This is a genomic window from Paracoccus sp. DMF-8 (genome assembly GCF_029309835.1).
In the GTDB taxonomy this organism is placed as follows: Bacteria; Pseudomonadota; Alphaproteobacteria; order Rhodobacterales; family Rhodobacteraceae; genus Paracoccus.
This window is the reverse complement of the sequence record NZ_JARJHL010000001.1, coordinates 1-53357: the sequence shown is the minus strand read 5'-3', so window position 1 is coordinate 53357 and position 53357 is coordinate 1. Positions and strand designations below refer to the sequence as shown.

The following is a 53357-nucleotide window of genomic DNA, read 5'->3' as shown; positions in this document are numbered from 1 at the left end:
GAAGAGCAGGAAGAAGAACGACTTCATACTCGTGTGACAGCACCTGAGGTGATGTGGTGGAACTGGTCTGGGTGCTGGAACGCGCTCTATGGCCAGCCGCGCCGCGATATCGCCGCCGCGCTGGACGGCTTGCTGGCGGCGCGGGAAATCGTCGTGGAAACCCCGACCGCGTGGGGCTGGCGGTCGAGCGTTACCGGCAGGGCGGGCTGGCTTTTCCGATCAGATGATCGCGCTGGCCGCCCGTGATGCTGGCACGCGCGACCTATACCTTTGACCGCAAGGCGGCATCGCAGGCCGGGATACAACTGGTTCCGCAGATGGGGCAGGGTAGCGGGCCGAACCCGCCGCAGCCCGCCCAACGGATCGTGGGCGCTCAGCGCAGGGTCGCCGACCGCCTGCTGGCCACGACGATAACGGATCGCGTCGATGGCGGGGCAGGCCACCCCGTCCCGCCCGCCATCCGGTGCCGCCCGATCGGCAGCATGATCGCGGCCAGAGGCCGGATCGGTGATGATCCGGCTGTCCAGTTCCAGACGCGCGCAGCTTCGTCCCGGGTCAGGTCTCCTCGGCGGTGCCCGCAGCCCTCGATCTGGCCCGCAGCCATGACGATCAGCCGGTCGGCATAGCGCGCCGCCAGACCAGGTCATGCAGCACCATCACGAGGAGCCATTGCGCGCGGCGCTTCAGGGTCGCGGCATGGTCTCGAACCTCGACCTGATGGGTGATGTCCAGAGCCTGGCCGTCGGCCTCGTCCAGCAGCAGGCGGGTGGCCACAGGCCGCGACCCAGACGCGCTGCGCCGGCTGCTCGACAGCTCATCAACCGGCGCCTGCTCCGCCTCGGCCACGGCCTCGTCGGCTGCGGGTGGCGTCCAGCGCGATAGCGCCGCCGTGATGCGGGTGAAAATCATGGTGATCGGATATCGTGATCTTCGCGACGGCGATCAGCAGGCTGGCGGGCCAGAGCGTGCGCTGCGCATTTATGACTGCTGTCATCTCGCCTGGCGCAATACGCGACATGTAGCGTCGACGCCCGCATCAGCCCGAGGATCTACCCGGCAGGATGTCCAGATCCAGACCCGAGATCGCCGTAATTCGCCGAAAGCCGGCGCAGGCTGATGGCACGAGCCCGGCCTGTTCACCAGCCGGATGAGATAGATCAGGTAGGCGCGCCCAGGCGCCCGTGACGATGCCGACAACCGGATTTCGCGCCGGGCAGCAGGAATCGGCCGCAATAGTCGCCGACCAGCCAGTAGATATGCCAGCGCGGCGGGGGACAGCATCGGTCAGATGGGGCCCGACAGAAAGCTATGACAGTAGTCACATAGCCACGGCGATGATCATGCCGACCGGGCGCAGCTCGCCTGCGTGGGCGTTATAAAGGCGGCGGCGGTATCCTCGCCCAGCTCAGCGTCTGCATCGCGGCTGCGCCATACATCCCGGCCTGAGCGCCACGGGCAGCGCGCCAGGGCTGTTGACCGATCCGACAGCCAGCGCATCGTCTTCCAGCAGGTCCTGCCGGGGCGTGCTGACAAATATAGGCGATGAAGTTGTCGCGGCCATGTCGATACTGACAAGGGATCGGTTACCAGCAGCCAGATTGCGCTAAAGGCGAGTTAGCTCGCCGGTCAGTGATTGACATGACGGGGTTCATGATACTGATTTCACCGCAAACGTTTGCCGCGCTGGCGCCGGAATTCGGGATGCCGATGATGCTGGCATTGCAGGCTGCGCAGTACCGTCGCCCAGTCGACTAGCAATGGCAGGCAATTGCCCGCGCTCATACCCGCCAGTACTGCGCGACATCCAGCGGCGGGAGCTGATTTCCAGCGCCAGCGCATGCGCGCAGTGCAGCGGGTTGTTCCGGCGATGACCTTCGGTGATAGCGGCGCGCGTGGCTGCGGCGGGAATAATACATCGTGAGTTAGTCATATCACAGGCCCGCAGTTCTGGCGGCGGACGATCCAGATAGAACTTTACGCTTCCAGAAGGCCACGACGATGTTCAATGTCGATTCGACGGCCGCGACTCCGGCCCAGAACATCGGCGCCCATCAGCAAAGACCGTTACGCGAGCAAGAGCCAGCGATGGTCGATGCCGACAGTAGGCCATGGTGCCAGATGCGAGGGCATCACCGACGAGTTGAGAAATGGCAGACGGCGGTGGTTCGCCCCAGGAGGTTGATGCGGCGGTGGCGCGCGGTGCGCTCGCCCAGATTCCGCCATCCGCCGCCGGGTTGCCGCGCGGATATCATGGCCAGCGTTCGCCGCTGGCGGCAGGGACTGGCCAGATCCAGCCGGAATGCGTCGCGCCGTCCGGGTTGCACTGATGCCGCCCGCGACAGTTGCGGATGTAGTAGTACTCATCAGAATACCAGCGACAGCGTGATAGCGCACCAGCAATAGCTCGTTTTCGGCAAACAGCCCAGTGCCGATGGTGTTGACGAGTCTGCTGTACAGCCCAGCGCCACGGATCGCGATATAGATCGGTTGAAATACGCGACCTTCGATCACGCCAGCGATGCGCCCATTACCCTACGCGTCACTCGCATGATCGCGCCCTGATATCGGCTGCCCGCTGCCGTTACAGGCGCGCGGAATGCGCGTGGAGATAGCCCGCGCGATTTCACCTGGCGGTTTCACTCGCAGCGCCGCTTCCAGAGATCGGCCAGTTCGCCGCGCGCCGAAACTCATCGATGCAAGCACAGCATATTGCTGCAGCCGCCAGAGCTGCGCATCGATCAGCGCGGGCAGGGCAGACGCAGGCAGTAATTGCGCTGCCGTTGCCAGCATCCCGACATAACCAGCACATTGCGCATCGACAGCGGCGTCGGATTGCCGTCGTCCTGACCGGATCAGTTGCCCAGAAAGATCGCGTCAGCCAAGGGAATGCATACCGGTACAGTGATGTGGTGATGCTGCTGACGCAGCTGCTTTCCGCCATAGTCACGATATCAACATCAAACTGCGCCGATGCGTTCGGCGTCTGCGAATACAGGCCGAGGCATTCGCGATGTTTCGACGCAAGAATTGTCATGGTGCTGACGGTGCCGAGGTCGGTCAAACGGTGGATACCATGAATGACGCCGATTGCCAGTTGCGGATAGTATCGCTGACGCGCCTGAAGTGAGCCTGGAAGACGTTACGCCAGCGCTGTGCCCATCCGGGATCTGCAACATTGGCGATGACCGGCGCGATCTGGCTGAGCATACCGTGGTCGGCCTGGTCAGCCTGACAGCGCGGCGATCGGGCCGGGTCAAAGCCACTGCCCGAATACGTTACGTCTTCGTCGAACAGACCAAGGCGTTCAGCCTGCCAGACGGGCTGACTCCAGGGCAGGATATCGCCGTCACCGCCGAAATTCGCCTGCGCCATGGCGCCGACGGGGACGATGCTCAGCGCCAAGCGGAACCTCGCGATTGGCCCATGCGACGGTGGCGCGGATTTATATCGGGATGGCGCCAAGCGCATTGACGCCGGAGTCTGCAATCCTGCGCCAGCGCGGCGAAGGGCAAAGGCAAAGTGAAAGAGCGGATGGACGGCTGAGTGGAAAGCAGCACTCGGCGGTTCTGCGTTCGGCTTGCCTTCCAGCTTGATCGCAGGTCAATCGCCGGGCGGGGCTGGGACCTGCAGAAGCCGACAGGCTGACAGCGAAGATACCGCCCCTTAGGCAGGCAGCGCCTGACCGACCCGGCGATACGCGCCAGCCGGATATGACAGTATCAGGCATGTCCATGTCTGTGACAAGACAGCCCACGGCCCTTCGGTTGAGGTTCCGCATTGGCGTTGAGCGCAGTATCGGCGACGGTTTTATTGCCACGTAGCCGCGCAGATTTGCCAGCCGGGTGCTGGCGCTGACGCAGCTGCCGGTGATGATGACGCGGCGATGCAGGGTAGGTTACTGCGCTTCCAGTGCGCGGGTAAAGATGGCGGCCGAACTGTTGATTGTCGCCTGGGCATCGGTGTCGGTCACGGCTGGAAATTGTGCGCGCAATCGCCACTGGTCGAATAGTGCTGGTCGATTTACGGCGCGACGGCTGATTTACGTTTGACGACCGTCTCGATACTCAGGATCCGCGGTTTCTACGTCTATATCGAATATCTTTGCCGCTCTCCGGTATTCCGCGAAGAGAACTTTGCCTTTGAGTGGCTGATTAACTGCGGCGCGATTCGATCCCGGCGGCAGGTTTTAATATGTCACAAACATGTTTTGGCGATATCCATGTCGCTTCGCGTGACCATGCCGAGGTCGGTCTCTGATTCTGATATCACTGGCGCACGCTGTTCTTATCGCTCTGACAGTAAGCTGCGTGATGCCAGCGCCGAATGACATTCCCGCGACGATGAAACATTCGATGGCGGGCGCGGGCAGTTCGATGCGGCGACAGCTCAGCGTCACGCTTCATCTGCGACAGCCGGGCAGCGGCGGCCATCTGCATATACGCTGACCGCCGCCAGGTAGGTCGATGGCATCGACACGCTGACCGGGCGATTCCGGCGGTAACGGTCGCGCTACGCGTGAACAGCATCTCTGCCATGTCGGATCATCAATGAGTGCTGACGACGCGCCATTCGGCACGAAGGTCAATGAATTGTCGAGGCGCTGCACATGATCGCCGGTTCGTGGGATGGATGTCGCCAGCCGCCCGCTGATCGGGGTCGAACATCGTGCGCACACCACCGCGGACGGCAGACCTATTGGGGCAAGTGCGCCCGGCGATCAACTGGCAAAACCCGGTTTATACCGGCCGCCCGGCATCGGTGCCGCTGCTGCGCAGTTCGATCAGCGATCAGGAAACCAAAGCGGTCTACCTGCAACAGGAACTGAGCTTTGCCGATCGCCATATCCTGACGGCCGGGCTGCGCCATGACTGGCTGGACATCACCCAGACCGACCGCCTGAGCGGCGTCGCGGAAAGCGGCGAGGCCAGCGGAACCACTGCGGCCGCGTCGCCCTGCTGACCCTACAAGGGCGACGCCGGAACTGTCGGCCCGGCGGCAGCTATGGCGGTGCGAATCGGTCGTGCCGGCATCGCTGACCGTCGAACCCGAACGCGGCGAGCAGTTCGAACTGGGCCTGAAATACCAGCCCGCCGGTCGCGGACGCTGGTGTCGTGCGGCGCTCTATGACCCGATCTGCAAGCATCAACATCACCCGCACCGGGCATCCGATCACCAACCAGCCCGAAACCATCGGTGAAATCCGCGCGCGCGGTTTCGATACCGAAGCCAAGGCCGAGTTGAACCCCCGCTTCACCCTGACCGCCGCCTATTCCTATATCGACAGCGAAATCACCGAAAAACGGCACCAGCGGCACCGTCGGCAACCGGCTGTCATTCGCGCCCGAACATATGGGCTCGGTCTGGGTCAGCTATGCGACGCAGGGCACGGGGGATGCGGGCGATCTGGTCTGCCTCTACGGCGCTGGCGTTACGAAGCGCGGGTATTTCTTTAACGATACCAATACGATGGAAAACGGCGGCCATGTCACCCACGATGCAGCCGTCAGCTATCAGGTGCTGGACAATACCAGCGTCGCGGTGAATGCTGTCGAACCCGTTTGGACAAGGAAATACATCGTCCTGCGGCGGCTTTGGCGCCGATTTCTACAATCCGGGCCGGCGAAATCACCGCGACCCTGGCGCCGGACCTCGCAGGGCCTAGCCGTGCAGGCCCCGCCGCATCCGTCGCCGTGCGCCGGGCGTTTCGCCCGCGACCTGGCGAAAGGCGCGGGCCAGGTGGGCCTGATCGGAAAAGCCCAGATGCGCCGCGATGCCGGCCACGCTCTGGATCGGTGTCGGTCAGCACCTGGCGCGGCCATGTCGATGCGGTGGTCCTTTCAACTGCTATCTGCAGGGGCGTGGTGCCGGTGGTGCGTTTGAAGGCATGGGAAAACCAGGCTTTCGGACAGGCCGACGGCTTCGGCCATTTCCGGCAAGGCTCAGCTGCTGCCCGCCACCCCTGCGCAGCCGCGCGGCCAGCCGGTCCAGTCCCTCGCCCTGCTCTTGGCCGGTGAAATCGCCAGCGCCCGGGCGAAACATCCAGTCTATGCGGAACATCTGGTCGGCAGCATCGTCGCCTGCCTGCTGGATGTGTCCGCCGCCGATGCGCCGGTGTCCGGGGCGCTGACGCAGCTACAGATGGACCGGCTGGCCGCCGCGGCTGCGCGGGGGTGGCGGGCGGCAGCATGAGCCTTCGCCGAAATGGCCGAAGCCGTCGGCCTGTCCGAAAGCCTGGCTTTCCCATGCCTTCAAACGCACCACCGGCACCACGCCCCCGCGATGGCAGTTGAAAGGACCACCGCATCGACGCGGCCTGCCAGGTGCTGACCGACACCGATCCAGAGCGTGGCCGGCATCGCGGCGCATCTGGGCTTTTCCGATCAGGCCCACCTGGCCTGCGCCTTTCGCCAGGTCGCGGGCGAAACGCCCGGCGCCTGGCGACGGATGCGGCGGGGCCTGCACGGCTAGGCCCTACCAGGTCCGGCGCAGGGTCGCGGTGATTTCGCGGCCCGGATTGTAGAAATCGGCGCCAAAGCCGCCATAGGCGATGTATTTCTTGTCAAACAGGTTCGACACATTCACCGCGACGCTGGTATTGTCCAGCACCTGATAGCTGACGGCTGCATCGTAGGTGACATGGCCGCCGTTTTCCATCGTATTGGTATCGTTAAAGAAATACCCGCCTTCGTAACGCGCGCCAAGCGAAACGACCAGATCGCCCGCATCCCCCAGTGCCCTGCGTCGCATAGCCGACCCAGACCGAGCCCATATGTTCGGGCACGAATGACAGCCGGTTGCCGACATTGCCGCTGGTGCCGTTTTCGGTGATTTCGCTGTCGATATAGGAATAGGCGGCGGTCAGGGTGAAATGGGGGTTCAACTCGGCCTTGGCTTCGATATCGAAACCGCGCGCGCGGATTTCACCGATGGTTTCGGGCTGGTTGGTGATCGGATCGGTGCGGGTGATGTTGTTCTTGGTCAGGTCATAGAGCGCCGCCGACACCAGCGTCCGCGACCCGGCGGGCTGGTATTTCAGGCCCAGTTCGAACTGCTCGCCGCGTTCGGGTTCGACGGTCAGCGATGCCGGCACGACCGATTCCAGCATAGCTGCCATAGACCGACAGCTCCGGCGTCGCCTTGTAGGTCAGGGCGACGCGGCCCGTGGTTTCACTGACCTCGCCGCTTTCCGCGACGCCGCTCAGGCGGTCGGTCTGGGTGATGTCCAGCCAGTCGCGGCGCAGCCCGGCCGTCAGGATATAGCGATCGGCAAAGCTCAGTTCCTGTTGCAGATAGACCGCTTTGGTTTCCTGATCGCTGATCGAACTGCGCAGCAGCGGCACCGATGCCGGGCGGCCGGTATAAACCGGGTTTTGCCAGTTGATCGCCGGGGCATTGCCCCAACAGGTCGCCGTCCGCGAGGTGGTATCGCGATATTCGACCCTGATCAGCGAGCGGCTGGCGACATCGCCGAACCGGCGGTCATATTGCAGCCGCGCGTCCCAGGCAAATTCCTTGGCCGAACCTTCATTGCCGAAATAATCCCGCGTCGCGGTCGTCGGCGCCTCGGTCGAAATGCCGGTGATATAGGCATAGCCGAAATCGGTTTTCGATTCCGCATAGCGCAGGGTCGAGCCGACCGTCAGGCCACCGCCGAAATCGTGATCGAAGATCGCGGTCAGCGTGGTGCGGTCGGTGCCGCGATAGTTGTAATCCGGTTCCCCGAAAAAGCGCGAGCGGTCGAAATCCGTGCCGACCGGATGGCCGCCGCTGCCCGGCACGCCGTCGCGGTTCAGATGGTCCAGCGTGACGCTGAGGCTGGTCGCCGCATCGGGCTGCCACGTCACGCCCGCCATCAGGAATGTTTCATCGTCGCGGGAATGGTCGTATTCGGCGCTGGCATCACGCAGCTTGCCGGTCAGGCGATAGGACAGCGTGCCGTCCGGGGTGATGCGGTCGCCGAAATCGAAACCGACCTCGGCATGGTCATTGCTGCCTGCGGCGACATGGATATCGCCAAAACGCTCGGGGCGGGCGCGTTTGGTGACATAGTTCACCATGCCGCCGGGATCGGAAATGCCGAAGGTGGTGGAATTCGCGCCACGGATGACCTCGACCCGCTCAAAGGCAAAGACCTCTTCGCGGATATTGCCGAAGGGGCGGCCAAGGCTCAGCCCGTCGCGATAGGTATAGACGCCAAAGCCGCGGATCCTGAAATTGTCGAAACGGTCGTCCGAGCCGTAGAAGTCAGCCGTCACGCCGGCGGAATAGGCCAGCACCTGTTCGACCGAGGTGGCGTTGCGCGCCTGGATTTCCCGCGCCGTGATGACCGACACCGATGCGGGCGTGTCCAGCAGTTCGGCCGCCATCTTGCTGCCCGCGCTGGAGCGCGTGGCCACCACCGTCGCCGCGTCATCGTCACCGACGCTTGCGTCGATCACCACCGGCGCCAGCACCACCGGCTGGCCGTCCTGCGCGGCGGCCCCCGTGGCCAGTAAAACCGTCGCCAGTGCCGCGCTCAGCGCCAATACCGAACCGCAACCGAAGAACCGCCGCAACGGGCGGGCTGTCTTGTCCCTGAACATGGATTTTTCCCACATGCCTGTCTGTCATATCCGGCTGGCGCGTGGCTGGCTGTCGCCCCGGATCTTGGGTCCGGGGCCTTTGCCGCGCTGCCTAAAGGGGAACGGCCCCCCTGTCTTGTATTTTCCTGCTGTCGCTTGTCGAAACCTGTCGGAAACCGCAGGTCCCGCAGGCCCGCCCGGCGCTGGCGGGGTTGACGCCACGGGTCGAAGCTGGAAAGCCAAGCGAAACCATCAACTATAGGAACCCGCCGAGATGCTGCTTTCCCTTCGGCCGTCCATCCCCGCTCTTTTCCTTTTGCTGCCCTTCGCCGCGCTGGCGCAGGATGCGGGCTTTCCGGTGACGGTCGAACATGCGCTTGGCACCACGGTCATCCCGGCCAAACCCGTCCGCGTCGCCACCGTCGCATGGGCCAATCACGAGGTTCCGCTGGCGCTTGGCATCGTCCCCGTCGGCATGGCGCGGGCGAATTTCGGCGATGACGACGGCGATGGCATCCTGCCCTGGGTCAGCGCCCGTCTGGCCGAGCTGGACGCCCCTGCCCCGGTCCTGTTCGACGAAGGCGACGGCATTGATTTCGAGGCGGTGGCCGCGACCCGGCCCGATATCATCCTTGCCGCCTATTCGGGGCTGAGCCGGGCCGATTACGACATGCTCAGCCAGATCGCGCCGGTCATCGCCTATCCCAGAATCCGCCTGGGCCACGGATTGGCGCCAGATGATCCGGATGAACAGCGCGGGGCTGGGCATGGCGGCCCAGGGCGATGCGCTGATCGCGGAAACCGAGGCGCTGATCGCTGATACCCTGTCGCGCCATCCGCAACTGGCGGGGAAATCGGCGATGTTCGTGACCCATCTGGACACGACCGACCTCAGCACCGTCAGCTTTTACACCGACAATGATACACGGGTGAAATTCTTCAAGGATCTGGGGCTGGTGTCGCCGCAAAGCGTCACGGATGCCTCGGCCGCCGGGCTGTTCGCGGGCAAGGTCAGCGCCGAACGCATCGACGCCTTTGACGATGTTGATATCGTGGTGACCTATGGCGGGCTGCTGCTGGCCGCCGCGATCCGGTCTGATCCGCTGTTTGCCAATATGCCTGCGGTCAGGAATGACGCGATCGTCTTTCTGGGCAGCGATCCGGTCGGGACGGCGGCCAATCCGACGCCGCTGTCGATCCCCTATGTGCTGGACGATTATGTCGGGATGCTGGCCCGCGCGGCGCAACACCCGAAATGACCTGCCCTGCCCTGCCGTCCCCTGCCCTGCCCGCGCGGTCGGTGCGCCGCAAAAGCCTGTGGCCGCTGGCGCTGGCCCTGTCGCTGCTGGTGCTTGCGGCGCTGTCGGTGGGTTTCGGCGCGCGGCAGGTGGTGCTAGCCGATATCTGGGCGGCGCTGCGGGGTGAAACCGCGAATATCGCGCAGGCTGCCGTCTCGGCGCGCATTCCGCGCACCGCGCTGGCGGCGCTGGCCGGGGCGGCGCTTGGGCTGTCGGGGGCGATCATGCAGGGGGTGACGCGCAACCCGCTGGCCGATCCGGGGATCTCGGGGGTGAACATGGGCGCATCGCTGGCCGTGGTGATCGGGGTCGCGTGGTTCCAGATCTCCAGCGCCGAGGCCTATATCTGGACCGCGATCCTTGGCGCCGGGCTGGCGGCGGTTTTCGTCTATACCATCGGCTCGCTTGGGCCGGGGGGCGCGACGCCGCTGAAGCTGGCGCTGGCCGGGGCGGCATCCTCTATCGCGCTGTCCTCGCTGGTGATTGCGGTGGTGCTGCCGCGCAATGACATCGCGGGCGGCATCCGGTCCTGGCAGATCGGCGGCGTCGGCGGCGCGACATTCGAACGGATCTGGCCGGTCCTGCCCTTTCTGGCGGCGGGCTTCGCGCTGGCCATGACATCCGCGCGGCGGCTGAACCCACTGGCCCTTGGCGACGAGATGGCGGCGGGTCTGGGCGAGCGCGTCGCCACCGCCCGCGCCACCGCCGCGCTGGCCGCGATCCTGTCGTGCGGGGCGACCACCGCCGTCTGCGGCCCCATCGGCTTCGTCGGGCTGGTCGTGCCGCATCTGTGCCGGCTGCTGGTCGGCATCGACCATCGCTGGCTGCTGCCCTTTTCCGCGCTGGCCGGGGCCTGTTTGCTGATGGGCGCCGATGTTCTGGGCCGGGTCATCGCCCGGCCGTCGGAAATCGACGTGGGCATCGTCGTGGCCTTTCTGGGCGCGCCGTTCTTTATCTGGATCGTCCGCCGCCGTAAGGCTGCGGGCGCTATGACCATGACCGCAACCGAGCGTGTAACCCATTCCCGCCGCAGCCGCGCGCGCCGCTATCGCCGGGTCATCGCCGGCCTGGCCCTTGCGCCTGCTGGCCGCATTCGCGCTGGCGCTGATCCGGGGGCAATCCGCGACCCCGCCGCTGGATGTGCTGCGGGTACTGGCGGGCCATGACGTGCCGAGCGCGGGCTTTACCGTCGGGCAGTTGCGCCTGCCCCGCGCGGCGCTGTCGGTGCTGGCGGGCTGCTGCTTTGGTCTGGGCGGGCGGCGTTTCAGGTGATGCTGCGCAACCCCCGGCCAGCCCCGACATCATCGGCATCAGTTCCGGCGCCAGCGCGGCGGCGGTTTTCGCGATCATCAGCCTGTCGCTGAACGGCCCCGTCGTGTCGGTGATCGCGGTGACCGGCGGGCTTGGCGTCGCCTTGCTGATCCGGCTGCTGGCCGGGCGCGGCGGGGCTGCCGGAACCCGGCTGATCCTTGTCGGTATCGGCATGGCCGCGATGCTGAACAGCTTCATCGCCTATATCCTGTCCAGCGCCCCCGCTTGGGACCTGCAAGAGGCGACGCGCTGGCTGATCGGATCGGTCGACGGCGCGCGCCCGGCGCAGGTGCTGCCCGTGGCGCTTGGGCTGGTCGTGCTGGGCGGGATGCTGCTGTCGCGCAACCGCGATCTGGAAACGCTGAGGCTGGGCGAGGATACCGCCGCCGCCCTTGGCACCCGCACGGGCGGCCTGCGCGTCACGGTGATCCTTTGCGCGGTCGGCATGATCGCCATCGCGACCGCCGTGGCCGGGCCGATTTGCTTTGTCGCCTTTCTGTCGGGCCCCATCGCGGCCCGGATCATCGGCAACAGCGGCCCGGTGCTGATCCCCGCCGCGCTGACCGGCGCGCTGCTGGTGCTGGTCGGCGACTATTGCGGCCAGTTCCTGCTGCCCGGCCGCTATCCGGTCGGCATCGTCACATGGCGCCCTGGGCGCGCCCTACCTGATCTATCTCATCATCCGGGTGAACCGGACCGGAGGCTCGTTATGAACCCCCATCAGCTTTCTGCGCGCCGGCTTTCGGCGGGTTACGGCGACCGCGCCATCATCTCGGGTCTGGATCTGGACATCCTGCCGGGCGAGATCACGGTGATCGTCGGGCCGAATGCGTGCGGGAAATCGACGCTGCTGCGCACCATGTCGCGGCTGTTGCGCCCTCAGTGGCGGGCAGGTGTTGCTGGACGGGAAATCCGTCCATGCCACGGCCCCGCGCGCGCTGGCCTCGGCACCCTTGGCCTGCTGCCGCAATCGCCCGTCGCGCCCGAAGGGATCACGGTATCCGATCTGGTCAGCCGGGGCCGCCACCCGCATCACGGCATGCTGTCGCGCTGGACCACCCGCGATGACGAGGCCGTGGCCGAGGCCCTGCAGGCCACGCAGACCCTGGATCTGGCCGAGCGCCCGGTTGATGAGCTGTCGGGCGGCCAGCGCCAGCGCGTCTGGATCGCGATGGCGCTGGCGCAGCAGACCCACCTGCTTTTGCTGGACGAGCCGACGACATTTCTGGACATCACCCATCAGGTCGAGGTTCTGGACCTGCTCTGCGACCTGAACGCCGCGCGCGGCACAACCATCGTGATGGTGCTGCATGACCCGGATCTGGCGGCGCGCTATGCCGACCGGCTGATCGTCATGGCTGCGGGCCAGATCGAGGCTGCGGGCACCGCCGAGGAGGCCCTGACCCAGGACAACCTGCACCGCGTCTTTGGACCGGACAGCCGGATCATCACCGATCCGACCTCTGGCCGCCCGATCATGCCGCCGATCGGGCGGCACCGGATGGCGGGCGGGACGGGGTAGCCCTGCCCCGCCATCCGGTCCGACGCGATCCGTTATCGTCGTGGCCAGCGGGCGGTCGGCGACCCTGCGCTGAGCGCCCACGATCCGTTGGGCGGGCTGCGGCGGGTTCGACCCGCTACCCCTGCCCCATCTGCGGAACCAGTTGTATCCCGGCCTGCGATGCCGCCTTGCGGTCAAAGGTATAGGTCGCGCGACACCCGGCATCACGGGCGGCCAGCGCGATCATCTGATCGGAAAAGCCCGGCCCGCCCTGCCGGTAACGCTCGACCGCCAACCCCACGCGGTCGGGGTTTTCGACGGTGATTTCCCGCGCCGCCAGCAAGCCGTCCAGCGCGGCGGCGATATCGCGGCGCGGCTGGCCATAGGCGCGTTCCAGCACCCAGACCAGTTCCACCATCACCTCGCGCGACAGATAGCCCGGCGCATCGGCGCTGAGCGTGGCGAAAAGCGCATTGGCCCGCGCCGCTTGCAGCGGATCGTCCTGCACCAGAAATCGCAGGACGACATTCGTATCCAGCGCGATCATGCCTTGCGCGCGGCGGCGGCTATCGCCTCGTCCATCTGTTCCAGCGTGACGGGCGGGCCGTCGTGGCGCAGCATCCCGGCCAGTTCGGCGACGGGCCGCGTCCGCATCAGGCGCACCTGCCCGTCGTCCAGAATGACATAGCGCAGCCGGTCGCCCGGCCCGATCTCCAACGCCTCGCGGACAGATTTGGGCAGGGTCGTCTGGCCCTTGATCGTGATGGTCGATTCGGTCATGCTGGCACCAATGCGGATTCAGGTATCGCATTACATATAGCGTTTTCGGCGGAAATCTTCAACCGCGGTGGCACCTTGCAGCCCACCGATACCCTGGCCCCGCCGCAAAAGGCTTGCACGAATCTGTCTTTCGATAAATAGTCACGAAAAACGCCATTCAAACGATAAAAAGCGTGAACACGACGTGAGCGGGCAGAGCATGAGCAAGGATCGTTTTGCTCGAGGACCTGAATCGCGGTCATCAGGCAACATTCCGGAGTGCGCTGGCCAACCAGCTTGCACGCCCAACGCGAGAATCGCTGTTTCCGCCTGATGCCACTAAGCAGATGCGCAAGTTCACCTCGGGCGAGGCGGCCGCGCTGTTGGGGGTGAACGACAGCTACCTGCGCAAGCTGCATCTGGATGGCAAGGGCCCCTCGCCCGAAACCACGGCCGGCAACCGCCGGCTCTATTCGGTGCAGGATCTGCACGACCTGCGGCAACTGCTTGAAAAGACCGCCCGAAAGCCCGGAGATTATCTGCCCGGCCGGCGCGAAGGCGACCATCTGCAAATCATCGGCGTGATGAACTTCAAGGGCGGATCCGGCAAGACCACGACCGCGGCGCATCTGGCGCAGCGGCTAGCGCTGACCGGCTATCGCGTGCTGGCCATCGACCTGGACCCGCAGGCCTCGATGACGGCACTGCACGGGGTGCAGCCCGAATTCGACCTGCCCGACGGGGGCACGCTTTACGACGCGATCCGCTATGACGATCCGGCGCCGATCCAGGCGGTGATCCGCAAGACCTATATCCCCGGCCTGGACCTGATTCCCGGCAATCTCGAACTGATGGAGTTCGAGCATGAAACGCCCCGCGCCCTGGCCCAAGGCAATGCCGGGCTGTTCTTCTTCCGAGTGCGCGAGGCGCTGGCGCAGGTCGATGCCGATTACGACGTGGTGGTCATCGACTGTCCGCCGCAACTGGGTTTTCTGACCATGTCGGCGCTGTCGGCCGCGACCGGCGTGCTGGTCACCATCCACCCCGAGATGCTGGACGTGATGTCGATGAGCCAGTTCCTGCGCATGACCGCCGATCCTGATGGACGTGATCGCCGACAAGCGGCGCCGACATGTCGCATGACTGGATGCGCTACCTGCTGACCCGCTATGAGCCGACTCGGACGCGCCGCAAAACCGCATCGTGGCCTTTCTGCGCACGATGTATGGCGACAACGTGCTGAATGCGCCGATGCTGAAATCCACCGCGATTTCCGATGCCGGGCCTGACGAAGCAGACGCTGTACGAAGTCGAGCGTGCAGCGCATTCACCCGCGTCGACCTATGACCGCGCCATCGAAAGCCTGAATGCGGTCAACGACGAAATTTCCAGTTGATTCAACAGACTTGGAGGTCGGAAATGAGCGACAACAAGAAACGGCGCATGTCGCTGCTGGACAATCTGGCTGTCCGCGGGATGGCCCTGCCCCGGCCATCGACGGTGAACAACCGCGCGCTGCGTTCGGCGCGCGATGCGGTCGATGGCCACCGTATCTGGGAACTGGACCCCGAACAGATCGCCGATGACCGCACCGCCGACCGGCTGGACCCGGCGGATGTCGCGGATCTGCGCGCCTCGATCGAATCGGTGGGTCAGACGGTGCCGATCCTGGTGCGTCGCGACCCTGCGGATCCCGACCGCTACCTGCTGGTCTATGGCCGCCGCAGGCTGGAGGCGGTGCGTGGCTCCGACCGGGTCGACAAGGTCCGGGCGATGATTGCCACGATGGATGACACGGCCGCGATCTGCGCGCAAGCCTCTGAAAACACGGCAAGACGTGACCTGAGCTTTATTGAACGCGCCCTGTTTGCACAGGAATTGTCGGACAGCGGTTTCGGCACGCAATCCGAAATCGCCGAGGTTCTGAACCTGACCAAATCCGCGATTTCCATGGCGCTTGGCATTGCCCGCGCGATTGGCCGTGACCTGGCCCATGCCATCGGCCCCGCCCATGGCGTCGGGCGCCCCCGGTGGGAGGCGCTGGCCAGGGATCTGGAACAAAGCCCTGTCCCCCTGCCCGACCTGATGGCTGTGGCGGTCGAAACCCGCGCCGCGACCGATCCCGATGTTGCCGATCCTTCGGTTGCAGCGTTCGATGCGGTCACCCGTCGTTTACGAAAGGCGGCGATGGTGCCGGTCCCCCGGCCGGATGCCCCCGCCCTGCCCCTGTCGATTGCGGGCGCGGCGCAGGGCCGTATCCGGCGCACCAAGGATGGACTGCGCATGGACCTGACGATCGACGATCCGGAATTCGCGCTTTGGCTGCAGGAACAGGCCCAGGGCGCGATCACAGAGCTTCACACCCGATGGAAAAAACGGGGCTGAAGATGACGAAACCGAGCAGCAGCCAAGGAGGCACGTAACAGGCAAGAAAAAGGTCCCGCAAAGCATACACCTCACGAGACCCCTTTGATCGTAGCACATCCAAGGTAGTTCTCTGACGCCGCGACTGCAAGTCCCAGTGATCTGCAGAACGGGATTTTTTTGTCTTCGTGATGAAAAAATATGGACTATGTCCCTCTGACGTCCTTTCGGCGTCCGATCGATGCTGTCGTGATGCAACATCACAGCATCGCGGCGACGCCCATGCCCGCGCATGCCGTGAACAAATGGGATGCGCTGCGCGAGATCACCACCGCGCGCAAGCGGCTTGGCCTGACGGATCGCGACCTGACGGTTCTGCAGGCGCTGCTGAGCTTTCATCCCGGAACCGCGCTGGACGACCCGACGAAGCTGGTGGTCTTTCCTTCGAACCGCGCGATCTGCGAGAGGTTGAACGGCATGCCCTGTTCGACGATGCGCCGTCATCTGGCGCGGCTGATCGACAGCGGGCTGTTGCTGCGCCGCGACAGCCCGAACGGCAAACGCTATCAGCGCCGGATTGGCAATGAGGCCTTTGGCTTTGACCTGTCGCCGCTGGCCCGGCGTTTCGCGGAATTCGCCACCCTGGCGGAAAGCGTTCAGGCAGAGGCGCGGCAGATCGCCCATCTGCGCGAAACCATCCGTCTGATGCGTCGCGACCTGCTGGCACTGATCGAGGCGACAGAGGCATCCCCGGCCGCCATGACCCAGATCGACCAGCTTGCCACGATCCTGAGGCGGCAACTGGAGATTCCGGCGCTGGAACAGATCATCACGCGGCTGAAACTGCTGATCGACGAGCTGCGCCACGCGGCAAATATCGCCCCCGTCACCGCCGCAAAAACGGCTGAAATGGGCACCACCGACAGCCAGAATGAGCAGCACCAACAGAGATCAAATAATAATCCTATTGAATCTGAAAAGGGCTGTGAACAGGTTGATGCGGCCAATGCAGAGCCAGATTTGCCGCTGAGCCTGATTGCTTCGGCCTGTCCGGAAGTCTTTGGCTATGCGCAACATCCCGTGCGGCATTGGCATGGATTTGTCGATCTGGTCGAAAAGGTCAGGCCGATGATGGGGATTGCGACGCAGGTCTGGCAGGACGCGAAGCAGGTAATGGGCATTGAAAATGCGGCGGTGACTTTGGCCGCAATGCTGCAAAGGTTCGGTGAAATCCGATCAGCGGGCGCCTATTTGCGGATCTTGACGGCCAAGGCCCGGGATGGCGGGTTTTCTGTCCGGCCGATGGTGATGGCGGCCTTGCGGCGCGAACCGGGGATGAGTTCACAGCTGTGAACTTTCAGCGCCGTCCGGTTTCATCGGGTAAGGGCAGATGCCGGATCGGTCCCGCGCATCCGGCCAGATCGGAATCACTGGTCAGCAGCAGCATGCCATCCGTCAGCGCCTGTGCCAGCAGGATTCCCGCGAAATGGGGCAGGCCAAAATGGGGCAGGGCGGTCAGGCCGCTGCAATGCTGCCCGGTGACGGCCAGTTCCGCATAGCCATTCGCCAGCAGCGCCGCGCGAAAAATACCGGGGTCGATATCGGCCCTTGCCGACGCAGGGCTACATGCGATTTCCCAGATCGACGCCGCGCTGAACCACAGATCATGCGCCGGATCAGATATCATCCGCACAGCCTCTGACGGCAGGCGCTCCGGTGCGGATGCGGCGAACAGCAGCAGATGCGTGTCGATCAGCAGCTTCATGAATCCGCCTTGTGGCCGGGCAGGGGAATGTTGCGATCCCATGCCGTTGGAACAGCGAACTGATCCTGCAAAAAGCCAAGACGACGCGGCGGCGCGACATCAATGGCCGTGACCTGAACAGCGGGCTTCCCCGCGCGGGCGATGATGAAGGGCTGGCCCTTTTCCGCCTCTTCGATCAGCCGCGACAGATGTGTCTTGGCCTCGTGCATGTTCACGGTTTTCATCGCAGCACCTGACTTAGTTTACTTAGCTTAGTTTTATATGATCCGCATTTCAACGGGCAGCCGACATGGACCGCATCTGTCCGATTTGCGGCGATCCGTTGAAATGACATCATCCTTCTGACCCGCTGGCCAAGGCTTTGCGCAAGGATTAGACCATCACCACAGCCACCCGTTGCAGGAGCAGACATGGCCGAGAAAGACATGGCGGATCGCAAAATCACCCTGGCGCTAAACGGCTTTGGCAGGATCGGGCGCTCGATCCTGCGCATCCTGTCCCTGGGCGGCCATGACGATCTGGAGCTGGTGCTGATCAACGATATCGAGCCGCTGGAAAACTGCGCCTATCTGTTCGAATATGACAGCGTGTTCGGCCCCTGGCGCGGCAGCGTCGAAACCCGCGACGGCCATCTGGTCGTGGACGGGCGGGCGATCCCGTTCCACTCTGTCCCCGATCTGCGCCAGCTTGACCTGACCGGGGTCGATGTCGTTCTGGAATGCACCGGCATGGCGGGGTCGCGGGCGACGGTCGAACGCGGATTGCAGGCGGGGGCGGCGCGGGTGCTGATTTCCGGGCCGTCGAAGGATGCCGATGTGACCGTGGTTCTTGGCGCGAATGACGCGGATCTGGGGCGGCAGGGGATCGTGTCGAACGCGTCATGCACGACGAATGCGCTGGCGCCCTTGCTGAAGCTGCTGGATGGCCGCTTTGGCATCCTGTCGGGGCAGATGACGACCGTGCATTGCTATACCGGCAGCCAGCCCACCGTCGACAAGCCGCGCGGGGATGCGGCGCGGTCGCGGGCGGCGGCGCTGTCGATGGTGCCCACGACGACCAGCGCGGGCCGGTTGATCGGAACGGTTCTGCCGCATCTGGCCGGGCGGGTGTCGGCGCGGGCGATCCGGGTGCCGACGGCCAGCGTGTCCTGCATCGACCTGACCATCGCGACCGGGCAGCCGGCTTCGGTTCAGGCGGTGAATACCTTGCTGCGCGAGGCGGCCGAGACCTCGCCGATCTTTGGCTGGACGGAAAAGCCGCTGGTGTCCAGCGATCTGCGGGCGCGGCCGGAATCCATCGTGATGTCGGGGCTGGAAACCTCGGTCGCGGGCGGGCTGACGCGGGTGTTCGGCTGGTATGACAACGAATGGGGTTTTTCCAACCGGATGCTGGATATGGCGCGGCGGATGGGGTAGGCGGCTCTCAACCCGCAGAATGACGGATTGATACAGGCTTGACCGGGACCAAAGACGCAAGCCCCAAAACGACAGGCCCCGGAACGACAGGCGTGATTGAGCTTGCCGCCCCCTTCGCCTATAAGGCCGCAACGATATCGCCGCCGGGGCAGGGCGCGGCAAAAGAAGGGGGCAGGCGGATGGAGCCGGAGGCGGCTGATTGTACGATCCGGTTGAGCGGGCTGCGGCTGGATATTTCGGGCCGCACGGTGCTGGGGCCGCTGGACCTGCAGGGCAATGCGCCGCGCATCGGCATCGTCGGGCGCAATGGTTCGGGCAAAAGCACGCTGGCGCGGCTGCTGGCGGGGCTGATCGCGCCGACATCCGGGCAGTTGACCATCGGCGGCGTCGATGTCCATGCCGACCGCCGCGCCGCGTTGCGCATGGTCGGCATCCTGTTTCAGAACCCCGAACATCAGATCATCTTTCCCATCGTGTCCGAAGAAATCGCCTTTGGCCTGCGCCAGCTTGGCGCCAGCCGCGATGAGGCGCTGGCCCGGACCGATGAGGTGCTGGCCCGTTTCGACCGGCTGCATTGGCGCGATGCCCCGGTTTCGGCGCTGTCGCAGGGGCAGAAACATCTGGTCTGCATCATGGCGGTGCTGGCCATGCGCCCGCGCCTGCTGATTCTGGATGAACCCTTTGCCGGACTGGACATTCCGACGCGGATGCAACTGACCCGGCATCTGGACGGCGCGGGGCTGAGGCTGCTGCATATCTCGCATGATCCGGCCGATCTGGCGGGCTATGACCAACTGTTCTGGCTGGATCGCGGCCGCATCGTTGCCAGCGGCGCGGCGGCGCCGATCCTGTCCGATTTCACCGCCGAAATGCAGCGTTTGGGGCATCTTGATGATCTCGCTGATCTCTCCTGTTAGGACGCGGGCGCATGGCTGGCCGGCGGGGGCCAAGCTGGCGGCGCTATGTGTGGTTTCGACCGCGCTGTTCCTGACCGGCAATCCGTGGGTCCATGCGGGGGCGCTGGCTGCGGTTCTGGTCGGCTATGCGCTGCCGGGGCGGGAATTCCTGCGCGCGGGGCTGCGCGGGTTGCGGTTGCTGCTGCCCTTTGTCGTGATCGTGCTGCTGTGGCATCTGGTGACGCGCGATCTGGCGACGGGGGTGGTGATCTGCCTGCGCATGGCGACGGTCGTGGCGCTGGCCAATCTGGTGACCATGACCACGCGGCTGGACCAGATGATCGAGGTCCTGCGCAGCCTGACCGCGCCCCTCCGCCGCATCGGTCTGCCGGTGCATCTGCTGGACACGGCGATTCCGCTGATGATCCGCTTTACCCCGGTGCTGGTCACGCGCGCGCAGGCGCTGGCACTGGCATGGCGGGCGCGGGCGATCCGCAGGCCGGGCTGGCGGCTGATCCTGCCCCTGACGCTGCAGGCGCTGGACGACGCCGATCACGTTGCCGAGGCTTTACGCGCAAGGGGCGGGCCGCTATGCCCGGAACAGAATTCGCACCTGACGTAAGGGAAACCCGACAAGGGAACCCTCAGGCAGAGACACAGGGCAAATACAGGAAGGGAAATCTCATGGAACGCAATATCGCCCATATCGCGCTGTTCGCCGCGCTGATCGCGGCGCTTGGGCTGGTGCCGCCGATCGCGCTTGGCTTTGGCGTGCCGATCTCGGCGCAGCCGCTTGGGGTGATGCTGGCCGGGGCCGTGCTGGGCGCAAGGCGCGGTGCGGCGGCGGTCGGCCTGTTTGTCCTGCTGGTCGCGCTTGGCCTGCCCCTGCTGGTGGGCGGTCGCGGGGGGCTGGGCGTCTTTGCCACGCCGACGGCGGGCTTTGTGCTGGGCTTTCCGGTCGCGGCCTTCGTGACGGGCCTTTTCGTCGAACATGTCCGCATCCGTCCTGCCGGTCTGGCCGCCGGGCTTGGTTCGGTTCTGGGCGGGATCGTGGTGCTGTATGCGATGGGGATCGTCGGGATCGCCATCAACGCGGACAAGGCCTCGGCCGAATCGGCGGTGCTGGTTCTGGTCTTTGTCCCCGGCGATCTGCTGAAGGCCGCGATCACCGGCATGCTGGTTCAGGCGATCGCCCGCACCCGCCCGCAGACGCTGGCATGGCACCACGCCCCGGCGGGGCAGGGCGATATCCGCCTGTGAGCCCTGAGGCGGCTGACGACTGGTTCACGGCCTGCGCGGACCCCGGATCGTCGCGGGGGCGCGCGACCAGAACCGGCTCCGCCGTCGCGGCGCTGCTGGACTGCATCCACCAGCGCCACGGCATCCACGCCAGCCATGACGACCCGCCCCTGCGCCCGGTCGCGGGGCGGGCGGTGGTGATGTGCCAGACCTCGGGGTCGGGCGGGCGCAGCAAGACGATCCTGCGCAGCCAGCGCTCTTGGATCGCCAGCTTTCGCGTCAATCGGCAGGTCTTTGGCCTTGGCCCCGCCGACCGCTATGCGGTTCTGGGCGCGCCTGGTCATTCGCTGGCGCTGTATGGCGCGGTCGAGGCCCTGCATCTGGGCGCCGCCCTGGCCGTTCTGGCCGGCGACAGCCCGCGCAGCCAGTTGGATCAGTTGCAGGGTTGCACGGTGCTTTACGCGACGCCGACGCAGCTCTTGCGGTTGCAGATGGTGGGGCAGGGCAGGGTGCTGCCCGCGCTGCGCCATGTCTTTTGCGGCGGGGGCAGGCTGGATGCGGCCTGTCGGCAGGGCATGGCGCGGCTGTGCCCGAATGCGGTGCTGCGCGAATTCTATGGCGCCTCGGAAACCAGTTTCGCGACGCTGGCGGATGAAACGACGCCGCCCGGATCGGTCGGCCGGGCCTATCCGGGCGTGCGGCTGCGCATCGGCACGGGTGGGCAGATCTGGATCGCCAGCCCCTATCTGGCCATGTCCTATGCCGAGCCCGACGCGCCGCCCTTTTGCCGCGATGGCGATTTCATCACCGTGGGCGATATCGGGCATCTGGACGGCGATGGGAACCTGTTCCTGCAGGGCCGCCAGAACCGCATGGTCACCGTCGCCGACCGCAATCTGTTTCTTGAGGATGTCGAATCCGTCCTGATCGGCGCGGGTGCGGGGCCGAGCGCGGTGATTGCGCTGCCCGATCCGCTGCGCGGTCACGCGATCATCGCCGTGGTCGAGGGGCCGGGCAGCGACGATCACGCCCGCGCCCTGCGCCGCGCCTGCCGCGCAGCCCTGGGAGATCACGCCGCCCCGCGCCGCATCCATTTTCTGGAGCGGATGCCGCTGCTGCCCTCGGGCAAGCCCGACCTTGCCCGGCTGACGCGGCAGTTCGCGCCATGACCGGGCAGGGGGATGCGGGCGACACCGCGTTGCGGCGGGTCCGTCCTGCGGCGGCATGGCCCGTTCCTGCCCGTTCGCCCCGCGTGGCGCCGCTGCCTTGTGGCATGTCGCAGGGGCGCTTTCGCGCATCCAAACCGCGTTTCGGGGTGAAAAACCCTGCCGCCTTGCCTGTTCCAGAATGGGGCCATGCGGCAGATCGCAGGGGTTCTTTCGCGCGGCAATACCATGCCAAACGCCGGAAAGTCCCTGTCAGGATACCTGTTGCCGGCCTTCCGGATCGACGGCCCTTCTGAACAGCGGGCAGGGCGCCCGGTAATCTCTGACGCGGATTCTGTCCTTGCCGGAAACAATGCGCATCGCGCCGCGTCGCATGTCGTGACGGCGGGGCAAAGGGCGCGGGCCTGTCGCAGCCGTGAAGACCCTTCGACGGTTGTCGCAGTTCCCGAAACGGTCGCGACGCATGCGCCATCCCGCGCAGGCGTGGCATGACCCGGCGCAGCGTCATCGCCGCCGCCCGCCGCAGCGCCGTCATGCCGCGCGGCGGGGCCTTTGCGCGACTGGAGGTTCACGATCTGGCCGCCCCGGTCATTCGGGCGCTGCTGCGGGACGCGGATCTTGCCCCGGACCGGGTGGATGAGCTGATCCTGTCCAATGCGCTTGGCGGTGGCGGCAATCCGGCGCGGGTGGCGGCGCTGGCGGCGGGGCTGCCCCTGCGCGTCGCCGGGCTGAGCATCGACCGGCAATGCTGCGGCGGGCTGGACGCGATCGTGCAGGGCGATGCGCTGATCCGCGCCGGGCTGGCCGATATCGTGATCGCCGGCGGGGCAGAAAGCTATTCCCGCCGCCCCCTGCGCCTGCGCACCGACCCCGACGGCGGAGAGGCCCGGGCCTATGACCGCCCCCCCTTACCCCTCGCCCGACCGCGACCCCGAGATGGTTCAGGCCGCCGAGGCGCTGACCCTGCGCATGGGGATCTCGCGCGCGGATCAGGATGATTGGGCGATGGCCAGCCATGCCCGCGCCATTGCCGCGCGGGGGCGGATGCGGGCGGAAATCGTGCCGGTTGCGGGGCAGGAGCATGATGGTTTCGCCCGTATCATGCAGCCCCGCACCTGCGCCCGCGCCCCGGTGCTGGCGGGCAGCATCACCGCCGCGAATACCGCCGTCGCCGCCGATGGCGCGGGGTTTTGTCTGCTGATGTCGGCGGATCTGGCGCGCAGGCGGGGGCTTTCGGGGCCTGTGGTTCTGGCCGGGGCGACGGTGGGCGATGCGCCGGAATGGCCCGGTCTGGCCCCTGTCGCGGCGATTGGCGTCGCGCTGGCGCGCGCCGCATTGCGTCCCGCGGCGCTGGATCATGTCGAGATCATGGAGGCCTTTGCCGTGCAGGCCATCGCCTGCATCCGCGGCGCGGGCCTGCCCGAAAGCCGCGTGAATGCGGGCGGCGGGGCCTTGGCGCGGGGGCATCCGATCGGTGCATCCGGCGCGGTCAATGCGGTGCGGCTGGTCCATGAGATGCGGGGCAGGGGCAGGGGGCCGGGGGCAGGGGAGACCGGCCTGGCTGCGATTGCGGCGGCCGGAGGGCTGGGGACGGCGCTGGTGCTGTCATCATGACCGTTCTGGCGACGCGCTGGCGCGCGCCGCGTTGCGTCCCGCGGTGCGGGGGTGATTCAGAAGCCGCGAAAGCTGGTGAAATCGGGCAGTTCGGCGCGGTCCGTGCGGAACCGGTTTTCCGGCGCCTGCGGGTCGGGATGGCCAAGGGCGATGCCGCAGACGACCATCTCATCGCCCGGCAGGGCCAGCGCCTGATGGATCTGCGGGCCGTAATTGGCCATGGCGCCGATGCCGCTGGCGCCAAGCCCGCGCGCTTCGGCAGCCATCAGGAAGGCCATCAGGCTCATCCCCAGATCCATGAAACAGCCCGCGCCCATGCGGCGGTCGATGGTGACGATCACCCCCACCGGCGCGCCGAAAAGGCGTAATTGCGGCGGAACTGCCGCTTGCGCCCGTCCAGATCGCGGCGCTGGATGCCAAGCGCCTGATAGAGCGCATAGCCCGCCGCGCGTTGCCGCGCCTTGAGATGCGGGGCATCGGCTCGGGGAAATAGCTGTATTCGCGGGCCTGCGGCGCATCTGCGTCGATCGCCCGGTCCAGCGCGGCGGTCAGCGCGCGCAGGGGGCGCCGGTCAGGACGTGATAATGGCCCGGCTGCAGGTTCGCGCCACTGGGGGCGGTGCGGGCCAGACGGCAGATCTCTTGCACATCCGCCAGCGTCACCGGCCGGTCCAGATAGGCCCGGACCGAGCGGCGGCGGCGCAGCAGATCATCGACCCCCTGAATTGCCAACCCCTGCATCGCCTAGTTCTTGCGCAGCGCATTCAGCAGCGCCGCGCCAAGCGCGCCGGGCTGGTCGGGGGTCGCGGGCTTTGCCTGCGCGGGCTGGCGGTTGCCTTTCGGCCCCTTGGGCGTCGCGGGGCCGCGGGCATTGCGCCCCTCGGCTGCGCTGGCGCCGCCGTCCTTGCGCATGGTCAGGGCGATGCGTTTGCGCGCGATATCGACCTCGGTCACGCGGACGCGGACGACATCGCCCGCCTTGACCACCTCATGCGGGTCCTTGACGAAACGGTCGGCAAGCTGGCTGATATGGACCAGCCCGTCCTGATGCACCCCGATATCGACAAAGGCGCCAAAGGCGGCGACATTGGTCACCGTGCCTTCCAGCGCCATGCCGGGGCGCAGATCCCTGATATCCTCGACCCCGTCGGCAAAGCTTGCCGTCACGAAATCGGGGCGGGGGTCGCGGCCGGGCTTTTCCAGTTCCGCCAGAATGTCGCGCACGGTGGGCAGGCCGAATTTATCGTCAACGTAATCTTCGGCGCGCAGGCCGCGCAGCGCGGCGGGCTGGCCCATGATCTGGCGGATATCGCGCCCGCAGGCCTGAATGATGCGGCGGGCGACACCATAAGCCTCGGGGTGGACGGAGGAGGCATCCAGCGGCTCGTCCCCGTCGCGGATGCGCAGGAAACCGGCGGCCTGTTCAAAGGCACGGGGCCAAGGCCCGCGACCTTCAGCAGCGCCTTGCGTGATGGGAACGCGCCATGCGCATCGCGGTGGCTGACGATGGCCAGCGCCAGCGACGGGCCAAGCCCCACGACATGCGCCAGCAAGGATGCCGAGGCCGTATTCAGATCGACGCCGACGCCGTTCACCGCATCCTCGACCACGGATGCCAGCGCGCGGGTCAGTTGGCGCTGGTCCACGTCATGCTGATACTGGCCGACGCCGATGGATTCGGGCGGGATCTTGACCAGTTCGGCCAAGGGATCCTGCAACCGCCGGGCGATGGAGGCCGCACCGCGCAAGCTGACATCCAGATCGGGGAATTCCCGCGCCGCCAGTTCGGATGCCGAATAGACCGAGGCCCCGGCTTCGGACACGACCACCTTGGTCGGGGCCTTGACGGTTTTCGGCAGGCGTTTCAGCACCTCGGCAACCAGACGTTCGGTTTCGCGGCTGGCGGTGCCGTTGCCGATGGCGATCAGGTCGATATCGTGGTGCGCGATCAGGGCCAGCAGCGCGGCCTGCGCGCCCTGAACGTCCATTTTCGGTTGAAAGGGATAGATCGTCGTGGTTTCGACCAGCTTGCCGGTGGCATCGACGACCGCGACCTTGATCCCGGTGCGGATGCCCGGATCCAGACCGATGGTGGCGCGGGGACCGGCGGGCGCCGACAGCAAGAGATCGCGCAGATTGCGGGCAAAGACCTTGATCGCGTCTTCATGCGCGCGGCGGCGCAGCTCGGTCAAAAGGTCGACATACATCGCGTTCAGCAGCCGCACCCGCCACGCCCAACCCGCGACATTGCGCAGCCATTGGTCGCCGTGGCGGTCGCCCAATTGGCCCAAGGCCGCCGCAACCATGCGTTCGGCGCGGGGCGTGCCGGTTTCGGGGTCAGGGGCGATGTCGATGGTGACGATTTCTTCCTTGGCGGCGCGCAGCACGGCCAGCGCCCGGTGCGACGGCATGTCGGCCCATTTTTCGCGATGATCGAAATAGTCGGAAAACTTGGCCCCCGCCTCTTCCTTGCCGGGCTGGACGCGGACCGTGACCATTGCCTCTGCGCGCATGAAATCGCGCAACCCGCCCAGAAGCGTGGCGTTTTCGGAAAGCTCCTCGACCAGAATGTCGCGGGCGCCGTCCAGCGCGGTTTTCGTGTCGGTGACGGCTTCGGTGAGATAGCTCGCCGCAGCGACCGCCGGGTCGGCGGCGCGGTCGTCCTGAATGGCACGCAGCAGGGTTCCAGACCGTTTTCGCGGGCGATCATCGCCTTGGTGCGGCGCTTGGGCTTGTAGGGCAGATACAGGTCTTCCAGCGTCGATTTCGTTTCGGCACCGGCGATCTGGCGGGCCAGATCATCGGTCAGCTTGCCCTGTTCGCGGATGGATTTGACGATGGCCTCGCGGCGCTGTTCCAATTCGCGCAGATAGGTCAGCCGCTCGGACAGGTTGCGTAGCTGCGTGTCGTCAAGGCCCTCCGTCACCTCTTTGCGGTAGCGCGCGACAAAGGGCACGGTCGCGCCGCCATCCAGCAATTCGACCGCCGCCGTGACCTGCCCCGGCGCGGCCCCGATTTCGGCGGCGATCAGGCGGGCGATGCGGGCGGCGGTATCCATGTGTCATTCCTGCTGCGAATAGGTCAGGGTCCGGTCATAGCGCAGCGGGGCGCGGCGATCCAGTGTCGGCCAGACCTTCAGCAGGTCAAGCAGCGGATCGAACGCATACATCGCCGCGCGCCGGCCCGAGGCGGGCTCGATGGTGTGCAGCAGCCCCGTCTCGACCAGCCGCCGCGACAGCGCGCGGGCCGAGGACGCGGGCATGCCGGACCTTTCGACGAAACGGTCGTTGCGGAAAATCGGGCTGGCAAAGACGAAATCCAGCGCCTGATCGTGATATTGCGAATTCAGCGCCTCGCGAAAGCGTTCGCGCATCGCGCCATGCAGGTGAAAGATCGCATCGGCGGTCTGGATGTTGACCGTCGCCTGCGCATGCATCGCCCGCAGAAAGAAGGTGACCCAACCCGTCCAGTCGCCCCCTGCCGAAACCCGGCGCATCCGTTCGATATATTCGTCCTTATGCGTTTCGAAATAGCCCGAGACGAAAAAGTTCGGCTGATGCAGCACGCCCAGCTTCCACAGCATCAGGGTGATCAGCATCCGGCCAATCCGGCCATTGCCATCCTCGAACGGGTGCAGCGCCTCGAATTCGACATGGGCGATGGCGGTGCGGATCAGCGGGCGCATGGTGCCGTGATTGATGTAATGCACCAGTTCGGCCATGGCCGGGGCAAGCTGTTCGGGGGCAATCGGGACATAATGGATCCGCCCCCGGCGTTCGTCCCCGATGTAATTCTGTTCGACCTTGTAGCTGCCGGGGCGTTTGCGCGCGCCGCGCCCAGAGGACAGCAGTTGCTGATGTGCCGTGCGGATCAGATGTTCGCCAAGCGGCATGCCTTCGGCCAGCGCCTGCTGCGCATTGCGCAGGGCGCGCGAATACAGAAAGGTTTCGATATCGTCATTGCGCGCCTCGCGGTAGGGGTCGGCGCTGCCTGCATCCTCTTCGGCCTCGATGCGGTAAAGTTCCTCGATGGTGGAAATCGTGCCCTCGATCCGCGAGGATGTGATGGCGTCCTGACGGCGCAGCGGGGCCAGAAACAATTCGCTGTTGACCATGCCCGACATCTTGGCGTCGTAACGCGCCAGCGAGGCAGCGGCGTCCTCCAGCGGGCCAAGCAATGCCTCGTAATCCAGCCGGGGCGGGGGAAAGGTGCCGGTGTGATAGGTGACGGCATCTGTCAGGTCAAAGGGTTTGGCGATCATTTCAGGGCTGATCCTGTCGGCAAAGCGGCTTGATGCCAGGTTAGTGGCGTCAAACCCGTTTGACAACGAAATATGGCGAAATCCTGTTGTCAAACAGGTTTGCCGTCAGCCGCCTGTCATCAAACCTGTTTGATGGCGAAAAAACGGCGATGGCTGACGTCAAGTGCAATACGGCGCTGGAAAGGCGCATGAAAAAGGGGCGGGTCCTGCGGCCCGCCCCATGTCGCGTTCGCTGAAATCAGGGCAGGATCCGCGCCGCGCCCTTGTCCGCGGATGAGGCAAAGGCCGCATAGGCGCGCAGCGCCGTCGTCACGCGGCGGGCGCGGGTTCGGCGGGTTGCCAGCCCTTGGCGTCCTGTTCGCTGCCGCGGCGGTCCAGTTCGCCCTGATCGACGACAAGGCTGATCGCGCGGTTGGGGATGTCGATTTCGATGATGTCGCCGTCGCGCACCAGACCGATGGTGCCGCCCTGCGCCGCCTCGGGCGAGACATGGCCGATCGACAGACCCGAGGTGCCGCCCGAAAACCGCCCGTCGGTGATCAGCGCGCAGGCCTTGCCCAGACCGCGCGACTTCAGGTAGCTGGTCGGATACAGCATTTCCTGCATCCCCGGCCCGCCCTTTGGTCCCTCATAGCGGATGACGACGACGTCGCCCGCGTTGACCTTTTTGCCCAGAATGCCCTTGACCGCGTCATCCTGGCTTTCAAAGACAACGGCGGGGCCGGTGAATTTCAGGATGCTTTCATCGACGCCCGCGGTTTTGACGATGCAGCCGTCCAGCGCGACATTGCCGCGCAGCACGGCCAGACCGCCATCCTTGGAAAACGGGTGCTGGGTCGAGCGGATCACGCCCTTTTCGCGGTCCACGTCCAGATCGGGCCACAGCGATGCCTGCGAGAACGCGACCTGCGTCGGCACCCCGCCCGGCGCGGCCGGGAACACCTCGCGCGCCTCGGGCAGGTTCGACTGCGCGATGTCCCATTTCGCCAGCGCGGCGCCCATGGTCGGCTCGTCCACGGTGCAGCAGTCGCGGTTGATCAAGCCGCCCCGGTCCAGCTCTCCCAGAATGCCCATGACGCCGCCGGCGCGATGCACGTCCTCCATATGGATGCCCGCGATATTCGGGGCGACCTTGCACAGGCAGGGGACGCGGCGCGACAGCGCGTCGATGGCGGCCATGTCGAAATCGACCTCGCCCTCATGCGCGATGGCCAGCAGGTGCAGGACGGTGTTCGTCGACCCGCCCATGGCGATATCCAGCGCCATGGCATTGTCGAATGCGGCGCGGCTGGCGATGGAACGCGGCAGCACGGTCGCGTCGTCCTGTTCGTAATAGCGCCGCGCCAGATCGACGATCAGACGGCCCGATTTCAAAAACAGGTTCTTGCGGAAGGCATGTGTGGCGAGGGTCGAGCCATTGCCCGGCAGCGCAAGGCCAAGCGCCTCGGCCAGACAGTTCATCGAATTCGCCGTGAACATGCCCGAACAGGACCCGCAGGTCGGGCAGGCCGAGCGTTCGATCGCGGTTACGTCTTCGTCGGTCACGCGCTCATCGGCGGCGGCGACCATCGCATCGACCAGATCCAGCGCCACGGTGCGGCCGTCGCCAAGCGTGACCTTGCCTGCCTCCATCGGGCCGCCGGACACGAAGATCGCGGGGATGTTCAGGCGCATGGCGGCCATCAGCATCCCCGGCGTGATCTTGTCGCAGTTGGAAATGCACACCATCGCATCGGCGCAATGGGCATTGACCATATATTCGACGCTGTCGGCGATGATCTCTCGCGAGGGCAGAGAATAGAGCATCCCGTCATGGCCCATGGCGATCCCGTCATCGACGGCGATGGTGTTGAATTCCTTGGCGACGCCGCCCGCATCCTCGATTTCGCGCGCGACCATCTGGCCCAGATCCTTCAGGTGGACATGGCCCGGCACGAATTGCGTGAACGAATTCACCACCGCGATGATCGGCTTGCCGAAATCCCCGTCCTTCATGCACGGTGGCGCGCCACAGGCCGCGCGCGCCCGCCATGTTGCGGCCGTGGGTGGTGGTTCTGGAACGGTAAGTTGGCATTCTGGCTGACTCTTCGATCTTGTGCCGGTCCGGCGGGGCGGGCTGGCGCGCATGTCTATCGGGCAAACCGGGCCGGGGCAGGGATGCCGAATCCGGCGGCAGGACGTGGCTTATCAGGTCCGAAAGGGAAAGTTCAGTCGGAAAAGCATCGCAAAACCGTCTTAGAAGGGCAGGGCCAGCGGCACCAGCGCGACGGTGACGGCCAGGGTGATCACGACCAGCGGCGCACCGATCCGCAGGAAATCGCCAAAGCGGTAATTCCCTGGCTCCAGCACCAGCGTATTCACCGGCGAGGAGATCGGGGTCAGGAACGCGGCCGATGACGCCATCGCCACCGTCATCACGAACGGATAGGGCGAGTGTCCCGCAGATCCGCCGCCAGCGCCAGCGCGACCGGCCTCCATCAGGACCGCCGTCGCGGTGTTGGAAATGAACAGCCCCATCAGGACCGTCGCCATGAAGACCGCGGCCAGCGCCAGATGCAGGCTGCCCGTCCCGACCAGCAGGCGCGCAGCGCGCTGGCGGCCAGATCGACGCCGCCCGTCTCTTGCAGGGCGATGGAACAAGGGCAGCATGCCGACGATCAGCACAAGGCTGGGCCAGTGGATCGCGCGATAGGCGGCGGCCATGTCGATGCAGCGGCACAGCCCCAGAAGCAGGCAGCCGATCAGCGCGGCCAGCAGGTTCGGCACCGCGCCCGTGACCATCAGCCCCACGGTCAGCGCCAGAATCGCCAGCGCGGGCAGGGCGGCGTGGGTGGCCGGACGACCTCGTCCAGTTCACGGGGGCAGGTCGAGGATGACCAGTTCGCGGCCGTGGGCGCAGCGCCAGAATGTTCTTCCACGGGCCGACGGCCAGCAGGGTATCGCCGGCGCGCAGCGCGTGATGGGCGGCCGGGCCGCACGGCGGTTAATCGCGGCGCAGCCTCGACGATCGCCAGCCCGAGCGGCTGGCGAAAGCGGCTTTGCGCCGGGGTCTGCCCGACCAGGGGACGCCGGGGCGCATCGATCGGCTCGGACCACGCCGATTTCCTGCGCGTGATCGCTGAAATACCGCCCCGAAACCGGCATCGGCCGCAGGTCCAGCGCCCGGCACATCGCCTGCATGCTCGGCCGAGGGGTCGAGCATCGTCCAGAAACAGCGACGTCCTCCGGCCTGCAAGACGCTGTCGGCGGCGGGGTTGCAGCAGCCTGCGGCCAGCAGCCAGCGCCGCGCTGATGCCCGGAGAATGTCGATGCCCTGGCGTTGCCCTCAGGTCAAGCTGGTCCAGCGACCTGCCGATCAGGGCTGACCATTGCCCGACCAGAATGCGCAATTCGCGGATCCGCCAGCCCGTAGCTGTCGATCCAGCTCGGCCGGGCGGGGCCCGACCTGCGGCGCGGCGGTGCCGCCCGCCGCCAGCCAGCGCCGCGCCACCAGCATATAGCCCACGGCCAGCGCCAGCACCGGCAGGCCAAAGGGGGTGATGTCAAAGAACCCGAAACCCGCGCGCCCTGACGCTGCAACAGGCTGTCCAGCACCAGATTGGGCGCGGTGGCGACCAGCGTCATCATGCCGCTGATCAGCGCCGCGACCGACAGCGGCATCATCAGCCGCCCCGGCGACGTGCCGATGCGCGCGGCGATGCGCAGCACGACGGGGATGAAGATCGCCACCACCCCGGTCGAGCTCATGAAGGCGCCGATCAGCGCCGTGCTGGCCATCAGCAGGGCGATCAGGCCGCCCTTCCTGAGGCGCCCGCCCGCGCGATCAGCCCGTCGTCGACGGCGTGCGGCGATGCCGGTGCGCACCAGCGCCTCGCCCGACGACGAACAGCGCGGCGATCAGCAGATATTGAAGTCGCTGAAACCGGAGAGCGCTCGTCCAGCGTGACGATGCCGGTCAGGGGCAGGGCGGTCAGCATCAGGATCGCCACGACATGGCGCGCGCGGCCGGTTCAGCGCGAACATCGCGACCGCAGCGGAGAGCAGCGCCAGAGTGATGGCCAGATCCATGTTCATGATAAGGCGCCCCTCTCCGTCGCCGCCGCCGCCCGCTGATCCGCAACCGGCCCAAGGCGCGAGGGCTGTTGCCGCAAGCCAATAGGCGATCCGCGCGCGAAACACGAACCCCGCACCGTCGGGGCGGTTCGGCATAAGGGGGTGGGGTGCGGTCGGTCGGCAAGGTCATGACCCCCCTGACCTTAACCCGCACACAGCGCGGCGCGATGAACCGGCCCGCCGCCCCTGTCCGCCACCCGCGACGCCGCCATGTCGCCCTCTGCCCCGGCAGGACGGGCGGCAGGACGACCGCGACGGCTGGCCAGCCGCTGATGGTGTCGTCGGATCGCGTCCCGCCCTGCCCGATCTGTCGGGAATACCCGGCATGGCTGGCCCGTCATGTCCGATGGCTGCCTCTGCGGCGGTTCCGCACATGTCCTCTGATAACCGCCATGGCCCTGATCCGGGCCGGCGGCATCCGGTGCAAGCTATCCGCCCTGCGCCAGATGGTCGAACAGGCTTCGGGCGACGGGGGACAGCGGGGTGTCCTCGCGCTGGCACAGGCGACAGGTGGCGGCGGCCCGTGGTCGGACAGGGGGTGATGGCGATGCCGCCGGCGGGCTGCAGGCGCGGCGGGCGGCGGCTTCGGGGATGATCGCGATGCCCACGCCCGCCCCGACCATCCGGCAGATCGCGTCGAAGCTGCGCAGCCGCAGCCGGTGGCGCAGCGTGATCCCCATCGCGGCGGCCTGCGCGGCGACATGATCGTGCAGCGCGCTGTCCGACAGGGCGATGAACTAGCGCCCCGCCAGATCGGCCAGACGGATCCGGGGCAGGGCGGCGGCCTCGTCCTGCGGCGGGGTGACGACGACCAGCCGGTCCTCGGCAGGCGGCGCAGCAGCAGCCCGCGTCCAGCGCCGCCGCATGCGACAGGATGTCGATATCGGCGAAACCGGCCAGAATGCTGCGGGCGATTTCGGTGCTCTGGCGTTCCTTCAGGTCCAGATCGACGCGGATTGCGCGCCAGCCACTCCGGCTGCGTGCTGCGGCAGCAGCTCGGACAGAGCGGCCGTATTCGCCAACAGCCGCAGCGTCGCGCGCGGCCCCGTCGCATGATCGCCCAGTTCCGAACGCATCAGCAGCATCTGGCGCTGGATCAGGCGGGCGTGATGGGCCAGCTGCCTCGCCCGCCTCGGTCAGGGAGACGCCGCGCCGGCCGCGCTCCAGCAGGCGCAACCCGCCCGACTGTTCCATCTGGCGCAGCTCTTCACTGGCGGCGGGCAGCGACAGCTCGGCATCCGCCGCGCCATGGGTGATGCTGCCGCGTTCGGCCACGGCAAGAAACAGGCGAAGGTCGGTCAGGTCAAAGCGCATGGCGCCAGCATAGACCCCAAACAGCCTTCGCAACAGCCGAAGCCTGACTGCGGCAGATCCGGCATCGCTCCTGCCGCCGCCGCGCCATCATGCAAGGCATGAGCGAGCCTGCCATCATCCTGATTGCCCTGACCTTCACCCTTGCCGGGTGGTCAAGTGGCGACTCGGCATGGGCCTGCCGACGCTGAGCGGATGGGGTCCTCGTGGCGCTCGATTTCGCTGCTGCTGGCGGGCGAGCCCGCTGATCCTGCCCGCGACGGTGACGAATCCGCGGCAGTTGCTGGCCGGGCCGCGGCTTGGCGCGCTGGTCGGGCGGCTGTGGGCGATGACGCTGGCCAGCATGGCGGGGACGGTGATCGCCGCGCCCCTGCTGACCGGGGGCGATACGCGGCTGACGACGGCGGCGCTTGGCGCGGTGCTGGCCGGCTACGGGCTGTTCACGCTGCTGGTCCTGCTGCTGCGCGTGGCTCCCCGGTCGGAACGCTGGCTGTCGCCGCTGGTCGGGCTGGCGACGGGGCTGATCGCGGGCGGGACGAGGTTTTCGTCATCCCCGCCGTGCTCCTATCCGCAGGCGCTCGGGCTGGAAAAGGACGATCTGGTCCAGGCGCTTGGCCTGTCCTTCACGGCCTCGACCTCAGCGCTGGCGGTGGGGCTGGCGTCGCGGCAGGCATGGCAGGCCGACCAGTTGCTGCTGTCGCTGCTGGCCATCGTCCCGGCGCTGATCGGCATGTGGGCGGGCCAGAGGCTGCGCCGCACCATCAGCCCCGCGCGTTTCAAACGCTGGTTCCTGATCGCGCTGACTCTGCTGGGGGCCGAGATGCTGCTGCGGGGCCTGACGTGACCCTGTGGCCGACGTGAATGTGCGGCTGGCGCGAGGCCCGGCGCATCTATGTGACGGGCGGGCCATGCAGCGGCGTATCCACGCTTGGCCGCGCGGTCGCCGCCCGGCTGGACCTGCGCCTCGTCGATGTTGAGGCGTTGGCCCCCGGCGGGGACGATCCCGCGCCCGATGCCGCCGCCCGGCTGCGGACCTGCCTTGGCGCCTCGGGCTGGTTGCTCTGCGGCCCGGCCGAGGGCCGGGGCGATGCGATCCTGCGCGATCGCGACCGGATCCTCTATCTGCTCGCGGGCAGCCAGACCCGGCTGGCCCGCCGCATCGCCACGACCGCGCCGCGTACGGCGACCGGATCGACGAAGGCGGCGCGCCGCATGGCTGGCATCTGCGGCGGCGGTTCCACTGCATCCTCTATGACGACGCCCGTTTCACCGGCCCGACCCGGCGCGGGCAAGAGGATTGGCTGCTGCGCCGGGGCGCGCCCGTTTACCGGCTGAACGGCAACCTGCCCCTGCCCCGGCTGCTGCGCCGCCTGTTCTCGGGGATTGAGCCGGGCTGTCCTGGCGGTCGGTTGATGGACGTGCGGGGGGATGGGGCGGCGTCAACATGCGCAAGTGAACCGGAATTCTTGTTTTTTCACATGCGTTTATCCCACATCCAGCTTGTGAAGCCGGCGTATTGGCGGGATAAGAATGGCGGCACCCGCCGCAAGGCGGCGCCACAAGGCAAGTAACGATTGATCTGCATCCAGTTTTCGGAGGTTATCATGCAGAAACAACTGGCGGCCGAGGGTCTGGGGACCTTCTGGCTGGTGTTCGGCGGGTGCGGCAGCGCCGTTCTGGCTGCGGCTTTCCCTGAACTGGGCATTGGTTTCGTCGGCGTGTCGCTGGCCTTTGGCCTGACGGTGCTGACCATGGCCTATGCGGTCGGCGGGATTTCGGGCGGGCATTTCAACCCGGCGGTTTCCGTGGGGCTGGCGGTGGCGGGGCGTTTCCCTGCGGGCAGGGTGCTGCCCTATGTCATCGCGCAGGTGCTGGGCGCGGTTGCGGCGGCGGCTATTCGATGGTCTCGGCGCTGGTGATCGAAGCGGTGCTGACCGGCTTTTTCATCTTCATCATTCTGGGCGTGACGCATGGCCGTGCGCCGGTGGGTTTTGCGCCCGTCGCGATCGGACTGGCGCTGACGCTGATCCACCTGATTTCGATCCCGGTCACGAACACCTCGGTCAACCCGGCGCGTTCGACCAGTCAGGCGCTGTTCGTCGGCGGTGCGGCGATCCAGCAGCTGTGGCTGTTCTGGGTGGCGCCGATCCTCGGGCGCCGCCATCGGTGCGCTGGTCTGGCGTGTGGTCGGCGAGGACGCCTAGCGGGCGGCTTCGTTTCAGCGATCCATGCCGCTGCGCGGTCGATGTCGCGGCGCGGGCGGGTGTCGGCCGGATGCCTGCCCGCCCGCATGCAGGCGACGGGAGAGGCCACGGGCGCGACCTGTTGCAGGCTGCGGGCGGCCGGGCTGCGCGCGCCGGGCCGGGATGCTTTTGCGGCAAATCCATCGGCGCGCAACCTGCGGCCTGTGACGCGTTTTCGCCATCGCGGCCGGGGCTCATATGCCACGGCGCCCGCGACAGGCGCGGTTCCTGAAAATGCGGCGCCGGAATGGCTGTCACGAAAAGTTGTATTTTTGCTACAGATTCATGTCTTTCGCCCTGATGGCTTCTTTTTCGATGTCACTGGCCGGGCTTTGTGGTTCTAGCGTCCACCCCGGCAGCAAGCCCTCGCGGGTCAGCTACTTTGTCGATTTTCGGATAAAGCAGCAGGCAGGAGCGAGAGATGGGAACGTCAGGCAATCGGAATGTTTTGCGCCATACGCTGAGGGGGGCGGTGTTTCTGGGAACATCCTCCATGGCCCTGGCGCAGGCGACAGAGGTGACCCCGGACGACGGCGTCGTCGTTCTGGACCGGGTCGTGATCCAATCCTCGGGTCAGCCTGCGGCGGAAACCGGCTATGTCGCGCCGACCTCGATCAACCGCTCGGGCACCGAGCCGATTGACACGCCGCAGACCATTGCCGCCGTGACGGCCGCGCAGATCGCGGAACAGGACATCCGTTCCGACGCGGATCTGCTGAATTCCACGGCCGGGGTCGATGCGACGATCCGCGAGGGTTTTGTCACCGTCCGCGGCTTTGGGGCGGATCGCGCGATCAACGGCATTCCGGTCGGCAACTTCATCGGCAGGAACAGCGCCGATCTCAGCCCGTTTGAACAGGTCGAGGTGCTGAAGGGACCGGCCGCCCTGTTCACCGGCAGCGGCGGTTTTGGCGGCGTGGTGAACTATTCGTTCAAGCGCCCATTGGGCAGCGAGCGGCTGGAAACGACCCTCGGCTTTGGCGCGCCCGGTTCCCGGCGGCTGATGGTGGATTACAACCTTGCCCCGATGTTCGACGACAGGTTGCGCGCGCGCTCTGTCGGTTCGTACGAGGATCGCGATTCCAACCGCGACCCCGAAGGATACAAGCGCAGTTCGTTTTTCGGCACGCTGGAATATGACATCACCGACCGCACGTTGCTGCGCCTTGGCGCCTGGCGCCAGCGCAACAATGAAATCCGCGATTTTCGGCAGGGGTTGCCGACATGGTCGGATGGCGGGCTGATCGACTTTGACCCCGATACGACGGCGACTCAGGACTGGAGCCGCTTTCGTTTCCGCTCGGATTGGGTGACGGCGGATCTGGAACACCAGTTCAATGACCGGTGGAGCGGTAAGCTGTCTTACATGAATGGCGAAACCTTCCACCCCACAAGGCGCAGCGTGCCGTTTGAATGCAGCAGCCCCTGGCGGTGCGCGACTGCACCGGGGGCGGCATCGACCGGACCAACCCTGACGGTCGCCAGTGCCACACATTGTCGACATGGAACGACTGGAACCAATACGAGATCTTTGACGCGACGCTGAACGGGTCCGTCGACGCATTCGGTCGCAGCCATGATCTGGTCGTTGGCGTCACCCAGCAACGTAGCTGGTTCCGGCGCCAGTTCGGTCTGGCCGATGCGTCGGACGAGTTTCTGGTCGATATCTTCAACCCCGACCACCATGTCATCGACCGCCCGGATTTCGCCGTCTATCGCGATTTCGGCGAAAAGGGTCCGGCCTGGAACGATTATCAGGCATTCGCCGGTGATCGACTACAAGAAGGCGACCGACCAAGCTGACATTCCCGATCACCGCGCGCTGGACATGGATCCGCACCTCTGACGGTGACTGGACCGCCATGGGCGAACTCACCCCGACCGTCGCCGCCGATATCTACAAGGCCAGCGACGACCTGACCTACTACGCGCAATATTCGCAGATGTTTTCGGCCAATACCTCGAATTACGCTCTGGCGCCCGGAATGGGATGCGTCGGATCCCACGCGCTGGAGGATGGCATCCTGCCGCTCAACGTGACCGGCGCGCGGAAATCGGCGTCAAGGCACGTCTGTTCGGGGGCGATGCACAGGCGACCGCCTCGCTGTTTGAAATCAAAGAGGCCAATCGCGCCCGCCGGGACGGCGTCCCGGATCGCGTCGCGGCCGATGGCAGCACCTTCAGCATCGCGACCGGGGAAACGCGCAGCCGCGGCGCCTGAACTCAGCCTGGACCGGAGAAATCCAGCCCGGCTGGGGCCGTGGCACTGGGCCATGCCTATATCGACGCCGAATATACCAGCGACGATTATGTGCAGGGTGCCGAGGTCGGGACGCCCCGCCGATCCGGCAATATCTGGACCAGCTACAAGTTCCAGTCGGGCCGGTTCGAGGGTCTGGCCTTGGGTGGCGGCGTGAAGTTCAGCGGGCCGTTCAAGGGCTATGCGACCGACAATCGCGATACCAACCGCGTCAAGGCGCCGGGCTATGCCATCGTGAATGCGCGCGTGGCCTATGACATCAGCGACAACACCACGGCATCGGTGAATATAGATAACCTGTTCGACAAGGCTTATTACACCGAGGTCGATCATGTCGGCGGCGGCAACTACTATGGCGAGACGCGGCGGATCAGCTTTAATCTGAATTCCCGATTCTGACCGGGGCAGGGCGGGCGGCGACATCCGCCCTGCGCGGGAATGCGGCGGCAACAGGAATGCGGCGCAATTCCGCGCTGCATTTTATGGCAGCGCCGCCAGCAGGGTGCTTGATGACGGTATTGTTGCAAAGTGCTTTGATGAACGCGGGGATCTGCGGATTTTGATCGAATATCTGCATGGTATCATGATGTTCGCCCTGATCCATGATATCGCGCCGCATAAACTTGGAAGTGATGTGGGGTTTTCGAATGTCCAGCTCTGAGTCCAGCATCGCGGATGATGCAAGACGGGCCGCCGATGACGCCAGGGCGGCAGCAGCGATACCGGCGGCGCGGGTCGCAGCTCGGAAGGGGGATCAGCCGGATCGGGGGGCAGCGGCGGCGGCGGATCGGGCGCTTCAGGATCGCGCGGCTCTGAAGGTTCCAGCGCGACCGCGCAGGGCTGGGAAATCGACGGTCGGCGCATTCGCTATGTGCCGACGGGACCCAACAGCAACTCTTTTGCGATGTCTTCTGGCGGAAAGGGTGGGCCTGCCTCGGCGCAAGCCTGCGGGGGACGCGCCGGGATCGGGGATGAGCCTGTGATCGACCGCAGAGCCGTGACATTCGCCCTGCTGATGCTTGCGTCGGGAACAGGGGCAACGATGGGGGATGAGCCCATGGCGCAGGCCGATATTCGTCTGGATGCCAGCGACAGCGAACAAGAGCTGGTGCGCAAGCTGGATCAGTCGCTTGCCGGGCAACCCGTTGACGCGCTTGCTGCGCGTCTGGAAAAGCTGGGTGCCCGTCAGATCGGGATAGACATTGATCCGACATCGACCTGGCCGGTGTCCGCGATTTTCGGTCTGCGGCGGGGGTGGTTGAAAAACGACCGAAGGCTGCGGATTTTCCTCGATATGACACCTGACGGCGCCATGGGCCGAGTCACCAGAACAGAGTTCTATGCGAAATGACACCTCTGGAAATCCGGGCAGATATGGATGTGGCAACCATTTGTGCGACATGCGAAAAGACGCTGCTGAATGTGCATGCGACAGAGCTTGCCGGGGTGATTGGTCATCATCGCGATGACTTTGATCTGATCTGGCTCGCGGACGGCTCTGCAGTTCTGAACACCCGCGTCTGGCAAGAGATGGTGCCCCCGTTCCGACATAGCGTCGTTGTGGTTAATCTGTCCTTCGAGAACGGCAGGGTCAGCGACATCGGAGCGATAGAAAAACACCAATTCGGCACTTGATCCGGCATTTGCATGTCCGGTCGCGCAGTCATCTTCCCCGCCTGACGTGGCGCAGAGGTAGCCTTCCGGCGGCCGTCTTCACTGTCGGAGCTGGTGTCATGCTGCCGATATCCCTGTCTGCGGCGCTCGCTACCGTAAGTCCATCGCCGGTCGGTTGCGAGCATCCGTTGCTCCTCGACGGTCCCACGACCTGGAAGTCCAAAAGATCTGAAGCGTAGACGAGGATGGAAGCATGGTCTAACCTTCCCACTGTGTCAGCCGTGCAGTGGGTGCAATGCCTGTTTTATCGTTTGCCGAGTTCCGGGCATCTCCGCCACCGGATTTTGACCTTGTCATCGTCGGTTCGGGACCGGCAGGACTGGCCATTGCCCATGCCTTTCGAAACTCATCCTTTCGGGTCGCCATCCTGGAAAGCGGTGGGATCGAGCCGTCGCGGGCTACCGAGGCGCTGAACGAAATCGTCAGTATCGGCGAGCGGCGCACCGATCCTGAGCTGGTGCGGCGGCGTTGTGTCGGCGGCACCAGCACCATCTGGAGCGGACGCTGCGGCATGTTCGACGCCATCGACTATGCACAGCGTGACTGGCTGCCACTGTCGGGCTGGCCGATCGACGCAGATGCCCTGGCCGGACAGGTCAGGCGCGCGGGTGAGCTTTTTGGCCTGATGCCGAACCTGTCCGGCAATCATGCCTTGCGGAACTTGCGCCAACCTCTCGACAGCAAGGGCTGGAATGCGGACCTTCTGGCGCCGGTCGTCTGGCAGTTCAGCAGCCGTGACGGGGACGCTGAAATCGAGCATTTCGCGCATGACGACTATGCCGCGGCCGATGAGTTGGCAATCCTGCGTCATTCGGGACGCAAGACGCCGGTCGATTTCGGCCGCGCGCATATCGGATGGCTGCGCGAAAGCAGGACGATTTTCCTGATCACGCACGCAACCGTCCATGAGGTGCTGGTCAATACCCCGGGCAAGCGGGTTTCGGGACTTCTGGTGCGGGGCCCGGACGGAGAAATGCACAGACTGGCTGCATCCCATGTCGTGCTGGCCTGTGGCGGTATCGACAACGCCAGGATCCTGCTGGCGTCCCGCAGCAGCATGCCGGCCGGGCTGGGAAATGCCCGTGATCAGGTCGGCCGCTATCTTGCCGACCACACATTCACCGAATTGGGCTCATTCGGGGCAGGGGCTGCCAGACAGCTACGGCGCCGAATGGGCATCAGGCATTACCAAAAGTCGGGGGCGCTGCAGCTCTATTGCTTCGGCCTGCGTCTTTCTCCGGTGCTTCAGCGGCGCGAGGGATTGATGAACGCCGCAGTGCATCTGGTCGAGTTCGGGGCGCGCACGAACCCGCTTTCGTCACTGGCGGCGGGGGTGCGCGCATTGCGGCAGGATCGCGACATTGCGGCGGCGACCAAAAGCATCGGTCAGGGACTGGCGCGGCCCATGGCGCTTGTCGAAAACGTCGCGGATCGTTTCCTGCACCGGCGTGTCGCGCTCAACGATCCAGACCGGACCGTCATGGGTGCTGTCGTTGAACAGGCGATGAACCCCGAAAGCCGTATACGCCTGTCGGACCGCACCGATCAGTTCGGCATGCCGCTGCCCGAGATTGACTGGCGCTTCAACGAGATCGAATACCGCACCGCGCGACGCTTCCGCGACATCATGCGCGACGAGCTTGCCCGTATGGGCATGGACGCAGGCGACGCCCCACGATGGGACAGTTTCGAAACCTGGCGTGAAACGCTGACCGATCTTGCGCATCCGATGTGTACGACACGCATGTCCGGGGATCCGGCAACCGGCGTGGTCGATGCCAATTGCCAGGTACATGGCATCGACGGCCTGTCCGTCGCAGGCAGTTCGGTCTTTTCCACGCCGGGCCACATGAATCCGACGCAAATGATCGTGGCTCTGGCCCTGCGGCTGGCAGATCATCTGAACATCTGCATGACGACAGGGCGGGCAGAGGTCCGCCCGCTACGCCCCAGGCTGCGCGTCGGGATCGTGGGGGCGGGCGACCGGATACGCCGCATCTATGCACCGGCGCTGGCCGAAGTTTCGGATCGGATCGAGGTGATCGGTATCACGTCACGTCGGCAGGCGACTGCCGAGCAGCTAGCCTCGCAGACCGGCTGGAAGGTCTTTCCCGATCCGTTCCGCATGGTTTCAGAAGGCGCGGCCGATTTTGTGATCGTCGCGGTCTCTCCGGAAGCGAATGATGCGGTCTATCCGCAAATGGCGGCTTTGGGCTGCCCGCTGTTGCTGGAAACGCCGTTCTGCTGGAGCCTGCGCTCGGGCCGCAAGCTGTTGACGCGGATGAAAAATTCACAGGCGACCGTCGGTCTTGCCGAACAGTTTCCCTTCCTGCCGCATGCTCAGCTGATGCGCAAGGTCATCGAACTGGGCGGCGTCGGCGTGGCCAGGACAGCGGTGAACGATCTGGCACACTACGACTATCACGGTCTCGCTCGGCTGCGGCGGACGCTGGACCTGTGGGACGAAGTGGTATCGGTCTCTGCGCAGCGGGTCGCGGTTCCGGGAACACAGGCGCCGCTTGACGATGCGATGTTTTACTACCGCAGCGGCGCGGCGCTGCAGCATCGTTTCCTGCCCGACGACGAGGCAGCCGCAGCTTTGGAACCAGCTTGGTTCCATGTCGTGGGCGACGAGGGATATCTGGCAGATCATGCGACAGGCCACCAAACCGACGCGACCATTTATGCGCCCCGTCGCATCGAGGACGGGCGCGGACATCTGCTTGAGCTGTCCATCGACAGCCGGGCCGGACCGATTGTGTGGCGAAACCCCTTTGCCGCAAGTGGGCTTGATGACGAGCAGATCGCGGTTGCGACCCTGCTGGCGGAGATGGCCGAGGCGGTGGCCTATGGCGGATCGCCGGCCTACGACGCGGAAGATGGGCTCTTTGATGTCGAAATGCTGACAGCGATGCGCGCATCAGAGGCCCGTGACGGCAAGAGAGTGCCAATGGGGGTTTCAGTCATCAGGGAAAAACTGCGCAGAGAACTGCACGCAAGGGTGCTCGGCCGATTGGCCCGCTGAATTGCATTCGCCCTGATATTACAGTCGTGTTTTGCTCCGATCACCGAGACACTCGAGGCACTCGACACGCTCGTGCGACAGGGCCATGTGCGCTATATTGGGTTGTCGAACTGGGCGGCCTGGCAGATCGTCAAGGCGGTCGGCATCACTGAAGCGCGCAAGCTCGCGCCGATCCTGTCGCTTCAGGCCTATTACACGCTGGTCGGCCGCGATCTGGAACGCGAGATCGTGCCGATGCTGCAGGCCGAGGGCCTCGGCCTGATGGTCTGGAGCCCGCTGGCGGGTGGTTTCCTGTCGGGCAAATACAGCGACGGTGAAGCGACGCAGGACGGCCGCCGGGCGAGCTTCGACTTCCCGCCGGTCGATTTGCAGCGCGGCGATGCTGCCATCGCCGTGATGCGCGAGATCGCATCGGCCAAGGGCTGCACCGTGGCGCAGGTGGCGCTGGCTTGGCTGCTGCACCAGCCGGTGGTGACCAGCCGGTGGTGACCAGCGTGATCGTCGGGGCGAAGCGGATCGATCAGCTGCAGGACAACATCCGCTCGACTGGAGGTGGCGCTGACTGCCGAGGATCTGGTCGCGCTGGATACGGTGACGAAGCTGCCCGCCGAATACCCGGGCTGGATGCTGGAACGCCAGTCGCAATATCGCGCGCCGTTCGCCTCGCAGAAGGGCTTACATTCCGTCGTCGCCCCGCCCATAGGCACAGGCGGGGCGACGACGCTGGTGCGGGACGGCGTTCGAACGGTTGAGACTATGCTCGAATCTGATATGATCGAGCATGAAGGAGATGTCGCCATGCCCAACGTCCATCTGACGGAACCGATGCGGGATTATGTCGAGGGCCAGATCAGGTCCGGTGCCTATGCCAACCTCAGCGAGGTCGTGCGCGCTGGGATTCGCTTGCTGATGGAGAAGGACGGCGCAAGACAGTTCTATGCGCTGAAGGCGGAACTTGAGGAAGCTGCCGCTGCAGCCGAGGCGGGGGCTTCGCGGAGTTCGACGCCCGTGCCTTCGAGCCGGACGCCTTCCGAGGCTGACCCTCCGAATGGCGATCAGGCTATCCGACCTTGCCAGGCAGGATCTGGAGGAGATCCGCCAATATACGGTCGAACAGTGGGGCAGGGAGCAATGGCTGCGCTATTATCGTGGTCTCGCTTCCGCATTCGAGCGGATTGGGCAGGCGCCACTCTCGGGCCGGCCGCGAGAGCTGTTCCTGCCGGGGATGCGTTCGCTCAATTATGGAAAGCACATCATTTTCTACGCGCCGATCAGGGCCGCAGGAGACGCGGTCGTCGTGCTGCGGATACTGCATCAGAGGCGGCACTTTCCCGCGCTGGTCTATTATGAAGACATTGAATAAAATCGGGTTCAGGCGCCTTTTTCGGTCTTCGGAGCGCTCCCTTGGGCTGGACGGCGCCAGCACATTTGAAAACCCGACGAGCAACGGATATTCTGTTTTTATACAGGGACTTCGAGCGAGTGTTGTCTCGGAGTTGCCTGCCCCCGCAACCAGAAATCCTACACTTTCATCAACCTCTTGTTTGCAGGAGGTTTTTTTGCTGTCCACTCAACCGATCCGCATTCAGGCTGAGCGCCAGAATGCCTGCCAGATCGCCGTGACGCACCAGATCGAGCGCCATCCGCTTGCCCTTGGTCGGCACCGGTGTCGCCACGATCTTCTCGATCAGGCCCCGGATCGCCTCGCGGGCCTCGCTTTCCTGATCGGGTTCTGAAAGCGCGACGATCATCTCGCGGATGCGGTCGTAATAGGTATCCGCCATCTTCGGATGGATGCGCAGGGGCGCGTTCGGGGCAGGGGCGGTGGCGAGGTCTTTCTCGATCTGCTTCTGGCGGGCTTCCAACTGTTCCATCCTCGCCTTGATCCGCTCGGGCGGCAGGCCGGAGAGGAACGCGTTGACCAGCGCATCCTGTTCCTTGATGAGTTTTGCCAGTTCCTTCTCCTTGACGGCCCGGTCATCGACATGACTGGCGGCGAGGCGATTATGCTCGGCGATATATTCGGCGGCGAAGACCTTGACCAGTTCGGGGTCCATCAGCTGCTGGGAGAGGATCGCCAGGATCCGACCTTCCAGATCCTGCCGGGTGATGCCGGTGCGGTTGGTGCAGACCGATCTGCCCTTGTTGCGCGAGTTCGAGCAGCCGAAGCGGTCCTTGCCCACGGTCGAGAAGCCGCCGCCACAGCAACCGCATTTGACGAGACCAGTCAGCAGGAAGCGCGGCTTGCGCCGTTCCCGGTGCTCCCGGTCAGTCTGGTTGATCTTGCGACCCTCCTGGCGGGTCTTGACCCGGTCCCAGAGGTGTTGATCGATGATGCGGAGTTCCGGCACCTCGGTGGTGATCCATTCGCTCTCGGGGTTCGGGCGGGCCTGGCGCTTGCCGGTGGCGGGGTCCTTCACGAAGCTCTGCCTGTTCCAGATCAGCCGGCCGATGTAGATCTCGTTGCTGAGCACGCCGGTGCCGCGCTTGGGATTGCCGTGGATGGTGGACTTGTCCTAGGGTCTGGACTCATTGAGTTTCAAAGCCAGTAGATGACGAGGGCAGCAAGTGCGATTGCTGACAAGAATACCTTGGGGCAACGGTCGTACCGGGTCGCCACACGCCTCCAATCCTTGAGCCTGCCGAACATGATCTCGATCCGGTTGCGCCGTTTGTACCGGCGCTTGTCGTACTTGACGGTTTTCTTCCGCTGCTTCCGGCCTGGGATGCAGGCGCGTATCCCTTTGTCTTTCAACGCTTCTCTGAACCAGTCGGCGTCATAGCCGCGATCCCCGAGCAGCCAATCGACATCCGGCAGGCTGCTCAGCAATGCCCGCGCGCCGATGTAATCGCTGACCTGTCCGGCAGTGACGAACAGGTTGAGGGGGCGCCCTGGCTGTCGCAGATGGCGTGCAACTTGGTGTTCATGCCGCCCTTGGTGCGACCAATCAGGCGCCCACGCCCCCTTTTTCACGCCCATGCTGGTCGCGGTGCGGTGGGCCTTCAGGTAAGTGGCGTCGATCATCACGGTCTTCTCTTCGCCGTGCCCGGCCGCCAGACCCGCCATCATTTGGGCAAAGATGCCCTTGTCGCTCCACCGCTTCCAACGGTTGTATAGTGTCTTGTGCGGGCCATAGGCTGCCGGGGCATCGCGCCACCGTAAGCCATTGCGATTGATGAAGATAATCCCGCTTAACACGCGTCGATCATCGACGCGAGGCTTGCCGTGGGACTTGGGGAAGAAAGGCTCAAGACGCGCCATCTGCGCGTCCGTCAACCAAAAAAGATCAGACATGGTCACCGCTCGCTTTTCGAACCGTGAATCACGCCGCCAGTCGGAAATCAATGGGTCCTGAGCCTAATCATAACGGCGGACCACTTCATGGGGGGAGGATCAAGGATGTCAGCGCCGTGCCGATCCACGAAAAGGTCCGCCACCATCGCGTGGGCTATGTGCCGCAGACGGACAATGTCTTTGGCACGCTGACGATTGCGGAAAACCTGCGGCTTGGTGCGCGCGGGCTGGACCGCGAAACCACCGCACAGCGTTACGACGCGTTGATGACGCAATATCCGGCCTTGGCCAGCAAACAGAACCGCAAGGCCTCGGCCCTGTCCGGGGGTGAAAGGCAGCTTCTGTCGCTGGCCCGCGCCCTGATCGCGGGGCCCGAGATCCTGTTGCTTGACGAACCCTCGGCCGGTCTGTCGCCGCTGATGCTACATGAGGTTTTTGACGCCATCGCGCATATCCGGGATAGTCAGAGCATGTGCATCGTCATGGTCGAGCAGAACGCCTTCGAGGCGCTTGGCGTGGCCGACCGGGCCTATGTGCTGTCTCTGGGCCGGGTCGCGATCCACGCCCCGGCGCAGGATCTGCTGGCCGATCCGGCGATGCGGACGCTTTATCTTGGAGGGCATGTGGACTGACCGTAGGCTGGTGGGCACAGCGGCGCGTCATTTCCAACTCCGCCCCGGCCCTGGCGGCTTCAGGAAGGGCATTCAGATCGACCCTCCCGCGCATCGCGATGCCGGGCTTCTGACCTTGTCGAAATCACCCATGATGATCGGGCTCGATATATCGCCTGTGCTCCTCTGCGGCGGGAGTGAGTTCGATCCGGCCCTCGTTGGGATCGAAGAGCGGGTCTCGAAAATGGGACACGGGACATGAGGGGTTCCTTTCGGCAAAGCGGCGCCAGCAACCGGAAACCGGCCGGGCCGTTACAACGGAGGTGGGACGGGGCAGGGGCCGTCGTTCGCCTCAGCGGGGATGGGCGGGCATCCCGCTGAGGCAGACGATCCCACCTCAACCGCTTTGCCGCTCTCATGTCCCGTGTCCCGTGGACCCTCTTCGATCCCGAGCGGTCAGATCGAACTCGCCCGCACTGAGAAGGGCACGGGCAATATATCAGTACTCGACAAGATCAAACCCGGCATCATGACTGCGCCGCGGAGAATCTGCCCACTCCTGAAGCGCGAGGCGGGTAGAAATGACGCGCCGCTACCAGCCGCGATCGATCCACATGCCTCAAGATAAAGCGTCACGCCGGATCGGCACCGAAATCTGCGCCGGGGCGTGGATCGCGACCCGGCAAGACAGCGCATGGAGCGGTCACATCCTGCCAAGCGCCTCGAAAACGTGCTCGACCGTAACGACGATGCGCATGCTCTGACTCTGTCCCGGATATCGCGGTAATCTCATGTATCAGCGGCGATTAACCAGCCGGAGTTCGTCAACTGGCGCAGGATCTCGAGGCCCCGCGACCAGGCGCGGGCAGAAACGCTTCCCCGGACAGGGCCGAGATGCCGCATTCCCGCGCAGCCAAGGCCGATGACCACGTCATCAGCTGCGACGTAACGCTGTGCTGTTTCGCCCCGGTCCAGCCCATATAGCCGCAGGTTTTCACAATCATCAGCTCCGTGCCACGGCACGCCAATACGCACGTGGTGGCGGACAGCACTGGATGGATCGGCGCACGGCGCTGACATCCTCTACGGTCACCGTTATGATTGGGCTCAAGTTATTATTCCGACTGGCAGCCGCGGTTCGAAAACGACCGTCTTTGAGTTGACAGACGCGCAGATGGCGCAAACTCTTCCCCAAGTCCCACGGCAAGCCTCGCGTCGATGATCGACATCGTCGCGGGATTATGCTCATCAATCGCAATGGCGCGATGGCGCGATGCTGCAGCCTGGCAAAACAACCGTTGGAAACTGACAGGCCTCTTTGCCCAGATAGCTGAATGCAACGGCCATCACGACGAGACGGATGATCGACGCCGCTTACCTGAAGATTTACCGCACCGCGTTCAGCAAAGGGGCGATGACCTGGTCGCAGAAGGCGGCATGGTGCACGCCATCTGCGGCGCCCCTCCCAGCCTGTCGCTGCCCGGACGGAATCGCTCGGCGCGCAAACGCTGCTGGCAACTGCCTGCAATGACGCTGCTCGGATCGCGGCCTGCTGGCGACAATTCAGGAAACGTTAAGCAAAGAGACTACGCCCATCCAGGCCGGAACGCGCCGTCAGAAATTGACAAGCGCATTTCGCTGGCGCAGCCAGATCAGGTCTGTTCGGCAGCAGGTGGGCGTGTGGCGGTGGCTACGACCGCAGACATTCTTGTCAGCAATCGCACTTGCCCTCGTCATCTACTGGCTTTGAAACTCAATGAGTCCAGACCCTGAACAGAATCCACCATCCCACGGCAATCCCAAGCGCGGCGCCATGTGCTCCGGCAACGCGCATCATGCCGCTGATGGGCAATTCGTGAAGGACCCCGCCACCGGCAAGCGCCAGGCCCGCCCGAGCAGGCAGTACCGGGTGCCAGAGCTTCCGCAAATCATCGATCCATCTGGGACAGGTCAAGATTTCCGAAGGTCACTACAAGATCAATTGTTTGGAGAACTTTGGAACGGCGCAAGCCGCGCTTCCTGCTGACTGGTCTCGTCAAATGCGGCCTATGTGGCAACGCCTTCTCGGCCGTGGGCAAGTTGCTTCCTGCTCGGACTCATGGCAAGGGCGGATCGGTGCCATGCCGCGCCATCGGCAGGGTCTGGAGGTCGGATCTGCCCGTCTGCCAGCGCGTTTTGGTCGGAACATCGCCGAGCACATCGCCAGTCATATCGTGACCCTTCCTCAAGGAGAAGGAACAATAAGCAGTCCTCTCCGGCACACGCCCGTATCAAAGGTGAGATGGAACGGACGACCGCCAGAGCAGACCGAGAAGACCTCGCCACCGCCCCTGCGCATCCCGCCGAGTGGCGGGTCATATTACGACCGCATCCGCGAGATGATCGTCGCGCTCAGAACCCCGTCAGGAAGCGGGCCGCAGGCGATCGGAACCTGATCGAAGGATCGTGGCGACACCGGTACCGACCAGAACAGCGGATGGCATGTCTGGTGCGTCACGGCGCATCTGGCGGGCATTCGGCGCTCAGCCCTGTGAGTGGACAGCAAGAGCAGAGCAAGGAAGACGTAAGTTTCTGGTTGCGGGGCAACCGGGACGAAGCACTCGGCTCGAAGTCACACAATATACAAAACAGGATATCCGTTGCTCATCGGGACGTACTGGCACCGTAGCAGAGCGCTCCGGAGCAACGCCTGAATGATTTTAATGTATAGCTGGCGCTATGCCGCCTCTGTGCAGTATCCGCAGCTTTTTTGACAGTGCCGCGTCCTCCTACTGTCGGCATCGTGAAAAATGATGGCCTTTCCATAATTGAGCGAACCCTCCCCGGCAGGAACAGCTCTCGCGGCAGGCGCCTGCTAATCCGCTCAGTGCGGAAAACAGACACGATAATAGCGCACGGCCACGCCTTCCCTGCCGACGGATCTCCTCCAGATCCTGCCTGGCAGGTCAGTAACGATCGCCATTCGGGAAGGTCAACCTCGGAAGCGTAATCAGGCGCAGACGTCTTTAATCCATAACCACCTCGGCTGCGGCGGTAATACTTCCTCAATTCCTTCAGCGCATCGGGCTTGTCTTCATCGCCTCAATCAGCAAAGCCGCGACCTCGCTGGAGTGGCATAGACGCGGACCTGATCGCGAGCCCTCGATAATCGGTTCCGTCAGATGACGTTGGGCATGCTCGATCATCAAGATTCGAGCATAGTCTCAACCGTTCAGACGCCGTCCCACACCAGCAGATCGCCCCGCCTGTGCTATAGGCAAGTGAGCGCAGCGCCAGCGCGCGACTGGCGTTCAGCATCCAGCCCGGAGTATTCAGCAGGCAGCCTCGTCACCGTATCCAGCGACCAGATCGGCAGTCAGCGCCTCAAATCGGGCCCGGATATCACTGCAGCGATCGATCCGCTTCGCCCCGACAATCACGCTGAATGCCAGCTGGTACCACCGGCACAATGCAGCAACCAAGCCAGCGCCACCACCTGCGCCACTGAACCACTGGCCGATGCGATCGCATCACGGCGATGGCATCGCCACCGCTCGTAACCGGCAGAATCGAAGCTCCGGCGGCATTCTGCCATCGCTGTAATTTACCCCGACGAAATACCCGCCAGCGAAGGCTCCAGACTTCTGCATCAGGCCGAGGCCCCTCGAGCCGCAGCTGCATCAGCGATCTCGTTCCAGATAAGCGACCGCCAGCGTGCCGTAACAGGCGACGGATCAGCGCGAGATAGTCGGTTCTTAATATGCCTGTCGCTACGAGCGTGGTATCGAAGTACTCAGTACCGTCAGGCAAAACACGACTGTAATATCAGGGCGACTGTCCAGCGAATGACGCCTTTGCGTGCAGTTCTCTGCGCGGTTTTTCCTGACTACATTGGCACTCTCTGCCGTCTGGGCCTCTGATGCGCGCACTGTCAGTATTTCGACATCAAGCCCATCTTCCGCGTCATAGGCCAGCGATCCATATAAACCTCATCCGCCAGCAGGGTCGCAACCGCGATCTGTCAACCCGCTGCACGACAGAAACCGCGCATCGATGGGCAACTCAAATATCGCGCCCGTCACCTCAGCGGGGCCTCGCGACAGTGAGCGCAATCGCATGATACCAGATATGTCGCCCGCGATATGGAGATTCCCAAAGCTGCGGCGCAAAATCATCAGGCGAAACGGCCTGCTGCAACGCCGCGCCTGTGGCAACATCAGCGGCTGCAATGTTCCCGGAACCCTGACCCGCTGCGCAGAAGACCAATGCCTGCTCGTCCCCGCAGATCAACGTCCTGCCTTGGCAGCGTTGGCGATAATCGTAGTGTGCCAGATCGTTCACCTGTCGCAGCCGCGCCATTTCGCAGTTCGATGACCTTAGCATCAGCTGAGCATGCCGTGGAAGGAAGGCTGTTCGGCACCACGACGATAAAACACTGTAGTTTCATCCGCGGTAACGCGGCAACTCCAGCGGGCGTTTCCAGCAACGGCAATTGAAATACCGTTGCACGGATAAGACCGCATCATTCGCTTCAGAAGCGCGACGATCACATCGCACGCACCTTCTGGAAACCATGCGGAACGGACGTGCTCCGGTCTGCAGACTAGCTGCGCGGCAGTCGCCTGCCGGCGATGACGTATTTCGATCGCCGATCCGATCAAACTCGGCCAGCGCCATGCATAAATGCGGCGTAATCAGTCGCCCGCGATCCCGACGCTTTGGCCTGGGGCAGCAGGCGGGTCGCCCTGTCGTCGCGAAGATGTTCAGATGCAGACAGAGCCACGATCATTTGCGTCGGATTCATGTGGCCCGGCGTGAAAGACCGAACTACTGCGACCCGAACAGGCCGTCGGTATGCCGCGCAGGTGGCGCACCGGGCCCCAGACATGTCGTACATCGGATGCCGTCTGGCGTTTCGCAGTTTCGAAACTGTCGTGGGCGTCGCTGCGTCATGCGTACAGGCGCAAACTCGTCGCGATCGCGCGGTGCGGTATTCCGGTGCCTCGTTAACCAGTCAATCTCGGGCAGCAATACATGCCAGACTGTTGTGGTCCGACAGGCATCTGCGGCTTTCTTCATCGCCGCGACAGCACCGCAGATCGTTAATTTCGGTAAATCCTGTTGTGATTTTCGACAAATGGAATGACCAGCCGCCGCGTATCGCGTCATACCGCAATGCCGCTGCTGCCCCCGCCTCAATGACAGCGAGTTCGTCTGCGCCAAACCAGATGCGGCGTTCATCAATCCCTCGCCGCCGGAAAGACGCAGGCCAAGCAGCAGATACGCCCCGGCTGGTAATGCCGATGCCATTCAGCGCCGTGGCTGTCTGGCGGCCCTGCCCCAGATAGACGGGCCATCGGATGAATGTAATGGTCAGCCGACAATCACGGGCATTCCCCAGCCCATGCTGCGGGACGCCGGGTCGATACCGCCACAGGTAGCGCGGCAGGATGCAGCGCCAGTACTCTCGTCCGGGCATATAGCGGGAACTGGACGTGCGATGCCGTGATCCAGAAGATGATCTCTTTAACGCAGCCATCCAGCGGTATCGACCAGTAATGACGCAGGGCCATAATCGTCATGCAACGAATGCTCAACGTCCCCATCGCAGCGCCTGTTCAGACGACAGCCAGAAGATCCTGTTCAAACATTATCGGAAGGTGGCGCAGGATTCCGCAGACATGATTGTAGATGGCATCGAAGACAAAGCTCACCCTTATTTTCTCGACGGTACGCTCTGCGTCGTCAGCTGTGGCCGCAGCAGCCAGTCACGCTGTGCATAGTCGATAACGTCAGCCGTAGCGATCCTTTTTGCTGCCGCCGACTATCGCTGATTTCGTTCAGCGCATCGGTACGACGACTCGATCCCGCTTTCCTGGCAATATTGTCCTGCCGATCCCGAATGACGTGTGGGTCAGATCCGGTGGCGTCGGCCTCAAGCGATAAGGCAGGCGTGCAGTAACGGGTAGACTCGTCTACGCTTCGGAATCTGCGGGCTGGTCGTGAGACACCGTCGGCAATGGATAAACCGTTTCGCTACGGTAGCGAGCGCAGACGGATATCGGCAGCGTAATGAACGGCCGCCGGAAAGCCTCTGCATACATCAGGCAGGGCGATGACTGCGCGATGCCGGATCAATGCCAGACAGTGTTTTCTATCGCTCCGGTATCGCTGACCTGATTATCGAAGGACTATTAGCGCAACGGCCTTAATGTCGGGACGGGGCGCCATCTCTTGCCGGGCGCGGAGTGTTCTGCCAGGCCGTCCGCGGGCGCAGATCAGATCAAAGTCATCGCGATGATGATATCCTGCGCATGTCGCACAAATGGTGCATGCCGGATTTCAAAGTGTCATTTCTGTTCTGTGACTCATTGTAACCGTCAGATGTCATATCAAGGAAAATCCACGGCTGTACTCGGTCAAAATCGCGGACTCGGCAGTGTCGGATCAGGCAGACGCCCAGCAGACGCGCGGCAAGCGACCTTTGCCCGGCAAACGCTGATCCAGCTTGCGCGCAGCTGTCATCCGGTAGAATATCGGGAAGCTGCCAATGATCCCATCGTACTGTTCCCGACATGGCTGGCTGAGGCGAATGTGCATTACGGTCGTCCTGAATACGTCACAGCATCCCCACCTTTGCGTAAATATTTTCGCAGAACCGCCAAAGGTGCTGTTGAGTCCCGTCGGCTTGTAGTAC

Annotated in this window: 52 protein-coding genes and 8 pseudogenes; 34 read left to right on the top strand and 26 right to left on the bottom strand. The window is 64.7% G+C overall.

Annotation, left to right across the window (positions count from 1 at the left end; genetic code table 11):
- Together PE067_RS00285 and PE067_RS00280 are read left to right on the top strand one after the other, a co-directional pair.
- Positions 1-246, top strand: a 246-nt coding sequence (locus tag PE067_RS00285; RefSeq protein WP_276187291.1) for a hypothetical protein, incomplete at its 5' end; no start/stop codon positions are given.
- The gene (locus PE067_RS00280; protein WP_276187290.1) at positions 246-626 is read left to right on the top strand and encodes a hypothetical protein; all 381 of its coding nucleotides are present in this window, start codon (positions 246-248) and stop codon (positions 624-626) included. The genes PE067_RS00285 and PE067_RS00280, both read left to right, overlap by 1 nt.
- On the opposite strand, the gene PE067_RS00275 is transcribed toward PE067_RS00280, so the two are convergent.
- From PE067_RS00275 to PE067_RS00265, 3 genes are all read right to left on the bottom strand, one after another.
- A complete protein-coding gene (locus tag PE067_RS00275) occupies positions 610-909 on the bottom strand; it encodes a hypothetical protein (protein ID WP_276187289.1) in 300 nt (99 codons plus the stop codon). The two genes, PE067_RS00280 and PE067_RS00275, sit on opposite strands and share 17 nt — an antisense overlap.
- Positions 910-2532: 1623 nt before the next feature.
- Positions 2533-2790: a hypothetical protein gene (locus PE067_RS00270; RefSeq protein WP_276187288.1), complete on the bottom strand. Its 258-nt coding sequence runs from the start codon at positions 2788-2790 to the stop codon at positions 2533-2535.
- A 267-nt stretch (positions 2791-3057) separates the two neighbouring features.
- Entirely contained in the window at positions 3058-3402 is a 345-nt protein-coding gene (locus PE067_RS00265; protein ID WP_276187287.1) for a hypothetical protein, read from the bottom strand.
- 1302 nt (positions 3403-4704) lie between these two features.
- Here PE067_RS00265 and PE067_RS00260 point away from each other — a divergent pair.
- Together PE067_RS00260 and PE067_RS00255 are read left to right on the top strand one after the other, a co-directional pair.
- Positions 4705-4959, top strand: coding sequence for a TonB-dependent receptor (locus PE067_RS00260; RefSeq protein WP_276187298.1), 255 nt, complete (start codon positions 4705-4707; stop codon positions 4957-4959).
- Between the two features lie 164 nt (positions 4960-5123).
- Positions 5124-5453 carry a hypothetical protein gene (locus PE067_RS00255; RefSeq protein ID WP_276187286.1) on the top strand — a complete coding sequence of 110 codons (330 nt, stop codon included), beginning with the start codon at positions 5124-5126 and terminating at the stop codon, positions 5451-5453.
- Positions 5454-5658: 205 nt separating this feature from the next.
- Here PE067_RS00255 and PE067_RS00250 read toward each other — a convergent pair whose 3' ends face one another.
- A complete protein-coding gene (locus PE067_RS00250) occupies positions 5659-5781 on the bottom strand; it encodes an AraC family transcriptional regulator (RefSeq protein ID WP_276187285.1) in 123 nt (40 codons plus the stop codon).
- A gap of 222 nt (positions 5782-6003) precedes the next feature.
- Between PE067_RS00250 and PE067_RS00245 the strand changes: the two genes are divergently transcribed.
- The gene (locus PE067_RS00245; RefSeq protein ID WP_276187284.1) at positions 6004-6189 is read left to right on the top strand and encodes a hypothetical protein; all 186 of its coding nucleotides are present in this window, start codon (positions 6004-6006) and stop codon (positions 6187-6189) included.
- A 282-nt stretch (positions 6190-6471) separates the two neighbouring features.
- Here the strand turns inward: PE067_RS00245 and PE067_RS21695 are convergent, their stop codons facing one another.
- The 3 genes from PE067_RS21695 to PE067_RS00240 are packed head-to-tail and all read right to left on the bottom strand — an operon-like array spanning position 6472 to position 8582.
- Positions 6472-6654, bottom strand: coding sequence for a hypothetical protein (locus PE067_RS21695; RefSeq protein ID WP_346429629.1), 183 nt, complete (start codon positions 6652-6654; stop codon positions 6472-6474).
- Between the two features lie 13 nt (positions 6655-6667).
- Positions 6668-7090 carry a TonB-dependent receptor gene (locus tag PE067_RS21690; RefSeq protein WP_346429628.1) on the bottom strand — a complete coding sequence of 141 codons (423 nt, stop codon included), beginning with the start codon at positions 7088-7090 and terminating at the stop codon, positions 6668-6670.
- Complete coding sequence (locus PE067_RS00240) at positions 6984-8582, bottom strand: TonB-dependent receptor (protein WP_346429627.1); 1599 nt, start codon at positions 8580-8582, stop codon at positions 6984-6986. The genes PE067_RS21690 and PE067_RS00240 overlap by 107 nt, the downstream gene beginning before the upstream one ends.
- Positions 8583-8835: 253 nt before the next feature.
- Here PE067_RS00240 and PE067_RS00235 point away from each other — a divergent pair.
- The 4 genes and pseudogenes from PE067_RS00235 to PE067_RS00220 all read left to right on the top strand — a co-directional run bounded on the left by PE067_RS00235 (position 8836) and on the right by PE067_RS00220 (position 12692).
- Positions 8836-9820, top strand: a pseudogene (locus PE067_RS00235) (iron-siderophore ABC transporter substrate-binding protein).
- Positions 9817-10836: pseudogene (locus PE067_RS00230) on the top strand (iron ABC transporter permease); the annotation flags it as partial. The pseudogenes PE067_RS00235 and PE067_RS00230, both read left to right, overlap by 4 nt.
- A gap of 163 nt (positions 10837-10999) precedes the next feature.
- On the top strand, positions 11000-11131 hold the full coding sequence (locus PE067_RS00225) for a hypothetical protein (protein ID WP_276187283.1): 132 nt from the start codon (positions 11000-11002) through the stop codon (positions 11129-11131).
- Complete coding sequence (locus PE067_RS00220; RefSeq protein ID WP_276187282.1) at positions 11103-12692, top strand: iron chelate uptake ABC transporter family permease subunit; 1590 nt, start codon at positions 11103-11105, stop codon at positions 12690-12692. Before PE067_RS00225 ends, PE067_RS00220 begins: the two co-directional genes overlap by 29 nt.
- Positions 12693-12807: 115 nt before the next feature.
- Here PE067_RS00220 and PE067_RS00215 read toward each other — a convergent pair whose 3' ends face one another.
- Complete coding sequence (locus tag PE067_RS00215; RefSeq protein WP_276187281.1) at positions 12808-13218, bottom strand: type II toxin-antitoxin system VapC family toxin; 411 nt, start codon at positions 13216-13218, stop codon at positions 12808-12810.
- Positions 13215-13451: a type II toxin-antitoxin system PrlF family antitoxin gene (locus PE067_RS00210; protein WP_276187280.1), complete on the bottom strand. Its 237-nt coding sequence runs from the start codon at positions 13449-13451 to the stop codon at positions 13215-13217. Before PE067_RS00210 ends, PE067_RS00215 begins: the two co-directional genes overlap by 4 nt.
- Before the next feature lie 240 nt (positions 13452-13691).
- Here PE067_RS00210 and repA point away from each other — a divergent pair.
- The 3 genes and pseudogenes from repA to repC all read left to right on the top strand — a co-directional run bounded on the left by repA (position 13692) and on the right by repC (position 17147).
- A pseudogene (gene repA, locus PE067_RS00205) lies at positions 13692-14826 on the top strand (plasmid partitioning protein RepA).
- A gap of 23 nt (positions 14827-14849) precedes the next feature.
- Positions 14850-15815: a plasmid partitioning protein RepB gene (repB, locus tag PE067_RS00200; protein ID WP_276187279.1), complete on the top strand. Its 966-nt coding sequence runs from the start codon at positions 14850-14852 to the stop codon at positions 15813-15815.
- Positions 15816-15995: 180 nt separating this feature from the next.
- On the top strand, positions 15996-17147 hold the full coding sequence (gene repC, locus PE067_RS00195) for a plasmid replication protein RepC (protein WP_276187278.1): 1152 nt from the start codon (positions 15996-15998) through the stop codon (positions 17145-17147).
- Positions 17148-17151: 4 nt separating this feature from the next.
- Here repC and PE067_RS00190 read toward each other — a convergent pair whose 3' ends face one another.
- Together PE067_RS00190 and PE067_RS00185 are read right to left on the bottom strand one after the other, a co-directional pair.
- Positions 17152-17559, bottom strand: coding sequence for a type II toxin-antitoxin system VapC family toxin (locus PE067_RS00190; protein ID WP_276187277.1), 408 nt, complete (start codon positions 17557-17559; stop codon positions 17152-17154).
- On the bottom strand, positions 17556-17783 hold the full coding sequence (locus PE067_RS00185) for a type II toxin-antitoxin system prevent-host-death family antitoxin (RefSeq protein ID WP_276187276.1): 228 nt from the start codon (positions 17781-17783) through the stop codon (positions 17556-17558). The genes PE067_RS00190 and PE067_RS00185 overlap by 4 nt, the downstream gene beginning before the upstream one ends.
- A 201-nt stretch (positions 17784-17984) precedes the next feature.
- On the opposite strand from PE067_RS00185, the gene PE067_RS00180 reads away from it, so the two are divergent.
- The 7 genes from PE067_RS00180 to PE067_RS21680 all read left to right on the top strand — a co-directional run bounded on the left by PE067_RS00180 (position 17985) and on the right by PE067_RS21680 (position 23889).
- The gene (locus PE067_RS00180) at positions 17985-18974 is read left to right on the top strand and encodes a glyceraldehyde 3-phosphate dehydrogenase NAD-binding domain-containing protein (protein WP_276187297.1); all 990 of its coding nucleotides are present in this window, start codon (positions 17985-17987) and stop codon (positions 18972-18974) included.
- A 179-nt stretch (positions 18975-19153) separates the two neighbouring features.
- Positions 19154-19891, top strand: a complete 738-nt coding sequence (locus tag PE067_RS00175) for an ABC transporter ATP-binding protein (protein WP_276187296.1) — start codon at positions 19154-19156, stop codon at positions 19889-19891.
- Complete coding sequence (locus PE067_RS00170) at positions 19866-20492, top strand: energy-coupling factor transporter transmembrane protein EcfT (RefSeq protein ID WP_276187275.1); 627 nt, start codon at positions 19866-19868, stop codon at positions 20490-20492. Before PE067_RS00175 ends, PE067_RS00170 begins: the two co-directional genes overlap by 26 nt.
- 62 nt (positions 20493-20554) lie before the next feature.
- The gene (locus tag PE067_RS00165; protein WP_276187274.1) at positions 20555-21130 is read left to right on the top strand and encodes a biotin transporter BioY; all 576 of its coding nucleotides are present in this window, start codon (positions 20555-20557) and stop codon (positions 21128-21130) included.
- Entirely contained in the window at positions 21127-22278 is a 1152-nt protein-coding gene (locus tag PE067_RS00160) for an AMP-binding protein (RefSeq protein WP_276187273.1), read from the top strand. The genes PE067_RS00165 and PE067_RS00160 overlap by 4 nt, the downstream gene beginning before the upstream one ends.
- A 485-nt stretch (positions 22279-22763) precedes the next feature.
- Positions 22764-23273: a hypothetical protein gene (locus PE067_RS21685; protein WP_346429626.1), complete on the top strand. Its 510-nt coding sequence runs from the start codon at positions 22764-22766 to the stop codon at positions 23271-23273.
- On the top strand, positions 23170-23889 hold the full coding sequence (locus PE067_RS21680; protein WP_346429625.1) for a hypothetical protein: 720 nt from the start codon (positions 23170-23172) through the stop codon (positions 23887-23889). Before PE067_RS21685 ends, PE067_RS21680 begins: the two co-directional genes overlap by 104 nt.
- 56 nt (positions 23890-23945) lie before the next feature.
- On the opposite strand, the gene PE067_RS00150 is transcribed toward PE067_RS21680, so the two are convergent.
- The 11 genes and pseudogenes from PE067_RS00150 to PE067_RS00100 all read right to left on the bottom strand — a co-directional run bounded on the left by PE067_RS00150 (position 23946) and on the right by PE067_RS00100 (position 33347).
- Positions 23946-24407, bottom strand: a complete 462-nt coding sequence (locus PE067_RS00150; RefSeq protein WP_276187272.1) for a nitroreductase family protein — start codon at positions 24405-24407, stop codon at positions 23946-23948.
- Positions 24408-24437: 30 nt separating this feature from the next.
- Positions 24438-24629 (bottom strand): nitroreductase family protein, encoded by a 192-nt coding sequence (locus PE067_RS00145; RefSeq protein ID WP_276187271.1) that lies wholly within the window; start codon positions 24627-24629, stop codon positions 24438-24440.
- Between the two features lie 3 nt (positions 24630-24632).
- Positions 24633-26946 (bottom strand): annotated as a pseudogene (locus tag PE067_RS00140) (Tex family protein).
- A gap of 3 nt (positions 26947-26949) precedes the next feature.
- On the bottom strand, positions 26950-28149 hold the full coding sequence (locus tag PE067_RS00135; RefSeq protein WP_276187270.1) for a Fic family protein: 1200 nt from the start codon (positions 28147-28149) through the stop codon (positions 26950-26952).
- Between the two features lie 238 nt (positions 28150-28387).
- Positions 28388-30223 (bottom strand): annotated as a pseudogene (ilvD, locus tag PE067_RS00130) (dihydroxy-acid dehydratase).
- A 161-nt stretch (positions 30224-30384) separates the two neighbouring features.
- Positions 30385-30969, bottom strand: coding sequence for an SLC13 family permease (locus PE067_RS00125; RefSeq protein ID WP_346429630.1), 585 nt, complete (start codon positions 30967-30969; stop codon positions 30385-30387).
- 510 nt (positions 30970-31479) lie between these two features.
- The gene (locus tag PE067_RS00120; RefSeq protein WP_276187269.1) at positions 31480-32013 is read right to left on the bottom strand and encodes an SLC13 family permease; all 534 of its coding nucleotides are present in this window, start codon (positions 32011-32013) and stop codon (positions 31480-31482) included.
- Positions 32014-32046: 33 nt separating this feature from the next.
- Positions 32047-32223: a hypothetical protein gene (locus PE067_RS00115; RefSeq protein ID WP_276187268.1), complete on the bottom strand. Its 177-nt coding sequence runs from the start codon at positions 32221-32223 to the stop codon at positions 32047-32049.
- 467 nt (positions 32224-32690) lie between these two features.
- Positions 32691-32975, bottom strand: coding sequence for a LysR substrate-binding domain-containing protein (locus PE067_RS00110; RefSeq protein ID WP_276187294.1), 285 nt, complete (start codon positions 32973-32975; stop codon positions 32691-32693).
- 24 nt (positions 32976-32999) lie between these two features.
- Positions 33000-33128 (bottom strand): hypothetical protein, encoded by a 129-nt coding sequence (locus PE067_RS00105; protein WP_276187267.1) that lies wholly within the window; start codon positions 33126-33128, stop codon positions 33000-33002.
- Positions 33129-33197: 69 nt separating this feature from the next.
- Positions 33198-33347 carry a hypothetical protein gene (locus PE067_RS00100; RefSeq protein WP_276187266.1) on the bottom strand — a complete coding sequence of 50 codons (150 nt, stop codon included), beginning with the start codon at positions 33345-33347 and terminating at the stop codon, positions 33198-33200.
- Between the two features lie 488 nt (positions 33348-33835).
- Here PE067_RS00100 and PE067_RS00095 point away from each other — a divergent pair, with 488 nt between their 5' ends.
- The 7 genes and pseudogenes from PE067_RS00095 to PE067_RS00065 all read left to right on the top strand — a co-directional run bounded on the left by PE067_RS00095 (position 33836) and on the right by PE067_RS00065 (position 38475).
- A complete protein-coding gene (locus PE067_RS00095; RefSeq protein WP_276187265.1) occupies positions 33836-34417 on the top strand; it encodes a sulfite exporter TauE/SafE family protein in 582 nt (193 codons plus the stop codon).
- Between the two features lie 17 nt (positions 34418-34434).
- On the top strand, positions 34435-34908 hold the full coding sequence (locus PE067_RS00090) for a hypothetical protein (RefSeq protein WP_276187264.1): 474 nt from the start codon (positions 34435-34437) through the stop codon (positions 34906-34908).
- 269 nt (positions 34909-35177) lie between these two features.
- A pseudogene (locus PE067_RS00085) lies at positions 35178-35777 on the top strand (aquaporin).
- 532 nt (positions 35778-36309) lie between these two features.
- The gene (locus tag PE067_RS00080; protein WP_276187263.1) at positions 36310-37362 is read left to right on the top strand and encodes a TonB-dependent receptor plug domain-containing protein; all 1053 of its coding nucleotides are present in this window, start codon (positions 36310-36312) and stop codon (positions 37360-37362) included.
- Complete coding sequence (locus tag PE067_RS00075; protein WP_276187262.1) at positions 37311-37619, top strand: hypothetical protein; 309 nt, start codon at positions 37311-37313, stop codon at positions 37617-37619. The genes PE067_RS00080 and PE067_RS00075 overlap by 52 nt, the downstream gene beginning before the upstream one ends.
- A gap of 187 nt (positions 37620-37806) precedes the next feature.
- Complete coding sequence (locus PE067_RS00070; RefSeq protein ID WP_276187261.1) at positions 37807-38037, top strand: hypothetical protein; 231 nt, start codon at positions 37807-37809, stop codon at positions 38035-38037.
- Positions 38038-38076: 39 nt separating this feature from the next.
- Positions 38077-38475, top strand: a complete 399-nt coding sequence (locus PE067_RS00065) for a TonB-dependent receptor (RefSeq protein ID WP_276187260.1) — start codon at positions 38077-38079, stop codon at positions 38473-38475.
- Here the strand turns inward: PE067_RS00065 and PE067_RS00060 are convergent.
- Positions 38453-38746 carry a hypothetical protein gene (locus tag PE067_RS00060; protein WP_276187259.1) on the bottom strand — a complete coding sequence of 98 codons (294 nt, stop codon included), beginning with the start codon at positions 38744-38746 and terminating at the stop codon, positions 38453-38455. The two genes, PE067_RS00065 and PE067_RS00060, sit on opposite strands and share 23 nt — an antisense overlap.
- 372 nt (positions 38747-39118) lie before the next feature.
- Here PE067_RS00060 and PE067_RS00055 point away from each other — a divergent pair, with 372 nt between their 5' ends.
- The 6 genes and pseudogenes from PE067_RS00055 (at position 39119) to PE067_RS00030 (ending at position 44138) form a co-directional block, all read left to right on the top strand.
- A complete protein-coding gene (locus PE067_RS00055; protein ID WP_276187258.1) occupies positions 39119-39427 on the top strand; it encodes a hypothetical protein in 309 nt (102 codons plus the stop codon).
- The gene (locus PE067_RS00050) at positions 39424-39711 is read left to right on the top strand and encodes a hypothetical protein (protein WP_276187257.1); all 288 of its coding nucleotides are present in this window, start codon (positions 39424-39426) and stop codon (positions 39709-39711) included. The genes PE067_RS00055 and PE067_RS00050 overlap by 4 nt, the downstream gene beginning before the upstream one ends.
- 274 nt (positions 39712-39985) lie before the next feature.
- On the top strand, positions 39986-42775 hold the full coding sequence (locus PE067_RS00045) for a GMC oxidoreductase (RefSeq protein ID WP_276187293.1): 2790 nt from the start codon (positions 39986-39988) through the stop codon (positions 42773-42775).
- Between the two features lie 36 nt (positions 42776-42811).
- Positions 42812-43429, top strand: a pseudogene (locus PE067_RS00040) (aldo/keto reductase); the annotation flags it as partial.
- 102 nt (positions 43430-43531) lie between these two features.
- Positions 43532-43702, top strand: a pseudogene (locus tag PE067_RS21675) (type II toxin-antitoxin system ParD family antitoxin); the annotation flags it as partial.
- 121 nt (positions 43703-43823) lie between these two features.
- A complete protein-coding gene (locus tag PE067_RS00030; RefSeq protein WP_276187292.1) occupies positions 43824-44138 on the top strand; it encodes a type II toxin-antitoxin system RelE/ParE family toxin in 315 nt (104 codons plus the stop codon).
- A 169-nt stretch (positions 44139-44307) separates the two neighbouring features.
- Here PE067_RS00030 and PE067_RS00025 read toward each other — a convergent pair whose 3' ends face one another.
- Positions 44308-45249: a recombinase zinc beta ribbon domain-containing protein gene (locus PE067_RS00025; RefSeq protein ID WP_276187256.1), complete on the bottom strand. Its 942-nt coding sequence runs from the start codon at positions 45247-45249 to the stop codon at positions 44308-44310.
- Between the two features lie 65 nt (positions 45250-45314).
- Positions 45315-46070, bottom strand: a complete 756-nt coding sequence (locus tag PE067_RS00020; RefSeq protein ID WP_276187255.1) for an IS5 family transposase — start codon at positions 46068-46070, stop codon at positions 45315-45317.
- A gap of 116 nt (positions 46071-46186) precedes the next feature.
- Here PE067_RS00020 and PE067_RS00015 point away from each other — a divergent pair, with 116 nt between their 5' ends.
- Positions 46187-46702, top strand: a complete 516-nt coding sequence (locus PE067_RS00015; RefSeq protein WP_276187254.1) for an ATP-binding cassette domain-containing protein — start codon at positions 46187-46189, stop codon at positions 46700-46702.
- Between the two features lie 1197 nt (positions 46703-47899).
- Positions 47900-48454 carry a hypothetical protein gene (locus tag PE067_RS00010; RefSeq protein WP_276187299.1) on the top strand — a complete coding sequence of 185 codons (555 nt, stop codon included), beginning with the start codon at positions 47900-47902 and terminating at the stop codon, positions 48452-48454.
- A 4653-nt stretch (positions 48455-53107) separates the two neighbouring features.
- Here PE067_RS00010 and PE067_RS00005 read toward each other — a convergent pair.
- Positions 53108-53357, bottom strand: a 250-nt coding sequence (locus PE067_RS00005) for a hypothetical protein (protein ID WP_276187253.1), incomplete at its 5' end; no start/stop codon positions are given.

Bases quoted from the DNA above. Each gene is read 5' to 3' on its own strand.
- PE067_RS00280 (WP_276187290.1), top strand. From the start codon at position 246: ATGCTGGCACGCGCGACCTATACCTTTGACCGCAAGGCGGCATCGCAG.
- PE067_RS00275 (WP_276187289.1), bottom strand. From the start codon at position 909: ATGATTTTCACCCGCATCACGGCGGCGCTATCGCGCTGGACGCCACCC.
- PE067_RS00270 (WP_276187288.1), bottom strand. From the start codon at position 2,790: ATGCTGGCAACGGCAGCGCAATTACTGCCTGCGTCTGCCCTGCCCGCG.
- PE067_RS00255 (WP_276187286.1), top strand. From the start codon at position 5,124: ATGACCCGATCTGCAAGCATCAACATCACCCGCACCGGGCATCCGATC.
- PE067_RS21695 (WP_346429629.1), bottom strand. From the start codon at position 6,654: ATGGAAAACGGCGGCCATGTCACCTACGATGCAGCCGTCAGCTATCAG.
- PE067_RS00240 (WP_346429627.1), bottom strand. From the start codon at position 8,582: ATGTTCAGGGACAAGACAGCCCGCCCGTTGCGGCGGTTCTTCGGTTGC.
- PE067_RS00215 (WP_276187281.1), bottom strand. From the start codon at position 13,218: ATGATCGCGCTGGATACGAATGTCGTCCTGCGATTTCTGGTGCAGGAC.
- PE067_RS00210 (WP_276187280.1), bottom strand. From the start codon at position 13,451: ATGACCGAATCGACCATCACGATCAAGGGCCAGACGACCCTGCCCAAA.
- repB (WP_276187279.1), top strand. From the start codon at position 14,850: ATGAGCGACAACAAGAAACGGCGCATGTCGCTGCTGGACAATCTGGCT.
- repC (WP_276187278.1), top strand. From the start codon at position 15,996: ATGGACTATGTCCCTCTGACGTCCTTTCGGCGTCCGATCGATGCTGTC.
- PE067_RS00190 (WP_276187277.1), bottom strand. From the start codon at position 17,559: ATGAAGCTGCTGATCGACACGCATCTGCTGCTGTTCGCCGCATCCGCA.
- PE067_RS00185 (WP_276187276.1), bottom strand. From the start codon at position 17,783: ATGAAAACCGTGAACATGCACGAGGCCAAGACACATCTGTCGCGGCTG.
- PE067_RS00180 (WP_276187297.1), top strand. From the start codon at position 17,985: ATGGCGGATCGCAAAATCACCCTGGCGCTAAACGGCTTTGGCAGGATC.
- PE067_RS00175 (WP_276187296.1), top strand. From the start codon at position 19,154: ATGGAGCCGGAGGCGGCTGATTGTACGATCCGGTTGAGCGGGCTGCGG.
- PE067_RS00170 (WP_276187275.1), top strand. From the start codon at position 19,866: ATGATCTCGCTGATCTCTCCTGTTAGGACGCGGGCGCATGGCTGGCCG.
- PE067_RS00165 (WP_276187274.1), top strand. From the start codon at position 20,555: ATGGAACGCAATATCGCCCATATCGCGCTGTTCGCCGCGCTGATCGCG.
- PE067_RS21685 (WP_346429626.1), top strand. From the start codon at position 22,764: ATGACCCGGCGCAGCGTCATCGCCGCCGCCCGCCGCAGCGCCGTCATG.
- PE067_RS21680 (WP_346429625.1), top strand. From the start codon at position 23,170: ATGACCGCCCCCCCTTACCCCTCGCCCGACCGCGACCCCGAGATGGTT.
- PE067_RS00150 (WP_276187272.1), bottom strand. From the start codon at position 24,407: ATGCGCCGCAGGCCCGCGAATACAGCTATTTCCCCGAGCCGATGCCCC.
- PE067_RS00145 (WP_276187271.1), bottom strand. From the start codon at position 24,629: ATGCAGGGGTTGGCAATTCAGGGGGTCGATGATCTGCTGCGCCGCCGC.
- PE067_RS00135 (WP_276187270.1), bottom strand. From the start codon at position 28,149: ATGATCGCCAAACCCTTTGACCTGACAGATGCCGTCACCTATCACACC.
- PE067_RS00115 (WP_276187268.1), bottom strand. From the start codon at position 32,223: ATGAACATGGATCTGGCCATCACTCTGGCGCTGCTCTCCGCTGCGGTC.
- PE067_RS00105 (WP_276187267.1), bottom strand. From the start codon at position 33,128: ATGCGGCGGCGCTGGACGCGGGCTGCTGCTGCGCCGCCTGCCGAGGAC.
- PE067_RS00100 (WP_276187266.1), bottom strand. From the start codon at position 33,347: ATGCTGCTGATGCGTTCGGAACTGGGCGATCATGCGACGGGGCCGCGC.
- PE067_RS00090 (WP_276187264.1), top strand. From the start codon at position 34,435: ATGTGCGGCTGGCGCGAGGCCCGGCGCATCTATGTGACGGGCGGGCCA.
- PE067_RS00080 (WP_276187263.1), top strand. From the start codon at position 36,310: ATGGCCCTGGCGCAGGCGACAGAGGTGACCCCGGACGACGGCGTCGTC.
- PE067_RS00070 (WP_276187261.1), top strand. From the start codon at position 37,807: ATGCGTCGGATCCCACGCGCTGGAGGATGGCATCCTGCCGCTCAACGT.
- PE067_RS00060 (WP_276187259.1), bottom strand. From the start codon at position 38,746: ATGCTGGACTCAGAGCTGGACATTCGAAAACCCCACATCACTTCCAAG.
- PE067_RS00055 (WP_276187258.1), top strand. From the start codon at position 39,119: ATGGGGGATGAGCCCATGGCGCAGGCCGATATTCGTCTGGATGCCAGC.
- PE067_RS00050 (WP_276187257.1), top strand. From the start codon at position 39,424: ATGACACCTCTGGAAATCCGGGCAGATATGGATGTGGCAACCATTTGT.
- PE067_RS00045 (WP_276187293.1), top strand. From the start codon at position 39,986: ATGCCTGTTTTATCGTTTGCCGAGTTCCGGGCATCTCCGCCACCGGAT.
- PE067_RS00030 (WP_276187292.1), top strand. From the start codon at position 43,824: ATGGCGATCAGGCTATCCGACCTTGCCAGGCAGGATCTGGAGGAGATC.
- PE067_RS00020 (WP_276187255.1), bottom strand. From the start codon at position 46,070: ATGTCTGATCTTTTTTGGTTGACGGACGCGCAGATGGCGCGTCTTGAG.
- PE067_RS00010 (WP_276187299.1), top strand. From the start codon at position 47,900: ATGATCGACATCGTCGCGGGATTATGCTCATCAATCGCAATGGCGCGA.